We start from the raw sequence: 56,034 nt of genomic DNA on the forward strand, positions 1-56,034 counted from the left end.
CCGGGCTGCGAAGACCGCCTCCATGCCGGAGAAGAAGCCTGCTCCCGTCGAGGCTGAGCCCACGGAGGCTCCGGACACGCCCGTCCCGGCCGACCGGGCTGCGAAGGCTGCCGCCGCCTCCGTGCCGGGGAAGAAGCCCGTTCCCGTCGAGGGCGAGCCCGCGGAGGCCCCGGACGCGCCCGGTACGGCTGACGTGGACGCGAAGGCGGCTTCCGCGTCCGTACCGGCGAAGAAGAAGGCTGCGCTCGGCGCCGACGCGGACGATGCCGCCGGGGCGGAGTCTGCTGAGGATCCGGATGCGTCCGGCACGGCTGACGCGGATGTGAAGGCCGACCCCGCGTCCGTATCGGCGAAGACGTCCGCGACCGCCGACGCGGCCAAGGCCGAGGGCGAGGGCGAATCTGCGGGGGCCCCGGACACGGGCGATGCCGCCGCGTCCGGGGCGGCGAAGAAGTCCGTGCCCGGTGCCGGGGCCGGCAAGGGTGCGGGTGAGGAGGACGGTGAGTCCTCCGGGGGTGTCGATCAGGCGACGGCCGTCTTCACGACCATGCGGCGGCCCGCCACGTCCGAGGTCGACCAGCCCACCGCCATGCTCAAGCTGCCCTCCGACCAGCAGCTCAAGCCCACCGGCGCGGGCGCGGCGAAGTCCTCGCCGCTGCCCAGGCCGGAGTCCGACGCCGAGCGGACCAGCAAGTTCGTACCGCTGAAGCCCGACGACGTACGCACGCCCCGGCCGCCGCGCAAGCCCGGCGAGACCGCCGCGCAGCCCGGTGCCGCGCAGCCGCGGCCGGTTCCGCCGCCGCCCGGCCCGGGGCTGCCGGAGACCGAGCGGACGCGGCAGCAGCCGTTGCCGCCGAAGCCTCCGCTGGACCTGCTGGCCGAGCTGACCAACAAGCCCGCGCCGCCGGAGACCCCGGTGCGCACGACCGTGCGCCGGTTCAAGATCTGGACGCCGCTGGTCCTGTTGCTGCTGCTGATCTTCGCGGTGGTCCAGTTCGTACGGCCGCTGCCGGACCCGAAGCTGACGCTGAGCGCCAAGCCGACGTACACCTTCGGCGGCGGCACGACCGAGATGCCGTGGTCCGGCGAGGGCCAGTCGGCGATCGAGATCGAGGGCGTCGGCAGCATGGGCACCGAGGGCCCGCAGAAGCCCGCGCCGATCGCGAGCATGGCCAAGGCCATGACGGCGTACGTGATCCTCAAGGACCACCCGCTCAAGGGCAAGGAGACCGGCCCGAAGATCAAGGTGGACCGGCAGGGCGAGGAGGACGCGGGCAAGGGCGACGAGTCCACGGCGCAGATCAAGGAGGGTCAGGAGTACACGCAGCGGCAGATGCTGATGATGCTCATGATCCCGTCGGGCAACAACGTGGCCCGGCTGCTGGGGCGTTGGGACGCGGGCTCCGAGGACAAGTTCCTGGAGAAGATGAACGCCGCGGCCAAGGACCTCGGCATGACCAACTCCACGTACACCGACTCCAGCGGCTTCGACAAGGGCACGGTCAGCACCCCGCTCGACCAGATCAAGCTGGGCCGGGCCCTCATGAAGAACGACGTGTTCCGCGAGATCGTGGACATGCCGCAGGTGGACATCCCCGGTCTGCCCGGCAGGATCTACAACAACAACAACATCCTGCTGAAGCCGGGCGTGAACGGCATCAAGACCGGCTCCACGACCCCGGCGGGCGGCAACCTGCTGTTCACCGCGAGCACGGTCGTCGACGGTGAGACGCACCGGATCATCGGCGCGGTGATGAACCAGCAGACCGGCGACCAGCTCGGCAAGAAGCTCCAGCGGGCCATCGACCAGAGCCTGAAGCTGATCCAGAAGGCGCAGGACGCGGCCACGTCGGCGCAGGTGGTCAAGAAGGGCGATGTCGTCGGGTACGTGGACGACGGGCTCGGCGGGCAGACGCCGGTGGTGGCGACGAAGGACCTCAAGGCGATCGGCTGGCCCGGCCTGAAGGTCGAACTGGGGCTGGGGGCGCAGGCGGGCAAGCCGGTCCCGCATGCGGGCAAGGCGGGCGACGTGGTCGGCGAGATCACCGTCGGCACGGGCCCGGGCAAGCAGAGCGCGCCGGTCGCCCTCCAGTCCGACCTGGCCGAACCGGGCTTCGGCGCGAAGCTGAAGCGGGTGGGCTGAGAGGGTCCCGTGCGGGGGTGGGGCGTCCCGGTCCCGTGCGGGGGTGGGGGCGTTCCGGTCCCGTGCGGGGGTGAGAGGCGTCCCGGTCCCGTGCGGGGCCCTGCACCCCGTCACAGCGACCCGGTGCCCTCCCTCGGGCACCGGGCCCCCTCCCCGTACGGTCCGCCCATCGGCTCCGGGCCGCTCGGGGCGGGGGAGACCCGGTACGCGGCCCCGCTCCCCGCCTCCCGTCCCGCCGCGTCCCGTACCGACACCTCGTCCAGCATCAGCCACCCCCGCCCGTCCACCGCCACGGTGACGTACCTGCCCCGCGCCCCCGGTGGCAGCCGGAAGCGGAGAGCGCCGCCCAGGGCCGGACCCGTACCGCCGGTGATCTCCGGCGAAGCCGCCCGTACCGCCGTGACGGGGCACGGCAGCGCCCCCGCCCCCGCATGGCCCTCCACCGGGCAGTCCGAGACGAGGGCCACCGGCTGGTCGGGCCAGTTGACGCCCGCCGAGCCGCCCCCGTGCGTGCGGAGGACCACCTCCGACAGCTCCCGCGACCGGCCCAGGTCGACCGTGGCGCGGGCCTCGCCCTGCCAGCCCGACCAGCCCACCGAGCGCGCCGGTTCCCAGGCCCCCGCCGCCCATGCCCCGTCCGTGAGGCGGCCCCCGTCCGGGTACAGCGGCGGTGAGGTGGCGGGCGGCAGCACCGGCGGCCACTGCCACTGGGTGTCGCCCGTCATGCGCAGGGGAGCGGCGGGGGCGCGGTCGAAGCGGACCTCCAGGCCGTCCTGGCCGGGCCGCTCCGTCAGGGGCACCGTGACCGACGGGGCCTCCCGGTCGATGTGCTCCGGCGGGCGCACCGCCGCCCAGCCCGCGTCCCGCCAGCCGCCCGACGCCGCGTGCGTGCGGACCCGTACGACGGAGACCGCACTGCCGGGCTCCAGGTCCACCCGCAGCGCCCGCAGCCCGTCCCGGGCCGGGAAGGCGGCGCGCGCCGTCGTGGCGTCGGGGGACCAGGTCCAGTGCGGGTGCAGGTCGTCGTCGGGCACGGGGCGGCCCGCGAGATGGGCGGCCAGGGCCGGGCGGGCCGGGGAGGCCGGGGCCCACGGCACCGTGTCGCCCCAGCCGGGGAACCACACCGTCGCCGCCCGCCGGTAGCCCTGGACCGTCCCCTCCGCGAGGTACTGCCGCAGCAGCCGCCCGCCGTCCGCGTCCGCGGCGCCCCGGCGTGCCTCGATCTCCACGCCGAGCCCGAGCCGCTGCGCCCGCCGCGCCGTCGAACGCAGCCGGGACGCGCTGGTCGCGCCCCCGTCCAGGGGTGAGGTGAAGGCGTAGGAGGGCTGGAGGACCACCGCGTCGAAGCCGAGCCCCCGGCTCTCCTCCACGCCGGGGGCGTCGGCGTACGGAATCCACAGGCTGCGCAGGCCGTGCGCGCGGACGGCGGCGGTGGCCCGCGGCAGCCAGGCCGGGTCGCCGCCGGTGGCGTCCTCACGCATGAAGTACAGGCCCCAGAGGCGGAGTTGACGGAACCCGGCCGCCGCGAACCGGGCGCGGACCTCGCGTGCGTACCAGTCCACCGCTGCCGTACGGTCCTGTGCCCGCCGGAAGTCGAGCGACCGGCCGCCCTCCTCGGCCGGGCCGAACGCGTGCTGCTCGGGGGACGGCCACGGCACGGCGACGGCGACCTGCGCGGGGCCCTTTCCGGCGCGGGCGACGGCGGCGTCGAGGCGTCCCAGGTCACCGCCCGCGAACCAGGCGTCCAGCAGGCCCCGCCAGTCCTCGGCCGTCGTCGCCCCGTAGTCGGTGCACCGGCCGGTCGCCGGGGCGACGAAGCGCAGCGCGACGTATGCGTCGAAGCCGACGGAGGCCAGGGAGTCCAGGTGCGCGGGGCGGCGACGGCCCTCGTGGTAGACGAGCGCCGCGTGGTGGAAACCGGCCTGGGCGGGGGTCAGATAGCCGCGCGCGGGCGGGGCTTCGGGGGTCGGAACCCCGGCTGCGGGTGCCGGAACACCGGCTGCGGGTGCCGGAACACCGGTCGAGGGCGTCCGGGCCCCGGTGCCCGCCCCCGCCAGGGCCGCCACCAGCAAAGTCGTCGCGCCGAGGAAGGTTGCCTTCTTGATCACGCGGGTAGATTCCCACCCGCACCGTGCCAGGACCGGCCGACACCGCCGCGTATCCGAAGCACTGTGCAACAGGCACGAATACTCGCCGTGCCGAAATGCTCGCGGCATGCTACGGTTATTAGCAGTTGCAGTTGTGGTTCCCGAAAAGACTTACAAGTGCTCTCCTCGGAATCGTCACATTCGTTTCCGGTGGGCGCACTTTTCTTTTGTATTTCCGGTGCTTTTCTCCCGGACGGGGTCATCATCGCGCGACGTGGAACATGCACAGTGTGTGTTCCCCGGGTTTCACCCCGAAGGAGAATTGACATGGCTACTGGCACCGTGAAGTGGTTCAACTCGGAAAAGGGCTTCGGCTTCATTGAGCAGGACGGCGGCGGCGCCGACGTCTTCGCCCACTACTCGAACATCGCCACCTCCGGCTTCCGTGAGCTCCAGGAAGGCCAGAAGGTGAACTTCGACGTCACGCAGGGCCAGAAGGGCCCGCAGGCGGAGAACATCGTCCCCGCCTAATTGATCATCGGCTCCGTGCCTGATCAGCGGTGACAAGCGCGGCTGGGACTCGCACCTCGGTGCGGGTCCCAGCCCGTTTTTGCGCCGGGTCCCGGAACACACCGGGCCACCCGGGAATGAAACCGGTCCAGTCGTTGTTCAAACGTACTGGACCGAATTTTTGCTTTTCATTGACATTCGGCTCGTTCTTGAAATGCGGCCCGCCTCTTCGCGGTGCGCCGGGATTTCCTCGATACGTGCCGGTATCGAGAGGACTCCCTTGTGAGTACGAACTACGCCCGCTTCGGCGGAAACCGGGACACCAGCGCCGGCAAGAAATCCGGCGGCGGTTCCGGCAACGGAAGCCGCAGCGGAAACCGTACGGGCGGCAGCACGACCCGTACGAACAACAGCACCCGCACCGGCGGCAACGGCAACGGCGGCCGCTCCCGCCGCCCCGTCCCCCTGAAGGGCGAATTCGCCCTCCCGGTGACGGTCACCCCGGCGCTCCCCCCGGTCACCGCCTTCACCGAGCTGGACCTCCCGGCGCCCGTCCAGGCCGCCCTGGTCGCCGAGAACGTCACCACCCCGTTCCCGATCCAGGCCGCCACGCTCCCCAACTCCCTCGCGGGACGCGACGTGCTGGGCCGGGGCCGCACCGGCTCCGGCAAGACCCTCGCCTTCGGCCTGGCCCTGCTCGCCCGTACGGCGTCGTACGGCCGCCGGGCCCAGCCCAAGCTGCCGCTGGCGCTGGTCCTCGTACCGACGCGCGAGCTGGCCCAGCAGGTCACGGACGCGCTCGACCCGTACGCGAAGGCGCTGCGGCTGAGCATCGCCACCGTCGTCGGCGGCATGTCGATCGGCCGCCAGTCCTCCGCCCTGCGCCGCGGCGCGGACGTCGTCGTCGCCACCCCGGGACGGCTGAAGGACCTCATCGAGCGGCGCGACTGCCGCCTCGACCAGGTCAGGATCACGGTCCTCGACGAGGCCGACCAGATGGGCGACATGGGCTTCATGCCCGACGTCACCGAGCTGCTCCAGCAGGTGCGCGAGGACGGGCAGACGATGCTCTTCTCCGCCACCCTCGACCGCAATGTCGACAAGCTGGTGCGGACCTTCCTCTCCGACCCGGTCGTGCACTCCGTCGACCCGTCCGCGGGCGCGGTCACCACGATGGAGCACCACGTCCTGGAGGTGCACGGGGCGGACAAGCACGCCACGACGATCGAGATCGCGGCCCGCGACGGGCGCGTGCTGATGTTCCTGGACACCAAGCACGCGGTCGACCGCCTCACCACCGACCTCCTGGCCAGCGGCGTCCGCGCGGCCGCCCTGCACGGCGGCAAGTCCCAGCCGCTGCGCACCCGCACGCTGGAGCGCTTCAAGAACGGTGAGATCACTGTTCTTGTCGCCACGAACGTGGCCGCGCGGGGCATTCACATCGACAATCTCGACCTCGTCGTCAACGTCGATCCGCCGACCGACCCCAAGGACTACCTGCACCGTGGCGGCCGCACCGCCCGCGCGGGCGAGTCCGGCCGCGTGGTCACCCTGGTCACCCCCGGCCAGCGCCGCGACTTCACCCGGCTGATGCGCGAGGCGGGCATCCGCCCCGAGACCGCCCAGGTCCGCTCCGGCGACGCCGAACTGACCCGCATCACCGGCGCCCAGGCCCCCTCCGGCGTCCCGGTCCGCGCCCCGAAGACCCCCACCGCCCCCGACACCCGCACCCGCGCCCCGCGCGCCCGCCGCTCCCCGGCGCCCTCCCGGGGCCGCCGCGAGAGCGCGGAAATGGCAGCGGCCCGGAAGGCGGCGGCGGTGCGCCGGGCCTCCTGAGCCGGGTTCGCCGCAAGGATTTCCGCAGGGAATTCCGTACGGACACGGACCGGCCCGGCCGCCCCCGCGAGGGGACGGCCGGGCCGGTCCGTGTCACACTCCCGCGTGCTCCCGGGGCCGCTCCTGCGCGGCAGCCGGAGCCGGGGCGGCGGAACGCGTGTCCGCCGAGGCTGCCGGGGCCTTGCGCAGGCCCGGCCACCAGGCGCCCCGGCCGAGCAGCGCCGTCAGCGTCGGGACCAGCAGGATCGCCATGACGAACGCGGTCAGCAGGATGCCGAACGCCACCGCGAAGCCCATCTGCTGGAGCATCGAGTTCGGCGCGAGCACCAGCACGCCGAAGGTGCCCGCGAGGATCACCGCCGCAGCGCCGATCGTCGGCGCGGACCGGGCCACGGCCCGCACCACCGCGTCCCGGGGGGAGCCGCCCGCGCGGATCTCCTCGCGCAGCCGGGCCACCATCAGGATGTTGTAGTCGGTGCCGATCGCCACCACGAAGAGATAGACGATCACCGGCAGCGTGAACAGCAGACCGTTCTCGCCCTTGACGTCCTGGAAGAGCCAGACCGTCGCGCCGAGCGTCGCCCCGAAGCCCAGGCCCACCGCCAGCATCAGGTACAGCGGGGCCACCGCGCTGCGCAGCAGCAGACCCAGGATCAGCATGATGGCCGCGCCCGCCACCGGGAAGACCAGCCGGTAGTCGTGGGTGACGGCGGTGCGGACGTCCGCCAGCAGGGCGGTCGTGCCGCCGACCAGGACGGTCGTGCCCGCCGGGGCCGCCCGGTGCGCCAGGGTGCGCAGCGGTCCGTCGACCAGGTCGATCGCCCGCTCCTCGGAGGGGCCGAAGGCGAGGACCAGGCTGTACTGGGCGACCGTGCGGTCCGCGGACAGCGCGGCCTTCGGGGACATGGTGCCGACGCCCTTCGCGCCGTCGAACCGGGCGCGGAAGGCGGCGAGTTCCCGCTCGTCGAGCGGGCTGTTGTCGGTGGAGCGCACATACACCGTCGTGGGGTCGGTCTGACCGGCCGAGAAGCCCTTCTGGAGGTCCTTCGCCGCGGTCACCGACTCCAGGTTCTGCGGCATCGAGGCCGCCCCGTCGAACTCGGCCCGGAAGCCGAACGTGCCCACCGCCAGCACCGCGAGCAGCCCCGCCGACACCGCCGCCACCAGGGCGGGGCGCTTCGCGGCGAGCCGGCCCGTGGCGTGGGCGAGCCGGTTCTTCGCCGGACGCTGCCAGGACTTCGACGGCCAGAACGCCTTGGTGCCCAGCATCGAGAAGACCGCCGGGACCAGGGTGAGTCCGGCCGCCAGCGTCACCGCGACCGCGATCGCCAGTGCCGGGCCCATCGCCCGCAGCATCCCCATGCTGGACAGCAGCAGCGCCAGGAACGCCACGATCACCGCGCCCGCCGCCGACGCGATGGTCTCGCCGACCACCGAAACCGCCTTCAGCATGGCGTCCTTGGGGGCGGTGCCCTCGCGGAGCTGCTCGCGGAAGCGGAAGAGCAGGAAGAGGATGTAGTCGGTGCCGACGCCGAACAGGACGACGATCAGGATCGCCGAGATCGACGCGTCGGTCTGGAGCCCGCCCAGGTCGGCGGCGAACGAGATCAGGCCGGTGGCCACCACGTACGCGACCGCGATGAGGAAGACCGGCAGCACCGCGATGAGCGGGCTGCGGAAGATGACCAGCAGCAGCACCACGATCAGCACCAGCGTCGCCAGCATGATCATGGCGTCGGTGTCGCCCGCGGACTCCATCGAGTCCAGCGAGATCGCGGCGTTGCCGGTGAGGCCCATCGTCAGGCCGGTGCCGTTCAGCAGCGGCTTGGCGTCGGCGCGCAGGTCGCGCATCGACTCGATCAGCTTCAGGTCCGCCGGGTCCTTGACGGTGGCGACGACCTGCGCGAGAGCGACCTTCCCGTTGGGGGAGAGGGCCTGCGGGCCGGTCTGGACCGCCTTCACCCGCTCCAGCCCCCGGGCGGTGAGCCCGGCGGCGGTCTTCGCCACGGCGGCCAGGTCGGCGGCGGTCAGCTTCCCGCCGTCCGCGCGCTGGAACACCGCGATCGCCGCGGGCTGTCCGTGCTGCGGGAAGGCCTTCTTCTCCAGGGCGGCGACCTGTACGGACTCGTAGTGGGAGGGCAGGAATTCGGCCTGGTCGCTGGTCGCCTTCAACTGGGGTGCCAGCACGGCCAGCGCCACCGCGGCCAGCAGCCAGGCCACGACGGTCGTCCAGGGGCGGCGGACGGCGAACCGTCCGATCCGTCCGAACATGGGGGGGCTCCTTCGTTCGTCTCACGTTCCCGCACATCCGCAAGCGCCGGTGTGGGGTGGGGGGATCGCGCCGGACCACCGGCGGACGGCCGAAGGTAGAAGCCGCTCCTATCAAGGAACTTGCAGCGTCTGGTAAATGTTGTGACCACAGTGGTGACATCTTGATCAGGTACGGTGACGAGTCGGTCGGACTCGGTGAAAAGGGGCCAGGTCGGACAACGGAGGCGGCAACGGGGGACGTTGCAGCCAGGGGGAAATGGGGGCGTCGGTGCTGCAAGTGGTCTTCCGGGTCCTGGGGCCGTTGGAGATCGAGGCGGACGGCATCCCGCTGCCGTTGCAGGGGGCCAGGCAGCGCAGTCTGATGTCGATGCTGCTGCTCTCCCCGGGCCGGGTGGTCTCCGTCGACGCGCTCGCCGACGCGGTGTGGCACGGCAGCCCGCCGGTCACCGCGCGCAATCAGATAGCCATCTGCGTCTCCGCCCTGCGCAAGACCTTCAAGCGGGCGGCCGGTCTCGACGACGTACTCGTCACGAGTCATCCCGGGTACGTTCTCCAGATCGGCGAGCACCGCATCGACGCGGCGGAGTTCGAGCACAGTGCCGCGCTCGGCCGGGCGGCCGCCCGGGGCGACCGGCCCCAGGAGGCGTGTGCGCACTTCGAGGAGGCCCTCGCGATGTGGCGCGGCCCGGCCCTGGAGGGCATCGGCGCGGAGCGCGTCGAGGCCGAGGCGGCCCGGCTGGAGGCCCTGCGGCTGGATGTGTACGAGGAGTACACCGGCCTGCGCATCAAGCTCGGCAACCACCGCGACCTGCTCGGCGAGCTGACCTCCTTCACCAACGAACACCCCTTGCGGGAGCAGGCGTTGGCGCATCTGATGCTCGCTCAGTACCGGGCCGGGCGGCGCGCGGACGCCCTGGAGACGTACCGCACGGGACGCCGTCGCCTCGCCGACGAACTGGGCATCGACCCCGGCCCCGCCCTCCAGGAGCTGCACGAGTCGATCCTCGCCGACGCACCGGAACTGGGCGCGCCGACGCCCTCCGCCACCGTCACCGTCGCCCCCCGGGCCACCGTCCCCGCCCAACTGCCCTCCGACGTCGCCTCCTTCACCGGACGCACCGCCGAACTCGCCTCGCTGGACCGCCTGTTGGACCGCCTGGGCGGCGGCGCGCTCCCGGTGGGGTCCGTCGCCGGGACCGGCGGGGTCGGCAAGACCGCGCTCGCCGTGCACTGGGCGCACCAGGTCGCCGCCCGGTTCCCCGACGGCCAGCTCTTCGCCGACCTGCGCGGCTACGACGGCGAGGAGGCGCCGCGCCGCCCCGAAGCCGTCCTGGACGGCTTCCTGCGCGCGCTCGGGGTACCCGCCCCGCAGATCCCCGCCGACCGGCACGAGCGGGCCGACCTGTTCCGCAGCGTGCTGGACGGCCGACGGGTCCTCATCGTGCTGGACAACGCCCGCTCCTTCGCCCAGATCCGCCCGCTGCTGCCGGGCACCGGGCAGAGCTGCGTACTGGTCACCGGCCGCGACGCCATGGAGGCGGGGCTCGCGGGCGACTACTCCTTCCAGTCGCTGAACCTCGGCGCCCTCGACGAGAGCGAGGCGACCGCGCTGCTCGCCCGGGTCGCCGGGGACGACCGGGTCACCGCCGACCCGGTCGGCGCGGCCCGCCTCGGCGCGCTGTGCGACCGGCTGCCGCTTGCCCTGCGGATCGCCGCCGCCCGGCTCGCCGCCAAACCGCACTGGTCGGTACGGACATTGGTGACGCGGCTGGAGGACCAGCGCCGAAGACTCGACGAGCTGAGCCCCGACGAGCGCGGTGTCCGCGCCGGACTGCGGCTCAGCTACCGGGACCTGGCGCCCGACGCGGCCCGGATGTTCCGCAGGCTCGGGCTGCTGTCCGTACCCGACTTCGCGGCCTGGGCGGGCGCGGCGCTGCTGGACATCGACCCCGTCGACGCCGAGGACCTCATCGAGGAACTGGTCGACGCCCAGCTCCTGGAGCCCCGCCGGGCGGGCGCCGACGGGCAGGTCCGCTACCGCCTCCAGGAACTGGTGCGGCTGTTCGCCCGCGAATGCGCGTACGAGCAGGAGAGCGAGGACGAGCGGCGGGACGCGGTCCGGCGCGCCTGCGGGGCGTGGCTGGGCCTCGCCCAGGAGTCCCACCGCCGGGTCTACGGCGGCGACTTCACCGTCGTACGGTCGAAGGCCTCGCCGCATCCGCTGCCCGCGCACCTGGTGGAGGCCCTGCTGGCCGCCCCCATGGAGTGGTTCGACTCCGAGCGGGCGGCGATCACCGGGCTGGTCGAGCAGGTCGCGCAGAGCGCCCGCAGCGACCCGGAGGGCGAGGACGGCGGTGCGTCGTACGCGTCGTACGCCTGGGCGCTGACGACGGCGAGTGTCACCCTCTTCCAGAGCCGCGACTTCCTGGAGGACTGGCGGCGGTGCGCCGAACTGTCGCTGGCCGCGGTCCGGCGGGCGGGCGACCCGCTGGGCGAGGCGGCGATGCTGCACTCCCTGGCCACCCTGGACATCGTCCGCTGGGACTACGACCGGGCGCACGAGCGGCTGGTGCCCGCGCTGCGGCTCTTCGAGGAGCGCGGCGAGCAGCAGGGGCGGGCCCTGGTGCTGCGCAACATGGCGCTGTGCGCCCGCCACTGGGGCGAGCTGGACCTGGCGGCGGACCGGGGCCGGGAGTCCCTGGTGACGTTCCGGGAGGTCGGCGACCGGTACGGGGAGGCGTACGTCCTGGGGCTGCTCGCACAGATCGAGCTGGAGCGCGGGGACGCGGCCACCAGCCTGGAACTGGCCGCCGAGGCCATCGCCCGCTGCCGGGCCCTGGGCACGGGGCGCGGCGAGGCGCAGAGCTCGGTGCGGTTCGCCGAGGCCCTGACCGGGCTGGGCGAGGGGAGCCGGGCGGAGGAGGCGTGCCGCCGGGCGCTGGAGCTCGTGCGGGGGACCCGCGACCGCCGGGGCCAGGCGCACGCGCTGCGGGCGCTCGGCGAGGCCCTGTGGCAGCAGGGGAGGGCGGCCGAGGCGGAGGCGGCCCTGCGCGAGGGCATCGAGGTGGCCCGGGAGGTGCCGGACCGGTTCCTGGAGGGGCGGGCGGCGGCCGTGCTGGGCTGCCTGGTGGCGCTGCGCGGCGACCGCGAGGCGGGGGTGCGGGGGATACGGGACGCGGCGCGGCTCTTCACGGAGGTGGGCGCGGGGCGCCGTTGGCGGGAGCGCGCGGAGCGGCTGCTGGGGGCGGTGGGGACGGACCCGCTGCCGGGCGAGGAACTGTTCGCCCTGGTCAAGCCGTAACGGGAGCGGGTACGGGCCCGCCCCGCACTCGCTCGTCAAGCCGTAGCAGGAGCGGGTACGGGCCCGCCCCGCACCCGGAACACGGGGCGGGGCGGTGTCGTGCGGGGCCGGAGTCGGATCAGGCGGGCTTCGGGGCGGTCCACGGGTCGTCCAGGACGGTCGTCGGCTTCGGCGCGGTCCACGGGTCGTCCTTGAGCGAGGGCTTGGGCGCGGTCCACGGGTCGTCCTGCGTGGTGGGCTTGGGGGCCGTCCACGGGTCGTCCTTCAGCGAGGCCGGCGAAGCCTTCAGCGAGGCCTTCGGGGTCGTCCACGGGTCGTCCTGGGCGGTCGGCTTCGGGGCGGTCCACGGGTCGTCCTGGGGGGTCGGCTTCGGGGCCGGGGCCGGGCGGGTCCAGGGGTCGTCCTGCGCGGCGGCCCGGACGTTCCACGGGCCGTTGTCGGAGGGGGAGGCGGTGAGGCCGCCGAGCGCACCGGTCGCCGTCAGGAGCAGGGCCGCCCCCGCCAGCAGCCCGCCGAACGGAGCAAGAACCTTCGACGTGAGAGCAGTGCGCTTCATGGTGTCCCCCTGAGTGTGCGGCCGGGTGCGGCCGGCTTCTGTCCGGTGCGAGGTTCCTCGCCTTCGGCGCGGCTCCTCGGTACGGACAGAACATTAGGGAGAACCGGTTTCCGGGCTCTTTCGAAATCGTTTTGCCGCTCCGGCCGGGCGAAGGGACGGGCGAAAGACCCGCCGAAAGACCAGCCCGACAGAGGTCCGGCAGAGATCCGGCAGAGATTTTTTGTAGACCCCGGGGATCGCATCGGGGCATGGAAAGCCGCATCAGAAACGTCGTCGTCGTGGGCGACACCACGGCCGGCTGGCTCAGCGCCGTCTACCTGGCCACCGTCCTGGAGGCGACGGTGCAGGTCACGGTCCTCGAAGCGGGGCAGCCCGGGACGTACGCGCGGGACGTCGCCGCGACCGGTGGTGTGCAGGCGCTGCCCCCGCAGACCCAGGACGAGTTCTTCGACCGGATCGGAATTCAGGAGTCCGATTGGATGCGGTCCTGCGACGCCTCCTTCCGGGTCGCCGCCCGTTATGCGAATTGGCGCACCGGGGGCCCCGCGCAGTGGGCCGACCGGGAACGGGCGAACGGCAGCCCCGACAGCTTCTACGACCCCGTCGGGGGAAGCGGGGCCCCGATATCGGAATTCCCACTTCCGTATTTCTGGTCGGGGCGGCGGAGCGCCGGAGAGACCCTGGAACCCCTCGACCGCGCCTGTTTCCGCGAGCCGCCGCTGCTGGACGCCCGCAAGGCGCCGCGCTGGCTGGACGGGCGGGCGGCGCTGCGCTACGGCTGGCACGTCGACGGCGCGCTGTTCACCGCGTATCTGCGCCGCCTGGGCACCGAGCGGGCGGGCGTGCGCACGGCACGCGGCACGCTGCGCGGGGTGGAGCGCGATGCCCAGGGGTACGTCGTCGCCGTCGTCACGACCGACGGCCTGCGGGTGGCGGGCGACTTCTTCCTCGACTGCACCGGAACCCCGGCCGCCCTGCTCGCCGGGGCGCTCGGCGAACCCCGGGCGGGGGACGGCGACCGGCTGCTGTGCGACGGCGTCGTGACACTCACCGCGCCCGCCGACCCGGCGGGCGTCGCCCCGTACACCTCGCTGGTCGCCGCCCCCGACGGCTGGCTGTGGCGGATGCCGCTGCCGGGCCGCACGGGGATCGGCCGGGTGTACGCGAGTGCCTTCACCCGGCCCGAGGACGCCGCCGCCGAACTCGCCGCGCTCTGCGGCCTCGACCCGGAGGAGGGCGACCTGCGCCACCACGCCCTGCCGCAGGGCCGCAGCGCCCGCGCCTGGGTCAAGAACGTCCTGGCGGTGGGGAACGCGGCGCACGTCGTGGAGCCGCTGGACAGCACCGCGCACGTCAGCGACGTACTGGAAGCGTTGCGCCTGTTCGTGACGCACTTCCCGTCCCCGGCCGCCCGTGAGCTCCCGGCCGCCCGCTACAACCGGGCGGCCGAACTCCGGCACGAGGCCGACCGGGACTTCGTCCAGCTGCACCACGCCGCCGCACCCCGCAGGGACACGCCCTGGTGGCGGGCCCAGTCGGCGCTGCCGGTGTCGGCCGCGGTGCAGGACCGGATGGCGGCGCACCGGGGGGCCTTCCCGCTGCCCGGCGCGCACGAGGTGCGGCAGTACGCCCTGCTGACGGCCTTCGACACGGCCCTCCCGGTGGCGCCGCCCGCGCTGGCCCACCTGCCCGGGCAGCGCCGCGAGGCGGACACGCAGTTCGAGCGGGTCGCCCGGCAGCAGCGCATCCTGGGCGAGACGCTGCCCACGGCCAGCGACTACCTGGCGCGCCTGCACGGCAAGTGAGCGCGCAGCCAAGCGAGGTGACGGTACGTCAGGCCGCGCGGGACACCAGCGACATGAACACCGTCGCCACGGGCTCGTCCGCCGCGTCCCGCGCCTCGGCCCGCAGGTCGAGCACGTCGTTGCCCGCGAGGGCCTTCACCGCGTCGATGTGCACCACCAGCCGCAGCACGTCCCCCGCGTACACGGGCCGGGTGAAGACGAAGCGCTGGTCGCGGTGGACCACCCGCGCGTAGTCCAGGCCCAGTTCGGCGTCGTGCACCACCGGGTCGGTGGCGTGCTGCATCAGGACGGCCAGGAAGGTCGGCGGGGCCAGCACGTCCCGGTGGCCCAGCGCGCGGGCCGCCCCGGGGTCGTGGTGCGCGGGGTGGTCCGCGCCCACGGCCGCCGCGAACTCGCGGATCTTCTCGCGGGCCACCTCGTACGGAGCGGTGGGCGGATAGACGCGTCCGGCGAAGGCGGGGTCCAGCGGCATGACGACTCCAAGGCGTGCGGAGGGGCGCGAAGTTGGCGGCGCAGAAGCAGCAGTGATCAAGCCTAGGGCCCGGGTCCGGAGCCTTATAGATCGCCCATAGCGGGGCAGCGCACGCTCGAAACTCCCAAAGCATCGCCGTTTCACGAAGGGAGAGCCGTGTCCGCAGGGCTCAAAGGCATTCTCTCAGCGGTGGGCAGAACACCGCTCATCGAACTGGAGCGGCTGGTTCCCGGCTTCTCCTCCCGTGTGTACGCCAAGGCAGAGAGATTCAATCCGGGCGGCAGCATCAAGGACCGGTCCGCGCTGAGCATGCTGCTCGGCCCGATCAGGTCCGGACGGCTGGTGCCCGGCCGCTCCACGGTGGTCGAGTCGAGTTCCGGCAACCTGGCCATCGGACTGGCGCAACTGTGCCGGTACTTCGGCCTCAGGTTCATCTGCGTCGTGGACACCCGTACGACCGCGCAGAACATCGCGATCCTCCGGGCGTACGGGGCCGACGTGCGCGTCGTCTCCGACCCCGACCCCGTCACCGGGGAGCTGCTGCCGCAGCGACTGAAGCTGGTCGCCCGGCTGCTGGCCGAGATTCCCGACGCGTACTGCCCCGACCAGTACTCCAATCCGCTCAACCCCCAGGCGCACCTGGCGACCATGGCGGAGATCGACGAGGCACTCGACGGAGACATCGACTACCTCGTGCTGTCCGTGGGCACCTCGGGCACCCTCGGCGGCTGCGCCGAGTACATCCGCGGCCGCGGGCTGAAGACGAAGATCATCGCGGTGGACGCCGTCGGGAGCGCGCTCTTCGACTCCAGCACCACGTGCAGTCGCCTCATCCCCGGCCACGGGGCGTCGGTGCGCCCGACCGTCCTGGACCGGACGGACGCGCACCGGGTCGTCCACGTCGGCGACCTGGAGTGCGTGGTCGGCTGCCGACGGCTGGTGGACCGCGAGGCGGTCCTGGCCGGCGGGTCGTCCGGGGCGGTGGTCTCCGCACTGGAGCTGATCGCGCCGGAGATACCGGCGGGCTCCACCTGCGTCCTGGTGCTCCCGGACGGCGGCGACCGCTATCTGGACACCATCTACGACGACGCCTGGGTCAGGCGTCAGTTCGGCGAGGTCTCCCACCTGTGGAAGCCCCCCGTCGAGACCATCGAAACCATCGAGACCGTCGAGAACATCGCGACCGTCGAGACCATCGCGACCGTCACCACCATCGCAGCAGAAGAGAAAGAGGTCGTTCCGTGCTGATCGTCGGGCACCGTGAGGTGCGCGCCCTGCTGGACGGGCACGAGAAGGAGGTGCTCGAACTCGTCGCGGACGCCTACCGCCTGCACGACGAGGGCCGCACCGCCCTGCCCCATTCGGTCTTCCTCCGCTTCCCCGAGGACGACCGCAACCGGATCATCGGCCTGCCCGCCCACCTGGGCGGCGACGACCCGGTGGCCGGGATGAAGTGGATCGCCAGCTTCCCCGGCAACGTCGCGCGCGGCGTCGAGCGGGCCAGCGCCTCGCTGATCCTCAACTCGATGGCCGACGGACGCCCCGAGGCGTTCCTGGAGGCCTCCGTGATCTCGGCCCGCCGCACCGGGGCCTCGGCCGCGCTCGCCGCGGGCCTGCTCACCGAGGCCGCCGGGGACGGCGTACCGCACGGCATGGGCCTGGTCGGGCTCGGGCCGATCAACCTGGAGGTGCTGCGGTTCACCGCCGCCCGCCTGCCGTCCCTGCGCGAGGCGCTCGTGTACGACCTGGACCGGGCGCGCGCCGAGGAGTTCGCGGCGCAGGCCTCGGCCGTCGTGCCGGACGTCGCGGTACGGGTCGCCGACGACGCGGCGCAGGCCCTGGGGACGTACGCGCTGGTGTCGCTCGCGACGACGGCCGGGACCCCGCACATGGACCTGTCCGACTGCCGCCCGGACGCGACCGTGCTGCACGTCTCGCTGCGCGACCTGAGCGTGGAGGCCGTGCTCGGCGCGCAGAACGTCGTGGACGACACCGACCACGTCTGCCGCGAACGCACCTCCCTGCACCTGGCCGAACAGGCCACCGGGGGACGGGAGTTCGTGGACGCCGAGATCGGTGCGCTGCTGCGCGGCGCGTCCGGCTTCCGGCGCGAGCCGGGCCGCCGGGTGGTGTTCTCGCCGTTCGGCCTGGGCGTGCTCGACCTGGCGCTGGCCCGCTGGGTGCGGGACCGGGCGGACGCGCAGGGCGTCGGCGTACGGGTGGAGGGCTTCCTGCCGTAACCGGCGGGGGTACGTGCGAGGGGGCCCCGGGAGAATCTCCCGGGGCCCCCTCGCACGTACGGCACGAGCCGCGTTCCTCAGTCGAGCACCGCACCGGCCTCAAGGCGCAGCGGACGGTTGCGGCGGTTGTCCAGCGAGGCGTACACCCGGTGCAGCCAGCGGTCGGTGCCGTCGTAGCGCGGCACGAACCGCGAACGGCCGTGCACCGCAAGGCGGTTGTCGACCACCGCGAGGTCGCCCGGCACCAGGGCGGTCGCCGAGGCGACCCGGGCGAACACCTCCCGCAGCTCCGCCATCGCCTCGCGGGCCTCGCCGTCCAGCGGGTGGGTGGCGTGGAAGTCCACCAGGACGTCCGGGTCCTCCCACGCGCCGGGCAGGATCGGGTGCGCGGGCGCAGCCCCCTCGCGGCCCTCGAAGGACGGCGGCGCCTCGGTGAGGAAGCGGGCCTCGGAGAGCACCGTACGGGTCCGCCCGGACAGCAGCGGCAGGGCGCGGCGCACGGACGCGGTGGCCAGCCGTGCCTCGCCCGTGGGGTCCTCCCGCACGCACAGCAGGCCGATGTACTGGGGCCGGTTGTCGTGGAAGGCGTTCTCGATGTGCATCTCCAGCAGTTCCGAACCGGCGTTGGACTGCTGGCTCTCCTGCCCCGGCACCGGCACCACGTTCTGCACGAGCGCGCCGGTCTTCTCGTTGCGGAACGCGATCACCTCGCCGAGCTGGAGCATCGCCGCGGTGATGACCGCCGCCGCCGTGGACGCGGTGCGCTCCACCGAGCCGGCGTACGAGGGCGTCGGCGGCAGCGGGGTGCCGTCCGCGCGGGCGACGGGCAGGTTGCGCACCAGCAGCACGCCGTCCGGGCCCGCGTCGTGGCGGAAGGCGCGCAGTTCGGCGAGGAGGCGCTGCGGCAGCCCCGCCGACGCGTCGCGCACCGCGCGTATCCAGTCGACGTCGTCGGTGGCCGCCGAGCCGGTGACGGCGAGCCGGTCGGCGAGCGCGCCGACCTGGGCGCGCTCGGCGTCGGTGAGGACCACGGCGGCGGGTCGGGTGGTCTCCGGGGCGACGGCGGTCGCCACGGAGGTGTCGGTCACGGTCATGAAGGAGCCTTCGCTGTCGGGCGGTTCGATGTCGCACCCAGCCTCGCGAAGGTCCCTATACCGTCCCTATGCGGGTGATACCGCCCGCCGCGCCCGCTGCTTCGTGCAGGCCGCCGCGCCCTCTGCTGCGTGAGGGCCGCCGCGCGTCGTGCGCGTTCGGTCAGGCCGCCGCGCGCCGTGCGAGCCGGGCCAGGCGCTCCTCGCGGCGGGTCGTGAAGCGCGACGCGCGGTCCTCCAAGTCGGCGAGGAACGCGGCGAGTTCCTCGCGGGCCTGCTCGCCCTCCGGGCCGAAGCCGGTGCGCTCGAAGATCTTCAGGTGGCGCAGGATGGGCATCACGACCTTGTCGTGGTGGAGCTGGAGGTCGTAGATCCCCGCCATCGCGATCAGCATCGAGAAGCGGGCGAAGTCGGGCTGGTTCTCGCCCGGCATCTGGAAGTCCAGCAGGACGTTGCGGATGGCGGTCATCGCGTCGTCGGGGGCCCGGTCCAGGGCCGCTTCGAGCAGGTTGCGGTAGAAGAGCATGTGCAGGTTCTCGTCGGCGGCGATCCGCGCGAGGAGCTGGTCGGCGATCGGGCAGCCGGTGGCGCTGCCGGTGTTGCGGTGCGAGACGCGGGTCGCCAGCTCCTGGAAGGCGACGTAGGCGAGGGTCTCGGTGATGCCGCCGGGGGAGCCGCCACTGCCCTCCGACATGTGCGCCAGGCGCCGGCGCTCCAGGTCGACGGGGTCGACGGCGCGCGTCACCACCAGGTAGTCGCGCAGCGCGATGCCGTGCCGGGCCTCCTCGGCGGTCCAGCGGTTGGTCCACTCGCCCCAGGCGGCGTCCCGGCCCAGCGTGCCCGCGAAGTCCCCGTGGTAGCCGGGCAGGTTGTCCTCGGTGAGCAGGTTGACGATGAGCGACGCCTGTACGGCCGGGTCCAGGACGGTGTCCTCGGGCCGCCAGTCCTCGCCGCCGAGGAGGGCGAAGTCGCGGCCCCGGCTCCAGGGCACGTAGTCGTGCGGGTTCCAGTCCCGTACGACCTTCAGATGCCGGTCGATGTTCTGCGCGACGACCGGCTCCAGCTCGTGCAGCAGCATCAACTCCCGTTTGGGGTCGAGCAGTCGGGGCCCGGTCGGCCGGAGCTGGTCGGTGGCACTGGTGGGTGTCATGGTCTCCCCCTCGACGGTTCGGATTCCCCGACCGTAGACCAATATGGAGCGCTCTTCGGCAGCCCGTGGAAAATATAGATCACCTGTAGTCGGGTTCGTACGATCGGTTTTGAAGTAATCGGAGTTCGGGCCGGGGGTGTGCTGGGCGGATGCTCATCAATGCGGAAGGCCGACGAATACCGTTGGCCGGTGTGGACGGGGCCTGCGGGGCCGTCGCACAGGAATTGCGCAGGCGAGGAATAGGGGAGCGCAGCAGGGTTCTGCTGACCGGGGAGAACACTCAGGAATTTCTCCTCGCCCTGTTCGCCCTGATGGAATGCGGAGTTTCCGTGGCCCTGGTGGACCGGCGGATTCCCGCCGCCCAGCAGGCGGAACTGGCCACCGGCGCGGGAGTGGACCTCGTCCTCACCGACAGCCCGCTGCCCGAGGCCGGGCAGCCGGCCGGAGTCGGGCGGGTCCTGCTCGCCGACCTGATCGCCGCCGCCGGGGCGGAGCCCGGCGAGGGGACGGGCGCGGCGGGCAGACTCGACTTCGGCCGCTGGTTCGCCCGCGACGACGCCCTGATCGTATGGAGCTCCGGCAGCACCGGCGCCCCCAAGGGCATCGTGCGCTCCGGGGCGTCCGTCGCGGCCAACATCGAGCGGACCGCGCGGCGCATGGCCTACCGCGCGGACGACGTCCTGCTGCCGCTGCTGCCCTTCACCCACCAGTACGGGCTCTCGATGCTGCTGCTGTGGCGGCAGACCGGGGCCACCCTGGTCCTGCAGACCAGCAGCAGACGGGTCGACCGGGCACTGGAGGCGATCGCGGCGCACGGCGTCACGGTCGTCGACGCGGTGCCCGCCACCTACCTCACCCTGCTCAACCTGGTGGACGGCTCCCGCGCCCGGGCCGACGCGCTCGGCGGCGTACGCATGTGGTGCGTGGGCGGGGAGCCGCTCGCCCGGGAGCTGGCCGGGCGGTTCGTCCGTACGGTCGGCAGCCCCCTGCTGGACGGGTACGGCAGCAGCGAGGCGGGCAACATCGCCCTCGCCGTGCACCCCGACCCGCGCGGGTGCGGCCGGCCGCTGGACGGCATCGAGGTACGGGTGCTGGACGACGCCGGACACGAGGTCCCCGCGGGGGAGACCGGCGAGGTCGTCGTGCGGACCCCGGACTACATGACCGGCCTGCTCGGCCCGGGCGGAACGGTTCTGCCCGTCGAGCGCGAGGCGTACCGCACGGACGACATCGGGCGGCTGGACGCGGAGGGCAACCTCACCGTCCTCGGCCGCAAGGACGCCGTGCACCGCAACGGGCACACCCTCTACCCGGACGCGATCGCCGACCGGGCGGGCGCCTGCGGCGTGCCGGTCCGGGTGGTGCCCGTGCAGGGCGGCCGGGACGACCGGGTGCACCTGGTGTTCTTCGTGGCCGACCCCGAGCAGGGTCCCGCCGCCGCCTGGCGGCAGACGCTCGCCGGGTACGTCGCGGAACACGAACGCCCCAATCGTGTGGTCGTACTTCAGGAATTCCCGTTGAACAACACCGGGAAGGTCGACCGCCGAGAACTGCGTGAATTGGCGCAGCGAGAAATAGCGACGCGGGAGACCGCACGGCGTGAATTCGTGCGGCGGGACGTCCTGTCGCCCGAGGAAGCGCCGCGGGGAAAGGCGCTGCGCGAAGTGACGCTGCGGGAAGCGGTGCCGCGGGAAGCGGTGCCGGGTGAATCCATGAGAGGCGTACTGCAATGATTCCGGTCCTGGTCCGGGAAGAGACCGATCTTCCACCGACGTACGAAATCCCCTTCGGGGAGCGGCTGGGGGCCCTGCGCGCCGTGGCGGACCTGCTCCGCAACCGGCGCGAGGAAGTCCTCCAGGTGCTCTTCGAGACCTGCAACTACCGCACCGCGTGCGGGGAGATCGAGGTCTCCATCGAGGCGCTGGAGGGCGCCTACGAGGAGGTGCGGCGCTTCCAGCCGCCGCGCCTGGAGCAGATCGGCGTGCTGATGCCGTCGAACATCCCGCTCTACAGCTACATCCTGTACCTGCTGATCCCCAGCCTCTACAGCGAGCGGGTGGCCTTCCGCCCGTCGGGACGCATCAGCGGCCAGACCCAGAAGCTGCACAAGCTGCTGGGCAGCGTGCACGACCTGCCCATCGAGCAGTGCCTCACGGGGCAGCGCGACTTCCTGGCCACCGAGGCCGCCAAGTCCGAAGTCCTCGTGTTCACCGGCACGTTCGACAACGCGGAGAAGATCCGCGGCCAGCTCCGCAAGGACCAGCTCTTCCTGTACTTCGGGCAGGGCGTCAACCCCTTCGTGGTCGGCCCGGACGCGGACCTCTCCAGCGCCGTCGACGGTGCGCTGCACGCCCGCATGATGAACTCCGGCCAGGACTGCTTCGGCCCCGACGTGTACTTCGTGCACACCTCGCTCAGCTCGCAGTTCTGCAACCTCCTGGCCCGCAGGGTCAGTTCGCTCAAGCACGGCCGCAACGAGGACCCCGGCGCCGACTACGGCTCCATGTACTACCTGGACGCCTTCGAGGACGCGCTCAGCCACCTCATCGACGACCGCGTGTTCATCGCGGCCGGCGGGCGCGCCGACCTCAGCGAGGGCCACCTGAGCCCGACCGTGCTGGTGCGTCCCGTCGAGTCGTCGGTGCGGCCCCCCGAGCTGTTCGCACCGATCTTCAACGTGGTGCCGTACACCAGCCGCGAGTGGCTGCGCTCCATGCTCACCCACCAGTACTTCGAAGAGCGCGCGATGGCCGCCACCGTCTACGGCGACGACCCGGAGCTGGTGGAGATCCTGGACCGCCGCCACACCGTCAGCATCAACCGCACCCTGATGGACGTCGAGAACGGCAACGAGCCCTTCGGCGGCACCGGCGTGCGCGCCAACTACGCCGCCATCAAGGGCGTCCGGCACAGCGAGCCGATCCTCATCTCCAAGGCCGTCGCCGACCACGCGATACCCGCCGGGAGCACCCGATGACCGCCACCGCCGAGGCCGCCGAGGTCACGGCGGACGCCGCCAAGGCCCCCGTGGACACCGTCACCGGCAGCTGGCGGGCCGTCGCCGAGGTGCTCGGGCAGGCGGGCGTGCGGGACGCGTTCGGCCTGCCCGCCGACGACCTGGACCTCCTCGCCGCGCTCGACCCGTCCGGCATCCGCCTGGTGCTCTGCCGCGACCAGCGCAACGCCCTGTTCATGGCCACCGGTTACGCCCTCCAGTCGGGCCGCACCGGCATCGCCTTCACCGGGAAGGGGCCCGCCGTCACCAACGCCCTCACCGGTCTGCTGGAGGCGAAGTCCTCGGCCGCCCCTGTCGTCCTGCTCTCGGCGGGCACCGCCGTCGAGCGGCGCGGCGCGGGCGCCTTCCAGGAACTCGACCAGCTCGCCCTGGTCGCCCCGCTGGTGAAGTGGGCGGCCCGGGTGGACGACCCGGCCCGGCTGGTGCCCATGCTGCGGCGCGCCCTGCTGGTCGCCCGCGAGGGCGTGCCCGGGCCGGTCTACCTGGAGGTCCCCGACCACCTGCTGACCGCCGAGATCCCGCGCGGCGCCGCCGACACCGCTGTCGAGGCGGTACGTCCCCGGACCGTGCAGCTCGCCGAGGACTCGGCCGCCGTCGCCCTGCTGAAGTCGGCCCGCAGGCCGGTGCTGCTGGTCGGCGGCGGGATGCGCCACCACAACGAGGGACGGCTGCTGGAGCGGCTCGCCGACCACATGGGCGCCGCCGTGTTCAGCACCGCGAGCGGACGCGGCGCCTTCGACGAGACCCACCCCCGCTTCTGCGGCCTCGCCGGGCTCTACCTGCCGGACGCGGCGGCCGACCTGTGGCGCGAGACGGACTGCGTGATCGCGCTCGGCAGCCGCCTGGAGGAGACCGCCACCTTCGGCTGGCCCGCCCGCATCGGCACCGAGGTGCCGGTCGTCCAGGTCAACGTCGACGCGGCCGAGTTCCACACCGACTACGCCGGACCCAAGGTCCTCGCCGACGCGGCGGCCCTGGTCGCCGGACAGCTCGCCCGCGAGTCGGTGTGCGCACCGGACGAGGCCTGGACGCGGCGCACCGCCGCCGTCCGCGAGGAGCTGCACACCGCGCACCGCGCCCACCTCGCCGAACTGGCCGACCTGCCGGAACTGCACATCGCGGAGGTGCTGGCCGCACTGCGCGAGGAGCTCCCCGAGGACCTGGTGCTCGTCCAGGAGAACGGCCTCCAGGACATGTGGTCCTACCGCTACCCGGTGCACCACGCCGCCGCCTCGGGCAACTCCGTCGTCCCCTCCGAGCAGACCAGCCTCGGCTTCGGGGCGGCGGCCGCCGCCGGGGTCAAGACGGCGGCACCCGAGCGGCCCGTGGTCGCCTTCGTCGGCGACGGCGCCTTCGGGCTCTTCGAGTCCGACCTGGTCACCGTCGCCGAGCAGCAGCTCGGAGTGCTGTACGTCGTCCTCGACAACGGCGGTTACGGATGGCTGCAGAGCCAGCTCGACCAGCGCGAGCAGCCGCTGCCCCGCTACCGCTTCGCCGACCCGGCCGCGGCCCCCCTGCCCGGACGTGAAGTGCCGGGCGTGCACCGGCAGTTGCTCACCGACAAGGCGACGCTGCGGGCCGACGTCGAGCAGGCCTGGAAGTTCTGCCGCACGGGCCGCCCGGTGGTCCTGCACGTCCCCGTCGCCATGACGGACTCGCTGTTCGGGGCGGCGGCGGGCGGCGGCGACTTCCCGCTGCTGCCCGCACTGGACGACGTACCGGACGACACGCACGCACAGAACCAGACGCACCTCCACGACGCGAACGAGGGGAGCCAGTGATGGCGACGGACACCACCCACACCGACAGCGGCCGCACCCGGGTCGTCGTCACCGGCTGGGGCATGGTCACCCCCCTCGGCCTGGACACCGCCAGCACCTGGGAGGGGATGCTCGCCGGACGCAGCGGCATCGGGCCCATCACCCAGGTCGAGGCCGGCGACCTGCCCGTGCGGATCGCCGGCGAGGTGAAGGGCTTCGACGCCGCCGCGCACCTCCCGCACAAGGTGCTGCGCCGCACCGACCCCTACGCCCGGTACGCGCTCGTCGCCGCCACCGAGGCCCTGGAGCACTCCAAGCTGACCATCGACGAGTCCAACGCCCACCGGGTCGGCGTCCTCATCGGCAGCGGCTACGGCCCCATGAAGTCCGTCGCCGACCACGTCCGCGACCTCGACGGCAAGGGCCCGCGCGCCGTGTCCCCCCTGTCGGCCGTCACCGGGGCCATCGACAGCGCCCCCGGCGAGATCAGCATGGCCACCGGCGCCCAGGGCCCCTCCCGCGCCCTCTCCAGCGCCTGCGCCTCGGGCACCGACGCCCTCGGCGAGGCCGTCCGCTGGATCCGCAGCGGCGCCACCGACGTCGTCATCGCGGGCGGCGCGGACGACATCATCACCCGGGTGGACATCGCGGGCAGCGGCAACGCCCGCGCCCTCAGCACCCGCCAGGGCGACCCCACCGAGGCCTCGCGCCCCTTCGACGAGGACCGGGGCGGCTTCGTGATGGCCGCCGGGGCGGGCGTGATGATCCTGGAGTCCGCCGAGCACGCCCAGGCGCGCGGCGCACAGATCCTCGCCGAGCTCGTCGGCTACGGATCCACCTCGGACGCGTACCACTGGACGGCCCCCCACCCGGAGGGCGTCTCGGTGCGCCGCGCCATGCGCGAGGCCCTGCGCGACGCGGGCCTCGGCCCCGAGGACGTCGACTACGTCAACGCGCACGGCACCGGCACCCAGCTCAACGACAAGGCCGAACTCGCCTCCCTGCGCGCCGTGTTCGGCGAGCGCATCGAGCAGATCCCGGTCAGCTCCACCAAGTCCATGACCGGCCACATGATCGGCGCGGCCGGTGCGGTGGAGGCCATCGTGGGCGCCCTCGCCATCAACGAGGGCGTCGTGCCGCCCACCCGCAACTGCCACCGACCCATCGACGAGCGGGTCAACTTCGTCCCGCACACCGCGCAGGCCCACGACGTCGACGTCGTGATGAGCAACTCGTTCGGCTTCGGCGGCCACAACGCGGTCGTCGTGCTCCGCCGCTGGGCCTAGCCCGGCCCTCGTACGGCGCCGCCCAGTGTGCGGCACCCACGGAGGGCGCCGCACCGCGCGGCGCCCAACCACCGCACCACTGACAGCAGTTCACTCATGCAGTCCTCGGGGAGATTCGACATGACCACGTCCGCGTCCACGCCCATGGAACCGGCCCGCACCGCCTCCATGGACGAGCGCAGGCCGCTCACTGCCGCCCAGCAGGGAGTCTGGTACGCGCAGCAGCTGAACCCGGACAACGCGTTTCTGGTCAGCGAATACCTGGAGATCCACGGGCCGATCGACGTGCCCGTCTTCGACCGGGCGCTCACCCTCGCCCTCGACGAACTCGACACCGTACGGGTGAAGTTCGTCGAGGACGAGGACGGGCTGTGGCAGTGCCCGGACCCCACGGCGATCCGCCTGGAGTACATCGACCTCGGGGACCGCCCCGACGGCCGCGACGAGGCGATCCGCATCATGAAGGGGCGGCTCACCGAGCCCTTCGACATGGCGGTCGGACCGCACTTCATCGACGTCCTCTTCAAGATCGCCGACGACTGCTTCTTCTACTACCAGCGCAACCACCACATCATCGGCGACGGCATGGGCGGCCGGATCTACTCCGACCGCCTCGCCGAGATCTACACCGCCCTCGCCACCGGCACCGACTACAGCCCCCGCACCTTCGCCACCCTGGACGAGTTCATCGCCCAGGACACCGACTACCGGGCCTCCGAGAAGTTCACCCAGGACCAGGAGTTCTGGCGCTCCCGGATGGCGCGCCGCCCCGAAGCGGTCTCGCTGACCGCCCGCACCGCCCCCGCCACCGCCGCCTTCCGGCGCAGCTCCGCCCACCTGCCGCCGCAGCTCATGGAGGACCTCAAGCAGGTCTCCCGGGACAGCCGGGCCCCCTGGGCGATCGGCCTGCTCGCAGCCGTCGGCGGCTACCTGCACACCGTCACCGGCGCCCGCACCCTGCCACTGGGCTTCCCCCTCCAGGCCCGCACCACCCCGGTGCTGCGCACCACCCCCGGCCTCACCGCGAACATCCTGCCGCTCGTCCTGGACATCACCCCCGCGACGACCTTCGCCGACCTGGTCCGCCAGTGCGCCGTCGAGGCCCGCCAGGTGGTCCGCCACCAGCGCTACCGGCAGGAGGACATCGCCCGCGACCTCCAGGCGGCGGGCGGCGGCAGCCGCACCGCGGGCGTCCTCGTCAACGTGATGCCCTTCGACTACGACCTCACCTACGCCGGCCACCCCGTCACCGCCCACAACCTGTCCAACGGCGTCATCGACGACATCGAGATCAGCGCCCTGGACCGCAACGACGGCCGCGAGGTGCTCCTCAACTTCGACGGCAACGGCGACCTCTACACCGACGCCGAGATCGCCACCCACCACGCCCGCCTGCTGCGCTTCCTGGCCGGCGCGCTCGCCCACCCCGACCTGCCCATCGGCCGCATCGACGTCCTGGACGACGCCGAGCGCACCCTCCTGCTGGACGACTGGAACGACACCGCCGCCCCCGACGACGACGGCCTCACCCACATCGTGGCCCGCGTCCAGGAGCACGCCGAGGCCCGCCCGGACGCCGTCGCCGCCGTCGACATCGACGGCAGCCCCGTCACGTACACCGCCCTCGCCTCCCGCGCCGCCGCCCTCACCCGCGACCTGCGGGCCGCGGGCACCGGCCGCGGCGACGTCGTCGGCATCCTCGCCGTCCCCGGCACCGGCTTCCTCGCCTCCGTCCTCGGTGTGCTCGGCGCGGGCGCCGCCTACGTCCCCCTCGACCCGAAGGCCCCCGCCGCCCGCAACGCCGCCCTGCTCGGCCGCTGCCGCGCCACCGCCCTCCTCACCCCCGCCGAACTCCGGCCGCTCGCCGCCGAGTTGACGGCCACCGGCAGTGCGCGGGTCGTGGTGGAGCGCGGCGAGGGCTGCGCCTGGCAAGCCCCGACCGGCGGCGGCGACGACCTCGCGTACGTCATCTTCACCTCCGGGTCGACCGGCGAGCCCAAGGGCGCGATGGTCCACCACCGGGGCATGAACAACCACCTCCTCGCCAAGGTCGAGGACTGCGCGCTGACCGCCGCCGACACCGTCGTCCAGAACGCCCCCCTCACCTTCGACATCTCCGTCTGGCAGATGCTCGCCCCGCTCGCCGTCGGCGCCACCGTCCGCATCGTCGACCGCGACACCGCCGCCGACCCGTGGAAGCTGTTCGCCCTCACCGCCGCCGAACGCATCCCCGTCCTGGAAGTCGTCCCCTCGCTGCTGCGCGCCGCCCTCGACAGCTGGTCCGCCGCCCACACCGACCCGCCCGCCCTGCCCGACCTGCGACTCCTCATGGTCACCGGCGAGGCGCTGCCCCGCGAGACGGGCGCCCGCTGGCTCCAGGCGTACCCGACGATCCCGCTGATCAACGCGTTCGGCCCCACCGAGTGCTCCGACGACGTCACCCACGCCGTCCTGGACACCGCCGCCCTGGCCACGATCGAGGAGGGCGCACCCGTCCCGATCGGCCGCCCGGTCCGCAACACCCGCCTGTACGTCCTGGACGACCGGCTGCGCCCGGTCCCCGCGGGCACCCCCGGCGAGCTGTACGCGGCGGGCACCGGCGTCGGCCGCGGCTACCTCGCCGACCCGGCGCGCACCGCCGCCGTGTTCGTCGCCGACCCCTTCTCCGACGAGCCCGGCGCCCGCATGTACCGCACCGGCGACTACGTCCGCTACGACAGCGAGGGCCGCCTGGTCTTCCTGGAGCGCCGCGACCACCAGGTCAAGATCCGCGGCTACCGCATCGAACTCGGCGAGATCGAGTCCGCCCTCGCCACCCACCCCGGCGTCGGCCAGGCCGTCGTGATGGTCCGCGAGGACAGCCCCGGCCGCCAGCAGCTCGTCGGATACGTCACCGGGGCGGACGGCGCACGGCCCGCGGAGGCGTGGGAGCTGAAGGAGCACGCCGCCACCCGGCTGCCCGACTACATGATCCCGACCGCCTTCGTCGCCCTCGACGCCTTCCCGCTCACCCCCAACGGCAAGCTGGACCGCAAGGCGCTCCCGGCCCCCGAGTCCACCGCGGGAGAGGGCCGCGCCCCGCGCACCCCGCGCGAGGAAACCCTGTGCGCCCTGTTCGCCGACGTCCTCGGCCTGGAGAAGGTCACCCTGGACGACGACTTCTTCGAACTGGGCGGACACTCCCTGCTCGCCACCCGCCTCGCGGGCCGGGCCCGCGCCGCCCTCGGCGCGGAGGTCTCCGTCCGGGACGTCTTCGAGGCCCCCACGGCGGCGGGACTGCTGGCCCGGGTCACCGAGTCCGCCGGCGCGGCCGCCGCCCCGGCCCTCGGCGTCCAGGAGCGGCCCGACGAGCTGCCGCTGTCCTTCGCCCAGCAGCGCCTGTGGTTCCTGGACCGCCTCGACGCCTCGGGCTCCGGCACGTACAACATTCCGCTCGCCGTCCGCCTCGACGGGGACCTGGACGTCGCGCAGCTGGAGCGGGCGATCGGCGCGGTCGTCGCCCGGCACGAGACCCTGCGCACCGTCTTCCCCGCCACCGAGGGCGAACCCCGCCAGGTCGTCCTGCCGCACGCCCGCACCCCCCTCGCCGTGCACGACACCACCGCCGACGAGCTGAGCGGCCTGCTCGCCGCGGCGGCGGCCCGGGGCTTCGACCTCGCCGCCGAACTCCCGCTGCGCGCCGACCTGTTCCGTACCGGCGACACCTCCCACGTCCTGCTCCTGGTCCTGCACCACATCGCGGGCGACGGCTGGTCGCTGGCCCCGCTGATGCGCGACCTGGAGGCCGCCTACACCGGCCGCGAGCCGGCGCCGCTGCCCGTGCAGTACGCCGACTACGCCCTCTGGCAGCGCCGGATGCTCGGCTCCGAGCAGGACGCCGACAGCCTCAGCGCCCGTCAACTCGCCTTCTGGCAAGGTGCGTTGGCCGGACTCCCGGAAGTCCTGGAGCTGCCCGCCGACCGCCCCCGGCCCGCCGTCGCCTCCTACCGGGGCAGCCGCGTCGGCTGGAACCTGGACGCCGCCACGCACGCCGCCCTCGGCGAGCTGGCCCGCCGGTCCGGGGCGAGCCTGTTCATGGTGCTCCAGGCCGCCGTCTCCGCACTGTTCTCGCGGCTCGGCGCGGGCGACGACATCGCCCTCGGCACCGCCGTCGCGGGCCGCCCCGACGAGAAGCTGGACGACCTGGTCGGCTTCTTCGTCAACACCCTCGTCCTGCGCACCGACGTCTCCGGTGACCCCGCCTTCACCGAACTCCTGCGCAGGGTAAGGGAGTCCGACCTGTCGGCCTTCGCCCACCAGGACGTGCCCTTCGAGCGCCTGGTCGAGGTCCTCAACCCGGAGCGCTCCCTCTCCCGTCACCCCCTCTTCCAGGTGATGCTGCTCCTCCAGAACACCCCCGAGCCCGACCTCGCGCTGCCCGGCATCACCCCCTCCCTGGAGGGCATCGCCGGAGGCATCGCGAAGTTCGACCTGACGCTGGACCTGCGCGAGACCTTCGACGCCGACGGCCGCCCGGCCGGGATCGAGGGCGACGTCGAGTACGCCCACGACCTCTTCGACCTGCCGACCGTGCAGGCCCTGTGCGCCCGCCTCGGACGCGTACTCACCCAGATCACTGCCCGCCCCGAAGTGCGGGTGGGGGAGCTGGAGTTGGTGGATGCGGGGGAGCGTGCGCTGGTGGTGGAGGACTGGGGTCGGGGTGAGGTCATCCCGGCCGGCCCCGGTCTGGTCGAGCGATTTGCTGCGCGGGTCGCGGAGGCGGCCGATGTGGTGGCGGTGGTGTGTGGTGAGGAGTCGCTGACGTACGGGGAGCTGGATGCCCGTGCGGAGCGGTTGGGCCGGGTGCTGGTGGGCCGGGGGGTGGGGCCGGACCGGTTGGTGGCGGTCGCGCTGTCGCGGTCGCTGGACCTGGTGGTGGCGTTGTGGGCGGTGGTGAAGGCGGGTGCGGCGTTCGTGCCCGTGGACCCGGCGCTTCCGGCCGAGAGGGTGGCGTACATCCTCGAAGACGCGGCTCCCGAGTGCGTGATCACCTCGGCGGAGGTCGCGGGACGGCTGCCGGTCAGCGGCGGGCTCCTCGTCCTGGACGAGCTGGACCAACTCGACGTACCTGACGTGCAGTTCGCTGCTCCGTCGGCGGACTGCCTGGCGTACGTGCTCTACACCTCGGGTTCGACCGGTCGCCCCAAGGGCGTCGGCGTGACGCGGGGCGGTCTGGAGAACGTCCTCGCGGACATGGGCGGGCGTTTTGAGGTCACGCCTGAGGACCGCTTCATGGCGGTCACGACCTTCGGGTTCGACATCTCCAACGTGGAGATCTTCGTGCCGCTGCTGGCGGGTGCCCGGCTGATCCTGGTCGAGCGGGACGTCGTCCTGGACCCGGTCCGCCTCGGTGCGCTGATCGTCGCCTCGGGTGCCACCTTCATGCAGGCCACCCCCACCTTCTGGGAGACCCTCGTCTCCGAGGTTCCGGCCTCCCTGGCGGGGCTGCGGGTCCTCATGGGCGGCGAGGCCGTCTCCTCCTCCCTGAACTCCCGGCTGAGCGCGATCGCCGCCGACGTCACCAACGGGTACGGGCCGACCGAGACGGCCGTGTACTCGGTCGCCGGTCGCATCGACGGCAAGCAGGTCCCCGGCATCGGCCGCCCCGTCGCGGGCAACGAGGTCTTCGTCCTGGACGAGAAGCTGCGGCCCGTCCCCCTCGGCGTCCCCGGCGAGCTCTACATCGCCGGAGCCGGTGTGGCCCGCGGCTATGTCGGCCGCCCCGGACTCACGGCGGAGCGTTTCGTCGCGAACCCCTTCGCCGCCGACGGGTCCCGGATGTACCGCACCGGTGACGTCGTGCGCTGGTGCGCGGACGGCACCCTGGAGTTCGTCGGCCGCGCCGACGACCAGGTCAAGATCCGTGGCTTCCGCATCGAGCCCGGTGAGATCGAGGCGGTCCTCGCCGCCTACCCGGGGGTCTCCCAGGCCGCTGTGGTCGTACGGGAGGACCGCCCCGGCGACAAGCAGCTCGTCGCCTACATCGTCGGCGAGGAAGGCGCGGGCACGGACGGCCTGCGCGACCACGCGGCCGCCAGCCTCCCCGGCTACATGGTCCCGACCGCCTTCGTCACCCTCGACGCCCTCCCCCTCACCGCCAGCGGCAAGCTGGACCGCCGGTCCCTGCCCGCCCCCTCCCACCTCTCCGCCGGCACGGGCCGCGCCCCGCGCACCCCGCAGGAGGAGACCCTGTGCGGGATCTTCACCGAACTCCTCGGGGTGGAGAAGGTCGGCATCGACGACAGCTTCTTCGACCTCGGCGGGCACTCCCTGCTCGCCACCCGCCTCGTCAGCCGCGTCCGCACCGCGCTCGACGCCGAACTGGCCATCCGGTCGGTCTTCGAGTTCCCGACCGTGGCGGGCCTGGCCCGGCTGGTCGCCGACGCGGACTCCGCACGCTCTCTCGTACGGGTGGCCACGACCCGGCCCGAGGTGCTGCCGCTGTCGTTCGCCCAGCAGCGCCTGTGGTTCCTGGACCGCCTCGACACGGACGGCGGCATGTACAACATCCCGCTCGCCATCCGCCTCGAAGGCCCGCTCGACGTCCCGACGTTGAAGGGCGCGCTGTCCTCGGTCGTGGCCCGCCACGAAGCACTGCGCACCGTCTTCCCCGAGGTGGACGGCCGCCCCCGCCAGCGCGTCCTCGACCACGCCGAGCTGCTGCTGCCGGTGCAGGACACGCAGGCCCACGAACTGGCCGGCGCACTGGAGGCCGCGGCGGGCCGGGGCTTCGACCTCGCCGCCGAACTCCCGCTGCGCGCACGGCTGTTCCGTACCTCCCCCGAGGACCACGTCCTCCTGCTCGTCCTGCACCACATCGCGGGCGACGGCTGGTCGCTGGCCCCGCTGATGCGCGACCTGGAGGTCGCCTACACGGGCGGCACGGAGCTCGCCCCGCTGCCCGTGCAGTACGCCGACTACGCCCTCTGGCAGCGCGAGACCCTCGGCTCCGAGGACGACCCCGACAGCCTCATCGGCAAGCAACTCGCCTACTGGACACAGAAGCTGGCCGGTCTGCCCGAGGTGCTGGAGCTTCCGGCGGACCGCCCCCGGCCCGCCGTCGCCTCCCACCGGGGCGGCCGAGTGGAGTGGCAGCTCGACGCGGACACCCACACCGCGCTCGCCGACCTGGCCCGCGAGTCCGGGGCGAGCCTGTTCATGGTGCTCCAGGCCGGTCTGTCGGCACTGCTGTCCCGCCTGGGCGCGGGCACCGACATCCCGCTCGGCACGGCGGTCGCGGGCCGCACCGACGACGCCCTGGACGACCTGGTCGGCTTCTTCGTCAACACCCTCGTCCTGCGCACCGACGTCTCCGGCGACCCCACCTTCCGCGAACTCATCGAGCGGGTGAGGGAGTCGGACCTGTCGGCCTTCGCCCACCAGGACGTGCCGTTCGACCGCCTGGTGGAGGTCGTCAGCCCGGAGCGCTCGCTCGCCCGGCACCCCCTCTTCCAGGTGATGCTGGCCCTCCAGAACACCCCCGAACCCGACCTCGACCTCCCCGGCATCACTCCCTCCCTGGTGCCCGTCGGGGACGCCCCGGTCAAGTTCGACCTGCTCCTCGACCTGCGCGAGACCTTCGACGCCGACGGCCGCCCCACCGGCATCACGGGCGAGATCGAGTACGCGGCCGACCTCTTCGACCCCGAGACCGTGCGGGCGCTGTGCGCACGCCTGGGCCGGGTGCTCGCCGAGGCCGCCGCCGACCCGGCCCGCCACGTCGGTGAGCTGAACCTCCTCACCCGGGACGAGCGGACCCGGCTCCTGCACACCTGGGGCGGCGCGGGACGGTCGGCCCCGCAGCTCTCCCTCGTGGAGTTCTTCGCGCAGCAGGTGATGGAGACGCCCGACGCGGTCGCCGTCGTCGGGGACGAGGGTGCGCTGTCGTACGCGGAACTGGACGCCCGCTCCTCCCAGTGGGCGCACTACCTGCGCACCCAGGGTGTCAGCGCCGGAACCCCGGTCGCGCTCCTGCTCGGCCGGTCCGTGGACCTGGTGGTGGCGGAGCTCGCGGTGGTGAAGGCGGGAGGCCACTACGTACCGCTGCACGACGCGTACCCGGCGGAGCGGCTGGCCTGGATCGTCCGCGACGCGGGCGTGGAACTGCTGCTCACCGACCGGGCCGAACTCCCCGACGGGCTGGCCCGGGCGGCGCGGTGCGTCGCCCTCGACGAGGCCGCCGCAGCGGCGGCGGAGCTGCCGCAGGGGCTGCCCGCCGGAGAGATTCCGGCCGCGCAGGTCGCGTACGTCATGTACACCTCGGGTACCACCGGTCTGCCCAAGGGTGTCGTCGTCAGCCACGCCAACGTCATCGACCTCGCCCTCGACCCCCGCTTCGACGGCCCGGCCCACGCCCGCGTGCTGCTGCACTCCTCGCACGCCTTCGACGCCTCGACGTACGAGATGTGGGCACCCCTCCTGCGCGGCGGGACCGTCGTCGTCGCCCCCGGCGGCCGGCTCGGCCCCGACGAGCTGCGGCACGCCGTCACCCGGTACGGGGCGACCGCGACCTTCATGACCACGGCGCTCTTCAACGTCCTGGTGCACGAGGCCCCCGACTCCCTGACCGGAATGCGGGAGATCTGGTTCGGCGGCGAGGCGGCGGACATCGACGCGGTGGACCGCGCGCTGGCCCTCTGCCCCGGCCTGAGCCTGGTCAACGGCTACGGGCCGACCGAGACCACCACCTTCGCCACCGCCTGGCGCGTCCCCGCCGACAAGGCGCCGGGCACGCCCGTGCCGATCGGCTCCCCGCTCGCCGGAATGCGCGCCTACGTCCTGGACGAGGGCCTGAACCCGGTCCCGCAGGGCGTGCCGGGCGAGCTGTACCTCGCGGGCAACGGGGTGGCGCAGGGTTACCTCGGCCGCCCGGAGCTGTCCGCCGAACGCTTCCCCGCCGACCCGTTCGGTGCCCGCGGCGACCGGATGTACCGCACCGGCGACCTGGTGCGGTGGACCCGCGACGGCGTCATCGACTACGTCGGCCGCGTCGACGACCAGGTCAAGATCCGCGGCTTCCGCATCGAGCCCGCCGAGATCGAGGCCGTCCTGGCCGGACACCCCGAGGCCGGGCAGGTCGTGGTGCTGGTCCGCGAGGACCGCCCCGGCGACAAGCAGCTCGTCGCCTACGTGGTGGGGGAGGTGGCGGGGCTGCGCGAGTACGCGGTCACGCACCTGCCCGCGTACATGGTCCCCTCGGCCTTCGTGACGCTGGACGCACTGCCGCTGACGATCAACGGCAAGCTGGACCGCAAGGCCCTGCCCGCACCTCAACTCCCCACCTCCCAGGCCGAGTCCGTCGCTCCGGAGACGGCTGCGGAGGAGACGCTGTGCGCGGTCTTCGCGGAAGTGCTCGGGCTGGCGTCCGTCGGCGTCGACGACGGCTTCTTCGACCTCGGCGGCGACTCCATCGCCTCCATCCAGCTCGTCAGCCGGGCCCGCAAGGCCGGTCTCGTGCTCACCGCCCGCGACGTCTTCGAGCGCCGTACGGTCCGCGAACTGGCGCTCGTGGCCTCGGCCGCCGGTGACCGGGTGGTCGCGGGCCGGGACGGGGTGGGCGCGGTGCCGACGACGCCGATCATCGAGTGGTTCCGGGCGGGCGGCGGCCCGGTCCGGGAGTTCAACCAGGCGTACGTCGTGCCGGTCCCGGCCGGTCTCACCCTCGCCGAACTGACCGGGGCCTTCGCGGCCGTCGTGGACCACCACGACGCGCTGCGGATGCGGCTGGACCGGGCGGCCGACGGCTGGGGCCTGGAGGTTCCGGCGGCCGGGTCCGTGGACGTGGCGGCGTGGGTGCGCCGGGTCGACGTGACCGGGCTGGACGCGCAGACCGTACGGGAGACCCTGGCGCGGGAGGCGGACGCGGCCCGTGCCGGGCTCGACCCCGAGCAGGGCGTCATGGCGCAGCTTGTCTGGCTCGACGCGGGCCCGGCGGGCGACGGTCAACTCCTGCTGATGGTGCACCACTTGGTGGTGGACGGGGTGTCCTGGCGGGTGCTGCTGCCGGACCTGGCCGCCGCCCACCGTGCGGTGGCCGCCGGGGAGCCGGTGGAGCTGGAGCCGGTCGGCACGTCCTTCCGGGGCTGGGCCACCGCCCTCGGCGAGGCGGCGACGCAGGACCGCTGGGCCGGTCAACTCCCGTACTGGGAGGGTGTGGTGGCGGATCAGGGCGGAAGCCTCGGTGCCCGTCCGCTCGACGCGGCACGCGACACCGTGGCCACCGCCGAGTCCTTCACGCTGGCCCTTCCGGCGCAGGAGACGGAGCAGTTGCTGACGGTCGTCCCGGCCGCGTACCGGGCGGGGGTCAACGACGTCCTGCTGACGGGCCTGGCGCTGGCGATGCGGCAGTGGGCTCCCGCCTACGCGGCGGGCGGTGTGCTGCTGGACGTGGAGGGGCACGGCCGGTACGAGGACGTCCTCGACGCCGGTCACGACCTGTCCCGTACGGTCGGCTGGTTCACCAGCATGTACCCGGTGCGGGTCGACCCCGGGCTGCTGTCCTGGGCCGAGGTCACCGCCGCCGGGCCCGAGGTCGGCGGGGCGCTCAAGCAGGTGAAGGAGCAGCTGCGCGGGGTACCGGACCAGGGTCTCGGCTACGGCCTCCTGCGGCACCTGAACCCCGAGACGGCCGGCTCGCTGGCCCGGGGGGCGAGCCCGCTGGTCGGGTTCAACTACCTCGGCCGGTTCGCCACCGACACCGGGGACGGCACCGCCGAGCACTGGACCTCGGTCGGGGAGACCGAGGCGGGCGGGGGAGTGGGCGAGGGCGAACTGCCCTTCGCACACGCCCTGGAGATCAACGCCGCCACCCAGGACACCGCCGAGGGACCGCATCTGCGGGCCACCCTCTCCTGGCCGGGCGCGCTCTTCACCGAGGCGCAGGTCGCCGAGCTCGCCGAGCTGTGGCACCAGGCGCTGACGGCCCTGGCCCTCCACGCGGAGAACCCGGACGCGGGCGGCCTCACCCCCTCCGACCTCTCCCTGGTCCCGCTCTCGCAGCAGTACATCGACCTCCTGGAGGAGGAGGAAGCGGACTACCTGGACGACGAGGAGGACGACGAAGAGGACGACGAAGACGGCGACGAAGAGGACGACGCATACGACGACGAGTACGACCAGGACGACGACGGGTCCGACGAGTGATCACCGACCGACGACCGCACCAGGAAACCCCCACCCCACACGCGCACCAGGAAGGCACGGCAATGAGCACGCCTGTGAAGTCGGCGGAGTCGAAGTCGAACCCCGCGAAGGCCCCTGTGAGTACGAAGTCCCCCGCGAAGTCCCCCGCGAAGGCGAAGGCCGCCAAGGCCCGGCCCGTCAAGGCCAAGTCCGCCATCGAGGACGTCCTCCCCCTCTCCTCCCTCCAGGAGGGCCTGCTCTTCCACGCCCTGTACGACGACGAGGGCCCCGACCTCTACACCGTCCAGCTCGCCGTCGAGATGACCGGCGCCCTCGACGCACCCCGTCTGCGCACCGCCGCCGAGGCCCTCCTCGCCCGCCACCCCAACCTGCGCGCCGGGTTCCGCTCCAAGGGGCTCGACAAGCCCCTCCAGGTGGTCCGCCGCCAGGTCCGCACCCCCTTCCAGCAGGTCGACCTCACCGGCCACGGCACCGTCCGGGCCGCCGAGGAGGCGTACCGGGAGCTGGCCGACGCCGAGCGGTCCCGCCGCTTCGACATGGCCCGCCCGCCCCTGGTCCGCTTCACCCTCGCCGCACTGCCCGGCGACCGGCACCGGCTGCTGGTCACCGTCCACCACATCCTGATCGACGGCTGGTCGGTGCCGGTCCTCCTGGACGACCTCTTCGAGCTGTACGAGCGAGGGGGCGCGGACACCGGAATGCGCCGCGTCCCCCCGTACCGCGAGTACCTGGCCTGGCTGGCCCGGCAGGACCGGCCCGCCGCCCTGGACGCCTGGGCCCGCGAGCTCGACGGCCTCGCCGAGCCCACCCTGCTCGGCGCGGGCCACGGCCCCGGCGGCGCGGTCGTCCCGCACAGCACCACCGTCACCCTCACCCGCGACGAGACCCGCGACCTGACGGCCCGCGCCCGCAGCCGCGGCTGGACCCTCAACACCCTCGTGCAGGGGGCGTGGGGCCTGGTCCTCGGGCGGCTCCTGGGACGTACCGACGTCGTCTTCGGCGGCACCGTCTCCGGCCGCCCCCCGGAGCTGCCCGGCGTCGAGACCATGGTGGGCCTGCTCATCAACACCCTCCCGGTGCGGGTGGCCTGGCGGCACGAGGACCGGCTCGCCGACCTGTTCACCGCCCTCCAGGACCGGCAGTCCGCCCTCACCCCGCACCAGTTCGTGCAGCTCGGCGACATCCAGCGCCAGTCCGGGCACCAGGAGCTCTTCGACACCACCACCGTCTTCGAGAACTACCCGCTCGGCGCCGAGCAGGCGCCCCCGCTCTCCGGCGGCCTGGAGATCACCGACGTCGACGCCCGCGACGCCACCCACTACGCGGTCAGCCTCGTCGGCCTGCCCGGCGAGGAACTCTCCTTCCGTATCGACTACCGCCCCGACCTCCTGGACGCCGCGACCGCGCACCGCGTCGCCGCCTGGCTGCGCGGCCTGCTCACCGCCGCCACCGCCGACCCGGACCGGGCGATCGCCCGCCTGGACCTCCTCGAAGGCGACGAGTACGAGCGTGTCACCGGCGAGTGGAACGCCACCGGCCGCACCGTCCCCGACACCACCCTCACCGCCCTCCTGGAGGAGGCCGCCGCCGCCCACCCGGCCGCCGAGGCCGTCGGACACGGCGACACCCGTCTCACGTACGACGAACTCCACACCCGCGCCAACCAGTTGGCCCGCCACCTCGTCGCCCTGGGCGCGGGACCCGACCGCATGGTGGCCGTCGCACTGCCGCAGCGGCCCGACCTCGTGGTGGCCCTGCTCGCCGTCCTGAAGTCCGGCGCGGGCTACCTCCCGCTGGACCCCTCGCACCCCGCCGAGCGCATCGCGGGCATGTTCGAGGAGACCCGGCCGGTCTGCGTCCTCACCACGACGGACCTCGCCGACCGCCTGCCCGCCCTCCCGGACCAGGGGCCCGTCCTCCACCACGACGACCCCGCCCTGCGCACCCACCTCGCCGCCCTTCCGGGCACCCCCCTCACCGACGCCGACCGCACCGCCCCGCTGCGGCCCGGCCACGCCGCGTACGTCATCTACACCTCGGGCTCCACCGGCCGCCCCAAGGGCGTCGTCGTCGAGCACCGCTCCGTCGTCAACTACCTGCTGTGGGCCCTCGACCTGTACCCGTCGGCCGGGCGCAGCACCCTCCTGCACTCGCCGGTCTCCTTCGACCTCACCGTCACCGGCCTGTACGCACCGCTGGTGAGCGGCGGCGCCGTCCACCTCACCCGCTTCTCCGGCGGCGGCGACCCCGAGGCCCCCGCCCCGGCCGGCGGCGTCGCCTTCCTCAAGGGCACCCCCAGCCACCTCGCCCTCCTGGAGGAACTGCCCGCCGACTACTCGCCCAACGCCGAACTCGTCCTCGGCGGCGAACCCCTCCCCGGCGCCCACCTCGACCACTGGCGCCGGCAGCACCCCGGGGTGCGCGTCATCAACGAGTACGGGCCCACCGAGACCACCGTCGGCATGACCGGGTACGTCATCGAGCCCACCGACGAGATCCCGGCCGAGATCCTCTCCCTGGGCACGCCCATGTGGAACACCCAGGTGTACGTCCTGGACACGGCCCTGCGCCCGGTCCCGCCCGGCGTCGTCGGCGAGCTGTACGTCGCCGGAACCTGCCTGGCGCGCGGCTACGCGGGCCGCGCCGACCTCACCGCCGCCCGCTTCGTCGCCAACCCGTTCGGCGCGCCCGGCACCCGTATGTACCGCACCGGCGACATGGTCCGCTGGTGCTCCGACGGCACCCTGGAATTCGCGGGCCGCGTCGACGACCAGGTGAAGATCCGCGGCTACCGGGTGGAACTCGGCGAGATCGAGTCCGTCCTCGCCGACCGCACCGGCAGCGCCCAGGTGGCCGTCGTGGTCCGCGAGGACCGCCCCGGCGACCAGCAGCTCGTCGCGTACGTCGTCGGTGAGTCCACCGAAGGACTGCGCGAGTACGCGGCGGACCGGCTGCCCGCGTACATGGTGCCCTCGGCGTTCGTCGCCCTGGACGCCCTGCCGGTCACCGGCAACGGCAAGCTCGACAAGCGGGCGCTGCCCGCCCCGCAGCACGACGAGACCGCGGCGGGCACCGCGGGCACCGGCCGCAGGCCGCGCACCCCGCAGGAGGAGATCCTCTGCCAGGTCTTCGCCGACGTGCTGGGCGTCCCCCAGGTCACCGTCGACGACAGCTTCTTCGAACTGGGCGGGCACTCCCTGCTCGCCACCCGCCTCGTCTCCCGCATCCGCACCGCGCTGGACGCCGAACTCGCCATCCGCACCGTCTTCGAGCACCCCACCCCCGCCGCCCTGGCCCGCGCCCTCGCCGGAGCGGACACCGCACGCGCCGCGCTGACCGCCCGCGCGCCGGGGGAGCGGCCCGAGGTGCTGCCGCTGTCGTTCGCCCAGCAGCGCCTGTGGTTCCTGGACCGCCTCGACACCGAGGGCGTCGGTACGTACAACATCCCGCTCGCCGTCCGCCTCGACGGGGACCTGGACGTCGCGAAGCTGAAGGACGCCCTGGGCGCGGTCGTGGCCCGGCACGAGTCGCTGCGCACCGTCTTCCCCGTCCTGGACGGCACCCCCGCCCAGCAGGTGCGGGACGCCTCGGTCACGCCGCCCTTCGCCGTACGGGAGGCGACCGGCGAGGCCCTGCGCGGCGCACTGCACACGGAGGCCGCCGCCCGCTTCGACCTGGCCAACGAACTCCCCGTGCGGGCAACCCTGTTCAAGGAGTTGGACACCTCCCACGTCCTGCTCCTGGTCCTGCACCACATCGCGGGCGACGGCTGGTCGCTGGCCCCGCTGATGCGCGACCTGGAGGCCGCCTACACCGGCCGCGAGCTGGCGCCGCTGCCCGTGCAGTACGCCGACTACGCCCTCTGGCAGCGCGAGACCCTCGGCTCCGAGGACGACCCCGACAGCCTTGCCGCCCGCCAACTCGCCTACTGGAAGCAGCAGTTGGCGGACCTTCCCGAGGTCCTGGAGCTGCCCGCCGACCGCCCCCGGCCCGCCGTCGCCTCCTACCGGGGCGGCCGCGTCGGCTGGAACCTGGACGCGAGCACGCACGCCGCACTCGGCGAGCTGGCCCGCCAGTCCGGGGCGAGCGTCTTCATGGTCCTCCAGGCCGCCCTGGCCGCGCTCTTCTCGCGGCTCGGCGCGGGCACCGACATCCCGCTCGGCACAGCGGTCGCGGGCCGCACCGACGACGCCCTGGACGACCTGGTCGGCTTCTTCGTCAACACCCTGGTGCTCCGTACGGACGTCTCCGGCGACCCCACCTTCCGCGAGCTGGTCAAGCGGGTCCGGGAGAACGACCTCTCGGCCTTCGCCCACCAGGAGGTCCCCTTCGAGCGCCTGGTCGAGGTCCTCAACCCTGAGCGCTCCCTCTCCCGGCACCCCCTCTTCCAGGTGATGCTGCTCCTCCAGAACACCGAGGAGCCCGAGCTCAACCTGCCCGGCCTCACCCCCTCGGTCGAGGAAGCCGCGGGCACGGTCGCCAAGTTCGACCTCTCCTTCGACCTGCGCGAGACCTTCGACGCCGACGGCCGCCCCACCGGCATCGAGGGCGACATCGACTACGCCCACGACCTCTTCGACCAGGAGACCGTCGCCGCCCTCTGCGGCCGGCTCGCCCGCACCCTCGAACTCTTCGCCGCCCGGCCCGAGATGCGGGTGGGGGAGCTGGAGTTGGTGGACGCGGGGGAGCGTGCGCTGGTGGTGGAGGACTGGGGTCGGGGTGAGGTCATTCCGTCCGGTCCCGGTCTGGTGGAGCGGTTTGCGGCCCGGGTCGCGGAGGCTGCCGATGTGGTGGCGGTGGTGTGTGGTGAGGAGTCGCTGACGTACGGGGAGCTGGATGCCCGTGCGGAGCGGCTGGCCCGGGTTTTGGTGGGCCGGGGGGTGGGTCCGGACCGGCTGGTGGCGGTCGCGCTGTCGCGGTCGCTGGACCTGGTGGTCGCGCTGTGGGCGGTCGTCAAGGCGGGTGCGGCCTTTGTACCGGTCGACCCGGCGCTTCCGGCCGAGCGGGTGGCGTACATCCTCGAAGACGCGGCTCCCGAGTGCGTGATCACGTCGGCCGAGGTCGCGGGACGGCTGCCGGTGACCGACGGACTCGTGGTCCTGGACGAGGTGTCCTCGCTGGAGCTTCCCGCCGTGGAGTTCACCGCTCCCACGGCCGACTGCCTGGCGTACGTGCTCTACACCTCGGGTTCCACCGGTCGCCCCAAGGGCGTCGGCGTCACCCGGGGCGGTCTGGAGAACGTCCTCGCGGACATGGGGGCCCGATTCGAGGTCACGCCTGAGGACCGCTTCATGGCGGTCACGACCTTCGGCTTCGACATCTCCAACGTCGAGATCTTCGTGCCGCTGCTGGCGGGCGCCCGCCTGATCCTGGTCGAGCGGGACGTCGTCCTCGACCCCGCCCGCCTCGGCGACCTGATCGTCGCCTCGGGTGCCACCTTCATGCAGGCCACCCCCACCTTCTGGGAGACCCTCGTCTCCGAGACCCCCGAATCCCTCACCGGGCTGCGCGTCCTCATGGGCGGCGAGGCGGTCTCCCCGTCCCTCAACTCCCGGCTGAGCGCCGTCGCCGCCGACGTCACCAATGGATACGGGCCCACGGAAACGGCCGTCTACTCGGTCGCCGGTCGCATCGACGACAAGCAGGTCCCCGGCATCGGCCGCCCCGTCGCGGGCAACGAAGTCTTCGTACTGGACAACGAGTTGAAGGTGGTGCCGGTCGGTGTTCCGGGTGAGCTGTATATCGCGGGCGCTGGTGTGGCGCGTGGTTACGTGGGGCGGCCGGCGCTGACGGCGGAGCGTTTCGTCGCCAACCCCTTCGCCGCCGACGGCAGCCGGATGTACCGCACCGGAGATGTGGTCCGCTGGTGCGCGGACGGCACCCTGGAGTTCGTCGGCCGCGCCGACGACCAGGTGAAGATCCGCGGCTTCCGCATCGAGCCCGGTGAGATCGAGGCGGTCCTCGCCGCTTACCCGGGTGTTTCCCAGGCGGCTGTGGTCGTACGGGAGGACCGTCCCGGCGACAAGCAGCTCGTCGCCTACATCGTCGGCGAGGAAGGCGCGGGCACGGACGGCCTGCGCGACCACGCGGCCGCCAGCCTCCCCGGCTACATGGTCCCGACCGCCTTCGTCACCCTCGACGCCCTCCCTCTCACCGCCAGCGGCAAGCTCGCCCGGCGCGCGCTCCCCGCTCCGGAGAACGCCGCCGGAACGGGCCGCGCCCCGCGCACCCCGCGCGAGGAGACCCTGTGCGGGATCTTCGCTGAGGTCCTGGGCCTGGAGCAGGTCAGCATCGACGACGGCTTCTTCGACCTCGGCGGGCACTCCCTGCTCGCCACCCGCCTGATCAGCCGCGTCCGCACCGTGATGCGCGCCGAACTCTCCGTCCGCGCCGTGTTCGAGTCGCCCACCGTCGCGGGCCTCGCGCTCCGGCTGGCGGAGGACGCGTCCGAGCCCGTACGGGAGCCGCTGCGTCCCCAGGAGCGCCCGCAGGAGATCCCGCTGTCGTTCGCCCAGCAGCGCCTGTGGTTCCTGGACCGCCTCGACACCGGCGGCGGCATGTACAACATCCCGCTCGCCATCCGCCTCGAAGGCCCCCTGGACGCAGCGACGTTGAAGGGCGCGCTGTCCTCCGTCGTGGCCCGCCACGAAGCACTGCGCACCGTCTTCCCCGAGGTGGACGGCCGCCCCCGCCAGCGCGTCCTCGACCACACCGAGTTCCCGCTTCCCGTCGTCCGGGTCGGCGAGGCGCAGCTGCCCGCCGTGCTGGCCGCCGAGTCCGCGCGCGGATTCGACCTCGTACGCGAACTTCCCCTGCGCGCCCGGCTGTTCAAGGTCGCGGAGGAAACCCACGTCCTGCTGGTCGTCCTGCACCACATCGCGGGCGACGGCTGGTCCCTGGCCCCGTTGATGCGCGACCTGGAGGCCGCCTACACCGGCCGCGAGCTGGCGCCGCTGCCCGTGCAGTACGCCGACTACGCCCTCTGGCAGCGCGAGACCCTCGGCTCCGAGGACAACCCCGACAGCCCGATCAGCGCACAACTCACCTACTGGAAGCAGCAGTTGGCCGGTCTGCCCGAGGTGCTGGAGCTGCCCGCGGACCGACCCCGGCCCGCCGTCGCCTCCCACCGGGGCGGCCGGGTGCCCTGGCAGCTCGACGCGGACACCCACACCGCGCTGACCGCCCTCGCCCGCACCACCGGCACCAGTCTCTTCATGGTCCTCCAGGCCGCCCTGGCCGGACTCCTCTCGCGGCTCGGCGCGGGCACCGACATCCCGCTCGGCACGGGCGTCGCGGGCCGCACCGACGACGCCCTGGACGACCTGGTCGGCTTCTTCGTCAACACCCTCGTGCTGCGCACCGACGTCTCCGGCGACCCGGAGTTCACCACGCTGCTCGCCAGGGTCAAGGACACCGACCTCTCCGCCTTCGCCCACCAGGACGTGCCCTTCGACCGCCTCGTGGAGGTCGTCAACCCCGAGCGTTCGCTCGCCCGGCACCCCCTCTTCCAGGTGATGCTCACCCTCCAGAACACCCCCGAACCCGACCTCGACCTGCCCGGCATCACCCCCTCCGTCGCGGACGTGACCAGCACCGTCGCCAAGTTCGACCTCGCCTTCGGGCTGGCCGAGACCTTCGACGCGGACGGCCGCCCGGCCGGCCTGTCCGGCGAGGTGGAGTACGCCGAAGACCTCTTCGACCCGCAGACGGTCACCGTGCTCGGCGACCGGCTCGGCCGGGTGCTCGCCCAGGTGGCGGCCGACCCGGGCCGCCGCGTCGGCGCGCTGGAGGTCGTCGGCGCGGACGAGAGGGCCGTCCAGTTCGACCAGTGGGGGACCGGCGCCCGCACCGAGCCCCGCCCCTCCCTGCCCGCCCTCTTCGCCCGGCAGACCGGGGCGACCCCCGACGCGGTCGCCGTCGTCGGGGACGGCGAGTCCCTCTCGTACGCGGAACTGGACGCCCGCTCCTCGCAGTGGGCGCACTACCTCCGCGCCCAGGGCGTCAGCGCCGGAACCCCGGTGGCGCTCCTGCTCGGCCGGTCCGTGGACCTGGTGGTGGCGGAGCTGGCGGTGGTCAAGGCGGGAGGCCACTACGTACCCCTGCACGACGCGTACCCGGCGGAGCGGCTGACCTGGATCGTCCGCGATGCACGCGCCGCCCTGCTGCTCACCGACCGCGCCGAACTCCCCGAAGGACTCGCGCAGGCCACCCGGCCCGTCGTCCTCGGCGACGTCGCCGAGCAGGTCGCCGCCCTGCCGACCAGCCCGGTCGCCGACGGCCTCCCGGCTGCGCAGAAGGCGTACGTCATGTACACCTCGGGTACCACCGGCCTGCCCAAGGGCGTCGTCATCAGCCACACCAACGTGGCCGACCTCGCCCTCGACCCCTGCTTCGACGGCCCGGCCCACGCCCGTGTCCTGATGCACTCCTCGCACGCCTTCGACGCCTCGACGTACGAGATGTGGGCACCCCTGCTGCGCGGCGGAGCCGTCGTCGTCGCCCCCGGCGGGCACCTCGGCCCCGACGAGCTGCGGGCCGCCGTCGCCCGGCACGGCGTCACCGGCACCTTCCTCACCACGGCGCTCTTCAACGCGATCGCCCTGGAGGAGACCGACGCCTTCCACGGGCTGCACGAGGTGTGGTTCGGCGGCGAGAAGGTCACCGTCGAGGCCGTGGACCGGGCCGTCGCGCTCTGCCCGGACACCCGCTTCGTGCACGTCTACGGGCCGACCGAGACCACCACCTTCGCCACCGCCTGGCCCGTCCCCGCCGACAAGAAGCCCGGCGGCACCGTCCCGATCGGCTCCCCGCTCGCCGGAATGCGCGCCTACGTCCTGGACGCGGCGCTCCGCCCGGTCCCGGCCGGCACGCCCGGCGAGCTCTACCTCGCCGGAACCGGCCTCGCGCACGGCTACCTCGGCCGCCCGGAGCTGTCGGCGGAGCGCTTCCCCGCCGACCCGTACGGCGCGCCCGGCACCCGGATGTACCGCACCGGCGACCTGGTGCGCTGGACCCGCGACGGCGTCATCGACTACGTCGGCCGCGCCGACGACCAGGTCAAGATCCGCGGCTTCCGCATCGAGCCCGCCGAGATCGAGGCCGTCCTCGCCGGACACCCCGAGGTGGCCCAGGTCGCCGTCGTCGTACGGGAGGACCGCCCCGGCGACAAGCAGCTCGTCGCCTACGTCGTCGGCACGCCCGGCCAGCTGCGCGAGCACGCCGTCGCCCACCTGCCCGCGTACATGGTCCCCTCCGCCTTCGTCGCGCTGGACGCGCTGCCGCTGACGGTCAACGGCAAGCTGGACAAGAAGGCGCTCCCCGCCCCCGAAGTCCCGCTCTCCGCAGGGGAGTCGGTGGCCCCGGGCACGGCCCGCGAGGAAATCCTCTGCGAGGTCTTCGCCTCCGTCCTCGGACTGTCCTCGGTCGGCGTCGACGACGGGTTCTTCGACCTCGGCGGCGACTCCATCGCCTCCATCCAGCTCGTCAGCCGGGCCCGCAAGGCCGGACTCGTGCTCACCGCCCGCGACGTCTTCGAGCGCCGCACCGTCCGCGAACTGGCCGCCGTCGCCACCGAGGTCGGCGCGGACACCGCGACCGGACAGGACGGCGTCGGCCAGGTGCCGACGACCCCGATCATCGAGTGGTTCCGGGCGGGCGGCGGCCCGGTCCGGGAGTTCAACCAGTCGTACGTCGTCCCGGTCCCGGCCGGCCTCACCCTCACCGAACTGACCGGCGCCTTCGCGGCCGTCGTGGACCACCACGACGCGCTGCGGATGCGCCTGGAGCGCGCCGCCGACGGCTGGAGGCTGGACGTCCCGGCCGCCGGAAGCGTCGACGCCGCCCCGTGGGTGCGCCGGGTCGACGTGACCGGGCTGGACGCGCAGACCGTACGGGAGACCCTGGTCCGGGAGGCGGGCACCGCCCGCGCCGGACTCGACCCCGAGCAGGGCGTCATGGCACAGCTCGTCTGGCTCGACGCCGGTGCCGGGGCGGACGGCCAACTCCTCCTGGTCATCCACCACTTGGTGGTGGACGGAGTGTCCTGGCGGGTACTGCTGCCCGACCTGGCCGCCGCGTACCACGCGGTCGCCGCCGGGCGGCCGGTCGAGCTGGAGCCGGTCGGCACGTCCTTCCGGGGCTGGGCCACCGCACTCGCCGAAGCCGCCGCCCAGGACCGCTGGACGACCCAACTCCCTTACTGGGAAAGCCTGCTGGCCGTCCGCGGAGGAGGGCTCGGGGCCGTCCCGCTCGACCCGGCCCGGGACGCCCTGGGCACCGCCCGGTCGGTCGCCCTGGACCTGTCCGAGGACGAGACCGAGCAGCTCCTCACCACCGTGCCCGCAGCCTTCCGGGCAGGCGTCAACGACGTCCTGCTGACCGGCCTGGCGCTGGCGATGCGGCAGTGGGCCCCGGGATACGCGGCGGGCGGCGCCCTCCTCGACGTCGAGGGCCACGGCCGGTACGAGGACGTCCTCGACGCCGGTCACGACCTGTCCCGTACGGTCGGCTGGTTCACCAGCATGTACCCGGTCCGCGTCGACCCCGGGCTGCTGTCCTGGGCCGAGGTCACCGCCGCAGGACCCGAGGTCGGCGGGGCGCTCAAGCAGGTGAAGGAGCAGCTGCGCGGCGTCCCCGACCAGGGCCTCGGCTACGGCCTCCTGCGCCACCTCAACCCCGACACCGCCGGCTCGCTGGCCCGGGGCGCGACCCCGCTGGTCGGGTTCAACTACCTCGGCCGGTTCGCCACCGACACCGGGGACGGCACCGCCGACCACTGGACCTCCGTCAGCGACACCGACACCGGAAACGGCGTCGGCGAGGACGGACTGCCCTTCGCCCACGCCCTGGAGATCAACGCCGCCACCCAGGACACCGCCACCGGGCCCCGGCTGCGCGCCTCCCTCTCCTGGCCCGCCGCACTCTTCGCGGAACCCGAGATCACCCGCCTCGCCGACCTGTGGCACCAGGCCCTCACGGCCCTGGCCGCACACGCGGAGAACCCCGACGCGGGCGGCCTCACCCCCTCCGACCTCTCCCTGGTCCCGCTCACCCAGAACCACATCGACCTGCTCGAAGCGAAGCTGAGGAAGTAACGATGACCCAGAGTCAGATAGAGGACGTCCTGCCTCTCTCGTCGTTGCAGGCGGGGCTGCTGTTCCACGCCCTGTACGACGACGAGGGCCCGGACCTCTACACCGTCCAGCTCGCCGTCGAACTGCGCGGCCCCCTGGACGCGGCCCGCCTGCGCCGAGCCGCCGGAGCACTGCTCGCCCGCCACCCCAACCTGCGCGTGCTCTTCGTCCACGAAGGGCTCGACCAGCCGGTCCAGGTGGTCCGCCGCGAGGTCGAACTCCCCTGGCGGGAAGTCGACTTCAGCGGTGGCGCCGCCGAGGCCTTCGACGCCCTGCGGGACAGCGAGCGCGCCCGCCGGTTCGCCCTCGACGAGGACGTACTGCTGCGCCTGGTCCTCGCGGCGATGCCCGACGGCAGCCACCGGCTGCTGATCACCCTGCACCACATCCTGGTCGACGGCTGGTCCGTGCCCGTCCTCCTGGACGACCTCTTCGAGCTGTACGAGCGGAACGGCGACCCCACCGGGATGCGCCGGGCCGCCCCTTTCCGCGACTACCTGGCCTGGCTCGCCCGGCAGGACCGGCCCGCCGCCCTGGAGGCCTGGGCCCGCGAACTCGACGGCCTCGCCGAACCCACCCTGCTGAGTGCGGGCCGCCGCACCTCCGGGGCGGGCACCGTGCCGGAGACCCTGCACGTCGAGCTGACCCGCGAGGAGACCGCCGCCCTCACCGCCCTCGCCCGCGAACGGGGCTGGACCCTCAACACCCTCGTCCAGGGCGCGTGGGGCCTGGTCCTCGGGCAGCTCCTGGGCCGCGACGACGTCGTCTTCGGCGGCACCGTCTCCGGCCGGCCCCCGGAGCTGCCCGGTGTCGAGACCATGGTGGGCCTGCTCATCAACACCCTCCCGGTGCGGGTGGGCTGGACCCCGCAGGACACCCTGGCCGGACTCTTCACCGGCCTCCAGGCCCGGCAGTCCGCGCTCACCGCCCACCAGTTCGTCCAACTCGCCGACATCCAGGGCGCGTCGGGCCACCAGGAGCTCTTCGACACCACCACCGTCTTCGAGAACTACCCGGTCGACGCGGACGGCGCCCCGCAGCTCGCGGGCGGCGTCGAGATCACCGACATGGACGCCAGCGACGCCACCCACTACGCGATCACCCTGCTGGGCCTGCCCGGCGAACAGCTCCGCTTCCGCGTCGACCACCGGCCCGACCTGATCGGCCCCGCCGCCGCTGCCCGCCTCGCCGACCGGCTGCTGCGGGTCCTCGCCGCCGTCGTCGCCGACCCGCAGACGACCGTACGAGACCTGGACCTGCTGGACGACGCGGACCGCCACCAGGTGCTCACCGCGTGGAACGCCACCGCGCACCCCGTGCCCGAGACCACCCTCACCGCACTCCTGGAGGCCCAGGCCCTGCGCACGCCCGACGCGGCGGCGCTCGTGCACCACGCCGGGTACACCGACGAGACGTGGGGGGAGACCACGTACGCGGGCCTGCACGCCGACGCCAACCGGCTCGCCCGCCTCCTGGTCGCCCACGGCGCGGGCCCCGACCGGCCGGTGGCCGTCGCCCTGGAACGGGGCCGGTCCCTCGTCGTCACCCTCCTCGCCGTACTGAAGGCGGGCTCCGCCTACCTGCCCGTCGACACCGGGCTGCCCGCCGACCGCGTCGCATCCATGCTGCGCACCGCCGACCCCGTGTGCCTGGTCACCGACCGGTACGTCACCGACTCCCGCCCCGCCGTGGCCGAGGGCGCAACCGCGGCCCGGGTGGCACCGGTCGTCCTGGACGACCCCGACACCGCCGCCTCTCTCGCCGCCCGCTCCGAAGCACCCCTCACCGACGCCGACCGGACGGCCCCGCTGCGGCCCGGCCACCTCGCGTACGTCATCTTCACCTCGGGCTCCACCGGCACCCCCAAGGGCGTCGGCGTCCCCCACGAGGGCATCGTCAACCGGCTGCTGTGGATGCAGGACCGCTACGGCCTCGGCCCCGACGACCGGGTCCTCCAGAAGACCCCGTACGGGTTCGACGTCTCGGTGTGGGAGTTCTTCTGGCCGCTGCTCACCGGCTCCCGCCTCGTCGTCGCCCGGCCCGGCGGCCACCGCGACCCCGCCTACCTGGCGAGGACCGTCGCCCAACACCGGGTCACCACCGTCCACTTCGTGCCGTCCATGCTGGACGCCTTCCTCCAGGACCCGGCCGCAGCCGGCACCCGGGGCGTCCTGCGGCGCATCCTGTGCAGCGGCGAGGCGCTCCCCGAGAAGACCGCCGACCTGGCCGCCGAGGTCACCGGCGCACCCGTGCACAACCTGTACGGGCCCACCGAGGCCTCCGTCGACGTCACCCACTGGGACTGCGTGCCCGGCGAGGGCCCGGTGCCGATCGGCCGCCCGGTCTGGAACACCCGGCTGTACGTCCTGGACGACGCCCTGCGCCCGGTGCCGCCCGGCGTCGTCGGCGAACTCCACCTGGCGGGCGCCCAGTTGGCGCGCGGCTACCTCGGCCGTGCCGCGCTCACCGCGGAACGCTTCGTCGCCGACCCGTTCGCGGCGGCCGACGGGCCCACCGGGGAGGGGGCGCGCATGTACCGCACCGGGGACCTGGTGCGCTGGCGCGAGGACGGGGCGCTGGACTACCTCGGCCGCACCGACGACCAGGTGAAGGTGCGCGGGCTGCGCATCGAACTCGGCGAGATCGAGACCGTCCTGGCCGCCGCCCCCGGCGTCGCCCACGCCCGCGTCGTCGTCACCCGCACCGGGCAGGACGGTGCGGGGGCCGGCTCCGGTGCCGAGCACCTCGTCGCGTACGTCGTCCCCGCCGACCCGGGCACGCCGCCCACCGCGGACGCGCTGCGGGAGCGGGCCGGGGCCGCGCTGCCCGCCTACATGGTGCCCACCGCGTTCGTCCTCCTCGACGAACTGCCGCTCACCGCCAACGGAAAGCTGGACCGGCGCGCCCTGCCCGCCCCCGACTTCGGCGCCCTGACCGGCGGCCGGGCCGCCCGCACCGCCACCGAACAGGCCCTGTGCACCGCCTTCGCGGAGGTGCTCGGCCTGCCCGGGGTCGGCGCGGACGACAGCTTCTTCGACCTGGGCGGCCACTCCCTGACCGCGACCCGCCTCGTCAATCGGATACGGGCCGCGCTCGGCGTCGAACTCGGCATCCGCTCGGTGTTCGCCGCCCCCACCCCGGCCGCGCTCGCCACCCTGCTCGCGAACCGCGACCTGAGCCCCGGCGGACTGGACCCCGTACTGGAACTGCGCACCGGAGGCGACCAGCCACCCCTGTTCTGCCTGCCCCCGGGCGCCGGACTGAGCTGGGCGTACGCCGGGCTGCTGGGCGGACTGGACACCGGACAACCGGTGTACGGACTCCAGTCGCCGAGCCTGGCGGGAGCGGGAGCGGGAGCGGGAGCGGATGGGGGCGGGGGGCCGGTGCAGCAGGCGGACCAGCCCCTGGACGTCCTGGCCGCCGACTACGTGGAGCGCATCACCGCGCTCCGCCCGCACGGCCCCTACCGGCTGCTCGGCTGGTCCGCCGGCGGACACCTCGCCCACGAGGTCGCCGTACGGCTCCAGGAACGCGGCGAGCGGGTCGACCAGCTCGTCGTCCTCGACTCCTATCCGGCCCAACCGGCCGAAGGGGACGTCACATCGGTGAGCGCGGAACAGGTCTTCGCCGAGGCCTTCGGGGAGCACGTGCCCGATCCACTGGCCCCCGACGCCCGCTCCCGCGCCCTGGGGCTCGTACGCGAGGAACTCGGCGAAGGAGCCCTCGGGCGGGTGGACGACGCCCTGGCCGGAGCCGTCCTGGACACATACCTCCTGAACACCCGCGCGATGCTGAATTACCGGCACCGGCGGTACGAAGGCGACCTGGTGTTCTTCCGGGCCGCCGACTGGACACTGGACCCCGAACGGCGCGACGTTTCGCGCTGGGCGGCCCACGTGAGCGGCCGAATTCGTATTCACGAACTCGACGCCAAGCATGAAGAAATAGCCCGACCGGAAATTCTCGCAGAAGTCGGGAAAGTTATTGCGGAATTGAATTCGGTTGGCTAGTCTCGCATCATCCCGGCAGCATCAAATAGGCAGACGCGGAGAAAAGGAAAAGACAATGGTGAACCCCTTCGAGGACAACGACGCCGCCTTCTACGTTCTGGTCAACGCCGAGAACCAGCACTCGCTGTGGCCGGCCTTCGCCGAGGTCCCGGCCGGCTGGAACCAGGTCTTCGGCCCCGGCGGGCGCACGGACGCGGTGGCGTACGTCGAGCGCGAGTGGACGGACCTGCGGCCCGCCAGCCTGGTCCGCGAGCTGGCCGGGACGAACGCCTGATGGGGGCCGTCGGCGGCGCGGCGACCGGGGCCCCGGCGGGCTCGCTGGCCCGGTGGACGCGCAACTGGCGCCCCCGCCCCGGGGCAGCGGTCAACCTGCTGTGCCTGCCGCACGCCGGCGGCTCCGCCGGTTTCTACCGGGGCTGGGCGGACCGGCTCCCGGCCGAGATCGACTTCCACGCGGTGCAGTACCCCGGCCGCGAGGACCGCTTCGCGGAGACCCCGCTCTCGGAGATGGACGAGGTGGCGGACGCGGTCACCGAGGCGATCCGCCCGCTGTTCGAGAAGGACGTGATCCTCTTCGGGCACAGCATGGGCGCCTCCGTGGCCTACGAGGTCGCCCGCAGGTGCGAGGCCCAGGGCCTCGCACCCCGGCTGCTGCTGGTGTCGGGGCGCTCGGCCCCGCGCCCGGCCGCACCGCGCACGCCCCGTACGGACGCGGAGATCGTGGACGAGATCCGGGACTTCTCCAGCACCGGGTCCACCGCCCTCGACGACCCCGAGCTGAGGGAGCTGCTGCTCCCGATGATCCGGGCCGACTACCGGCTGGTCGAGGGGTACGCCCCCGAGCACCCCGCGCCGGTCGCCGCACCCATCGCGGTCCTGCGCGGACGGGACGACCACAAGGTCACCCCGGAAGGGGCCGCCGCCTGGTCCGCGCTCACCACGGCGCACTGCACGGAACACGTCTTCGACGGCGGCCATTTCTACCTCCAGGAACACGAGCGGCCGGTACTGGCCACCCTCGCGGAACTGGTCGCGCACGCACTGCGCTCCTGAGCGTCCGCGTCGCGGTCCTTGTGCCGGCCCTTGGGTCAGCCCTTGCGGCTGCGGCGGACGCGGATGGCGAAACCGAGCAGCAGGGCCCCGGCGAGGATGAGCACCGCACTCGCCAGGCCCTGGTTGTCCGGAAAAGAATTCACGATGAAGAAACTCTCCTCGGGGTTCGTCCCGCTCATGCGCTGCACGAGCGGGGCGATGCCCTGGAGGAGCAGGATCACACCGGCGATCTCAAGAATCAGAAGCATTTCTTCCCCTTCTTCCCATCCCCCGCCGGGGCTTCCCCGGCGGGCCACTGCTGGTCTAAAGTCATCGCAGGCATCGTAAGGGCGTCCCGGGTTCTCCGGGGCGCCTTCTTCGCTGTTGGTGGCCGAATATAGATCCCTTGTAGATCGTTGATGGATCTTCTGTAGGACACCCGTAGAACGCCTGTGGAACGTGCCCGCAGAGCGCCGGCAGAGGCGCTATTCACCCCTCATCTATTCGGGAGAGAAAGAAATGGACCTGCTCAAGGGCAAGACGGTTCTGGTCACCGGAGTCCTGACCCACAACTCCATCGCCTTCCACACCGCCCGCCTCGCCCAGGAGCAGGGCGCCCGGGTCCTCCTCACCGGCTACGGCCGCATGAGCCTGGTCGAACGGGTCGCCCGCAGACTCCCCGAGCCCCCGCCGGTGCTCGAACTCGACGTCACCGACCGGGCCCAACTCGCCTCCCTCGCCGACCGCATCGGCGAGCACACCGACCGCGTCGACGGCGTCCTGCACTCCGTCGCCGGGGCCCCCGCCACCGCGCTCGGCGGCAACTTCATGACCACCGAGTGGGAGGACGTCGCCCGCGCCGTCCACGTCTCGACGTACTCGCTCCAGTCCCTCACCCGCGCCGTCCTGCCACTGCTCGGCGACCGCGCCAGCGTCGTCGGCCTCGACTTCGACGCCTCGCGCGCCTGGGCCGAGTACGACTGGATGGGCGTCGCCAAGGCGGGCCTGGAGTCCTGCGCCCGCTACCTCGCCTCCTACCTCGGAGCACACGGAGTCCGCGTCAACCTGGTGGCGGCGGGCCCGCTGCGCACCACCGCGGCCGTCAACATCGGTTCCGGCGACGGCTTCGACGAGGCCGACGACTGGGGCCGCAAGGCGCCCCTGGGCTGGGACGCCGAACACTTCGACCCGGTGGCGCGCGCCTGTGTCGCCCTGCTCTCCGACTGGTTCCCGGCGACGACCGGGGAGATCGTGCACGTCGACGGCGGCGCCCACGCGGTCGGCGACCGCCCGGGCACCCGCCGCCCGACGGCGGGAGTCCCCGCGTGACGGGCGGGGGCGGGGGAGTGGCGTCGGCGCTGGGGGGCGACGGCGTAGGGGTGGCGCTCGGGGGTGACGGGTCGGTGCTCAGCGGCGTGCGGGTGGCGCTCGGGGGTGACGGGTCGGTGCTCGACGGCGTGCGGGTGGCGCTCGGGGGTGACGGGTCGGTGCTCGACGGCGTGCGGGTGGCGCTCGGCGGGGACGGGCTGGTGATCGGGGCGATCGTCGCCTGCGAGATCGCCTTCTGGGCGTTCCTCGTCCTGGGCCTCCTCGCCCGGTACGCCCTGCGCGCCCGCCGCCTGGGCGGGGCGCTGCTGGTGTGCGTGCCGCTCACCGACCTCGCGCTGGTCGCCTTCTCCGTCGCCCACCTGCGCTCCGGCGGCGAAGCCGGGGCGACCCACGGGCTGGCCGCCGTGTACCTCGGCGTCTCGGTCGGCTTCGGGCCGGAGATCGTACGCAGGGCCGACGCCTGGTTCGCGCACCGCGTCACCGGCGCCCCGGCCCCCGCGAAACCGCCGGTGTCCGGGCCCGAACGAGTGCGCCACGAATGGAGGTTGTGGCTGCGCTGCGTCACCGCGTGCGCGGTCGCCGCCGGTCTGACGCTGCTGATGTGGGCCCTCGCGGCCCCCGGCGCCAGGGCCTCGGGGCTGTGGAACCTGGTTGCCCAGTTCGGGGGGCTCACCGTGATCTGGCTGGTCGCGGGACCGCTGCGGTACCAGTACTTCCCGCCGCGCGGCGGGAGTTCGCGTACGCCCGAGGCGGACGACCGGACCGGACGGGGGAAGTCGCGTGTATAGCACCGCTAAAGCACCGCCGGACAGGCTCGGGGAGGAGGGCGTACGCCGACCAGCACCGCTTACACGATCCAAGGGGGAACAGTGATCACCACCCCGGCCGTCACCGCCGGCCCGACCACCGGCGGAAACAGCCGAACCCGGACCGCCTCGACCACTTCGGGGGGACCGGACCTCCCGCCCTCACGAGCGGGCCGGGGCGACATCCACGTCTGGGCCTGGCGCACCGGCCCGGTGCCCGACGCCACCGACCTGGTGCTGCTCGACGAGGTGGAACTCGGCCGGGTGCGCCGCTGCCACCACCCCCGGGACGCCGCCGCGCTCGCCCGCACCCGGGCGGGGGCCCGGCGGGCCCTCGGCGGCCTGCTCGACGTCCCGCCGACGGACATCGCCCTGGGGAGGCGCACCTGCCCCGCCTGCGGTTCCGACCGGCACGGCCCGCCGGTACTGTCGCGGCCCGCGCTGCCGGACCCGCCGGGGGTCAGCCTGTCCCGCACCGAGGGGTGCGGGATGCTCGCGGCGGGCCTCGGGACGAAGGTGGGCATCGACGTGGAGGCCCTGCGCCCCGTCGACGCGGAGGGCCTCGCCGAGGTGGTCCTCACCGAACGCGAACGGGCCCACGTGCTGGGCGTCCCGGAGGGCCCGGTCCGGGCCCTGCGCCACTTCCGCTGCTGGACGCGGAAGGAGGCGGTGGTGAAGGCCGCGGGCACGGGCCTGATGGGCACGGAACTGACCCGCCTGGAGGTCTACCCGGAACAACCAGGTCCGGTACGCGTGGTCCTGCGCACCGGCGGCCTGCCCCCCACCTCCTGGCACGTCCGCGACATCCCCCTCAACGGCCCCTGGACCGCCGCCCTCGCGCACCCCGCGACCCCCTCCACCCCGCACCTCACCCTCCACACCACCCCCTAACCCCTCGTGCTCCGCCCCGCCCTCCCTCTCTTCCCCTAGGGCCTGTCGTCAAATGGTGATCTTGAGTGGTGGATCATGGTCGGGTGATACGCCGCCATGAACTGTCCGATGCCGAGTGGGAGTTCGTCC

At 73.4% G+C, this 56,034-nt stretch carries 26 protein-coding genes; 19 read left to right on the plus strand and 7 right to left on the minus strand.

Going from position 1 to position 56,034, the window contains the following annotated elements; translation table 11 throughout:
* Positions 1-2,143 (plus strand): D-alanyl-D-alanine carboxypeptidase (locus ACIO3O_RS32235; protein WP_401752061.1); only part of this gene is annotated, 2,143 nt, incomplete at its 5' end.
* Between the two features lie 110 nt (positions 2,144-2,253).
* On the opposite strand, the gene ACIO3O_RS32240 is transcribed toward ACIO3O_RS32235, so the two are convergent.
* Positions 2,254-4,251, minus strand: a complete 1,998-nt coding sequence (locus ACIO3O_RS32240; RefSeq protein ID WP_401752063.1) for a DUF4855 domain-containing protein — start codon at positions 4,249-4,251, stop codon at positions 2,254-2,256.
* A 306-nt stretch (positions 4,252-4,557) separates the two neighbouring features.
* Between ACIO3O_RS32240 and ACIO3O_RS32245 the strand changes: the two genes are divergently transcribed.
* Together ACIO3O_RS32245 and ACIO3O_RS32250 are read left to right on the plus strand one after the other, a co-directional pair.
* The gene (locus ACIO3O_RS32245) at positions 4,558-4,761 is read left to right on the plus strand and encodes a cold-shock protein (RefSeq protein ID WP_189825182.1); all 204 of its coding nucleotides are present in this window, start codon (positions 4,558-4,560) and stop codon (positions 4,759-4,761) included.
* Between the two features lie 261 nt (positions 4,762-5,022).
* Positions 5,023-6,576, plus strand: coding sequence for a DEAD/DEAH box helicase (locus ACIO3O_RS32250; RefSeq protein ID WP_401752064.1), 1,554 nt, complete (start codon positions 5,023-5,025; stop codon positions 6,574-6,576).
* Positions 6,577-6,669: 93 nt separating this feature from the next.
* On the opposite strand, the gene ACIO3O_RS32255 is transcribed toward ACIO3O_RS32250, so the two are convergent.
* Positions 6,670-8,847, minus strand: coding sequence for an MMPL family transporter (locus tag ACIO3O_RS32255; protein WP_401752066.1), 2,178 nt, complete (start codon positions 8,845-8,847; stop codon positions 6,670-6,672).
* Between the two features lie 268 nt (positions 8,848-9,115).
* Between ACIO3O_RS32255 and ACIO3O_RS32260 the strand changes: the two genes are divergently transcribed.
* Entirely contained in the window at positions 9,116-12,148 is a 3,033-nt protein-coding gene (locus ACIO3O_RS32260) for a BTAD domain-containing putative transcriptional regulator (RefSeq protein WP_401752068.1), read from the plus strand.
* A gap of 118 nt (positions 12,149-12,266) precedes the next feature.
* Here ACIO3O_RS32260 and ACIO3O_RS32265 read toward each other — a convergent pair whose 3' ends face one another.
* Entirely contained in the window at positions 12,267-12,704 is a 438-nt protein-coding gene (locus ACIO3O_RS32265; protein WP_401752070.1) for a hypothetical protein, read from the minus strand.
* A gap of 248 nt (positions 12,705-12,952) precedes the next feature.
* On the opposite strand from ACIO3O_RS32265, the gene ACIO3O_RS32270 reads away from it, so the two are divergent.
* Positions 12,953-14,509: a tryptophan 7-halogenase gene (locus ACIO3O_RS32270; protein ID WP_401752072.1), complete on the plus strand. Its 1,557-nt coding sequence runs from the start codon at positions 12,953-12,955 to the stop codon at positions 14,507-14,509.
* 28 nt (positions 14,510-14,537) lie between these two features.
* Here ACIO3O_RS32270 and ACIO3O_RS32275 read toward each other — a convergent pair whose 3' ends face one another.
* Complete coding sequence (locus ACIO3O_RS32275; protein ID WP_401752073.1) at positions 14,538-14,981, minus strand: MaoC family dehydratase N-terminal domain-containing protein; 444 nt, start codon at positions 14,979-14,981, stop codon at positions 14,538-14,540.
* A 189-nt stretch (positions 14,982-15,170) separates the two neighbouring features.
* On the opposite strand from ACIO3O_RS32275, the gene sbnA reads away from it, so the two are divergent.
* A complete protein-coding gene (gene sbnA / locus ACIO3O_RS32280; protein WP_401752075.1) occupies positions 15,171-16,229 on the plus strand; it encodes a 2,3-diaminopropionate biosynthesis protein SbnA in 1,059 nt (352 codons plus the stop codon).
* Positions 16,223-17,221 (plus strand): 2,3-diaminopropionate biosynthesis protein SbnB, encoded by a 999-nt coding sequence (sbnB, locus tag ACIO3O_RS32285; RefSeq protein ID WP_401752077.1) that lies wholly within the window; start codon positions 16,223-16,225, stop codon positions 17,219-17,221. Before sbnA ends, sbnB begins: the two co-directional genes overlap by 7 nt.
* Positions 17,222-17,298: 77 nt before the next feature.
* Here the strand turns inward: sbnB and ACIO3O_RS32290 are convergent, their stop codons facing one another.
* Together ACIO3O_RS32290 and ACIO3O_RS32295 are read right to left on the minus strand one after the other, a co-directional pair.
* Positions 17,299-18,315, minus strand: coding sequence for a TauD/TfdA family dioxygenase (locus ACIO3O_RS32290; RefSeq protein WP_401752079.1), 1,017 nt, complete (start codon positions 18,313-18,315; stop codon positions 17,299-17,301).
* A gap of 160 nt (positions 18,316-18,475) precedes the next feature.
* Positions 18,476-19,462 (minus strand): acyl-ACP desaturase, encoded by a 987-nt coding sequence (locus tag ACIO3O_RS32295; protein WP_401752081.1) that lies wholly within the window; start codon positions 19,460-19,462, stop codon positions 18,476-18,478.
* A 149-nt stretch (positions 19,463-19,611) separates the two neighbouring features.
* Between ACIO3O_RS32295 and ACIO3O_RS32300 the strand changes: the two genes are divergently transcribed.
* The 9 genes from ACIO3O_RS32300 (at position 19,612) to ACIO3O_RS32340 (ending at position 52,900) form a co-directional block, all read left to right on the plus strand.
* A complete protein-coding gene (locus ACIO3O_RS32300) occupies positions 19,612-21,195 on the plus strand; it encodes a class I adenylate-forming enzyme family protein (protein WP_401752083.1) in 1,584 nt (527 codons plus the stop codon).
* Positions 21,192-22,439 carry an aldehyde dehydrogenase family protein gene (locus ACIO3O_RS32305; protein WP_401752085.1) on the plus strand — a complete coding sequence of 416 codons (1,248 nt, stop codon included), beginning with the start codon at positions 21,192-21,194 and terminating at the stop codon, positions 22,437-22,439. The genes ACIO3O_RS32300 and ACIO3O_RS32305 overlap by 4 nt, the downstream gene beginning before the upstream one ends.
* Positions 22,436-24,259 (plus strand): thiamine pyrophosphate-binding protein, encoded by a 1,824-nt coding sequence (locus ACIO3O_RS32310; protein ID WP_401752087.1) that lies wholly within the window; start codon positions 22,436-22,438, stop codon positions 24,257-24,259. Before ACIO3O_RS32305 ends, ACIO3O_RS32310 begins: the two co-directional genes overlap by 4 nt.
* On the plus strand, positions 24,259-25,524 hold the full coding sequence (gene fabF, locus ACIO3O_RS32315) for a beta-ketoacyl-ACP synthase II (RefSeq protein ID WP_401752088.1): 1,266 nt from the start codon (positions 24,259-24,261) through the stop codon (positions 25,522-25,524). The genes ACIO3O_RS32310 and fabF overlap by 1 nt, the downstream gene beginning before the upstream one ends.
* Positions 25,525-25,644: 120 nt before the next feature.
* On the plus strand, positions 25,645-36,705 hold the full coding sequence (locus ACIO3O_RS32320) for an amino acid adenylation domain-containing protein (protein ID WP_401752090.1): 11,061 nt from the start codon (positions 25,645-25,647) through the stop codon (positions 36,703-36,705).
* Positions 36,706-36,767: 62 nt separating this feature from the next.
* The gene (locus ACIO3O_RS32325) at positions 36,768-47,798 is read left to right on the plus strand and encodes an amino acid adenylation domain-containing protein (RefSeq protein ID WP_401752091.1); all 11,031 of its coding nucleotides are present in this window, start codon (positions 36,768-36,770) and stop codon (positions 47,796-47,798) included.
* 2 nt (positions 47,799-47,800) lie between these two features.
* Positions 47,801-51,847, plus strand: coding sequence for an amino acid adenylation domain-containing protein (locus ACIO3O_RS32330; RefSeq protein WP_401752093.1), 4,047 nt, complete (start codon positions 47,801-47,803; stop codon positions 51,845-51,847).
* Positions 51,848-51,902: 55 nt separating this feature from the next.
* Positions 51,903-52,121: an MbtH family protein gene (locus ACIO3O_RS32335; RefSeq protein ID WP_401752095.1), complete on the plus strand. Its 219-nt coding sequence runs from the start codon at positions 51,903-51,905 to the stop codon at positions 52,119-52,121.
* Positions 52,121-52,900: a thioesterase II family protein gene (locus ACIO3O_RS32340; protein ID WP_401752097.1), complete on the plus strand. Its 780-nt coding sequence runs from the start codon at positions 52,121-52,123 to the stop codon at positions 52,898-52,900. Before ACIO3O_RS32335 ends, ACIO3O_RS32340 begins: the two co-directional genes overlap by 1 nt.
* A gap of 35 nt (positions 52,901-52,935) precedes the next feature.
* Here ACIO3O_RS32340 and ACIO3O_RS32345 read toward each other — a convergent pair whose 3' ends face one another.
* A complete protein-coding gene (locus ACIO3O_RS32345) occupies positions 52,936-53,148 on the minus strand; it encodes a hypothetical protein (RefSeq protein WP_401752098.1) in 213 nt (70 codons plus the stop codon).
* Positions 53,149-53,398: 250 nt separating this feature from the next.
* Here ACIO3O_RS32345 and fabI point away from each other — a divergent pair, with 250 nt between their 5' ends.
* The 3 genes from fabI to ACIO3O_RS32360 all read left to right on the plus strand — a co-directional run bounded on the left by fabI (position 53,399) and on the right by ACIO3O_RS32360 (position 55,905).
* A complete protein-coding gene (fabI, locus tag ACIO3O_RS32350; protein WP_401752099.1) occupies positions 53,399-54,208 on the plus strand; it encodes an enoyl-ACP reductase FabI in 810 nt (269 codons plus the stop codon).
* Positions 54,205-54,996, plus strand: a complete 792-nt coding sequence (locus ACIO3O_RS32355) for a hypothetical protein (RefSeq protein WP_401752101.1) — start codon at positions 54,205-54,207, stop codon at positions 54,994-54,996. Before fabI ends, ACIO3O_RS32355 begins: the two co-directional genes overlap by 4 nt.
* Before the next feature lie 81 nt (positions 54,997-55,077).
* Complete coding sequence (locus ACIO3O_RS32360; protein WP_401752103.1) at positions 55,078-55,905, plus strand: 4'-phosphopantetheinyl transferase family protein; 828 nt, start codon at positions 55,078-55,080, stop codon at positions 55,903-55,905.
* Positions 55,906-56,034 lie beyond the last annotated feature (129 nt).

The sequence above is a fragment of the Streptomyces sp. NPDC087440 genome (genome assembly GCF_044744005.1).
Taxonomy (GTDB): Bacteria; Actinomycetota; Actinomycetes; order Streptomycetales; family Streptomycetaceae; genus Streptomyces.

Coding starts and splice junctions, on each gene's coding strand:
- ACIO3O_RS32305 (WP_401752085.1), top strand. CDS start 21,192: ATGATTCCGGTCCTGGTCCGGGAAGAGACCGATCTTCCACCGACGTAC.
- ACIO3O_RS32325 (WP_401752091.1), top strand. CDS start 36,768: ATGAGCACGCCTGTGAAGTCGGCGGAGTCGAAGTCGAACCCCGCGAAG.
- fabF (WP_401752088.1), top strand. CDS start 24,259: ATGGCGACGGACACCACCCACACCGACAGCGGCCGCACCCGGGTCGTC.
- fabI (WP_401752099.1), top strand. CDS start 53,399: ATGGACCTGCTCAAGGGCAAGACGGTTCTGGTCACCGGAGTCCTGACC.
- ACIO3O_RS32345 (WP_401752098.1), bottom strand. CDS start 53,148: ATGCTTCTGATTCTTGAGATCGCCGGTGTGATCCTGCTCCTCCAGGGC.
- ACIO3O_RS32255 (WP_401752066.1), bottom strand. CDS start 8,847: ATGTTCGGACGGATCGGACGGTTCGCCGTCCGCCGCCCCTGGACGACC.
- ACIO3O_RS32340 (WP_401752097.1), top strand. CDS start 52,121: ATGGGGGCCGTCGGCGGCGCGGCGACCGGGGCCCCGGCGGGCTCGCTG.
- ACIO3O_RS32300 (WP_401752083.1), top strand. CDS start 19,612: ATGCTCATCAATGCGGAAGGCCGACGAATACCGTTGGCCGGTGTGGAC.
- ACIO3O_RS32335 (WP_401752095.1), top strand. CDS start 51,903: ATGGTGAACCCCTTCGAGGACAACGACGCCGCCTTCTACGTTCTGGTC.
- ACIO3O_RS32265 (WP_401752070.1), bottom strand. CDS start 12,704: ATGAAGCGCACTGCTCTCACGTCGAAGGTTCTTGCTCCGTTCGGCGGG.
- ACIO3O_RS32310 (WP_401752087.1), top strand. CDS start 22,436: ATGACCGCCACCGCCGAGGCCGCCGAGGTCACGGCGGACGCCGCCAAG.
- ACIO3O_RS32295 (WP_401752081.1), bottom strand. CDS start 19,462: ATGACACCCACCAGTGCCACCGACCAGCTCCGGCCGACCGGGCCCCGA.
- ACIO3O_RS32245 (WP_189825182.1), top strand. CDS start 4,558: ATGGCTACTGGCACCGTGAAGTGGTTCAACTCGGAAAAGGGCTTCGGC.
- ACIO3O_RS32290 (WP_401752079.1), bottom strand. CDS start 18,315: ATGACCGTGACCGACACCTCCGTGGCGACCGCCGTCGCCCCGGAGACC.
- ACIO3O_RS32330 (WP_401752093.1), top strand. CDS start 47,801: ATGACCCAGAGTCAGATAGAGGACGTCCTGCCTCTCTCGTCGTTGCAG.
- ACIO3O_RS32275 (WP_401752073.1), bottom strand. CDS start 14,981: ATGCCGCTGGACCCCGCCTTCGCCGGACGCGTCTATCCGCCCACCGCT.
- ACIO3O_RS32320 (WP_401752090.1), top strand. CDS start 25,645: ATGACCACGTCCGCGTCCACGCCCATGGAACCGGCCCGCACCGCCTCC.
- ACIO3O_RS32270 (WP_401752072.1), top strand. CDS start 12,953: ATGGAAAGCCGCATCAGAAACGTCGTCGTCGTGGGCGACACCACGGCC.